Below are 55,720 nucleotides of genomic sequence, written 5' to 3' on the forward strand. Positions count from 1 at the left end.
TCCTGAACGCTGTTATCGAAGAAGGCGAATGGGACCTGACCGCGCGCAAGTCCGGCGGCGTTCTGAAGACGGTAAAAGCCAAGGAATTGTGGGAACAGATCGGTTATGCCGCCTGGGCGTCTGCCGATCCGGGCCTGCAATATCACACAACCATCAACGATTGGCACACCTGCCTGGCCGATGGTGAAATCCGGGCCTCCAACCCGTGCTCGGAATATATGTTCCTGGATGACACCGCCTGTAACCTGGCATCCCTGAACCTGATGCAGTTCCGCAAGGAAGACGGTTCGTTTGCCATCGACAACTACGAACACGCCGTGCGGCTGTGGACCATTGTCCTCGAAGTGTCCGTGTTGATGGCGCAGTTTCCGTCGAAGGAAATCGCGGAACTTTCCTACAAATTCCGTACGCTCGGCCTTGGCTATGCCAACATTGGCGGTCTGCTGATGACCTCCGGCATCCCTTATGACAGCGTCGAAGGCCGCGCGATCTGCGGTGCGCTTACTGCTGTCATGACCGGGGTATCCTATGCGACTTCAGCCGAAATGGCCGGAGAGCTCGGTTCTTTCCCGGGTTACAAGAAAAACGCCAAGCATATGCTCAAGGTGATGCGCAACCATCGCCGCGCGGCCTATGGCGAAGCCGACGGCTATGAAGGTCTTCAGACCAACCCGGTCCCGCTCGACCATGCCTCCTGTCCGGAGCCGATCCTGATCGACCGTGCCAAGAAGGCCTGGGACCGCGCGCTGGAACTTGGCGAGAAAAACGGCTACCGCAACGCCCAGTCGACGGTGATTGCACCGACCGGGACTATCGGTCTCGTCATGGACTGCGACACCACCGGCATCGAACCGGATTTCGCATTGGTGAAATTCAAAAAGCTCGCCGGTGGCGGCTACTTCAAGATTATCAACCGTGCCGTTCCTGAAGCATTGCGTGCACTCGGTTACTCCGAAAGCGAGATCGGCGAGATCGAAGCTTATGCCGTCGGCCACGGCACGATCGATCAGGCGCCGGGGATCAATCCCTCCTCCCTGAAAACCAAGGGTTTCAGTGATGAAAGCCTGGCGAAGCTGAAAGACGGCATGAAGTCGGCCTTCGACATCAAGTTCGTCTTCAATCGCTGGACTCTCGGCGACGAACAATTGAAGGCGCTTGGTGTTTCTGACGAACAGCTTGAAGATCCGGAATTCGAACTGCTGTCTTTCCTTGGCTTTTCCAAGGCCGACATCGAGGCTGCCAACAATCATGTCTGCGGTGCCATGACGCTCGAAGGCGCTCCTTTCCTGAAGGAAGAGCACTATCCGGTGTTTGACTGCGCCAACCCGTGTGGCCGTATCGGCAAGCGCTTCCTGTCGGTGGAAAGCCACATCCGCATGATGGCGGCAGCTCAGCCCTTCATCTCCGGCGCGATCTCCAAGACGATCAACATGCCGAACGATGCAACGGTCGAAGACTGCATGGAAGCCTACATGCTGTCCTGGAAGCTGGCTCTCAAAGCCAACGCGCTTTATCGCGATGGCTCCAAACTGTCTCAGCCTCTCAATTCTCAGCTTCTGGCTGACGATGAAGACGACCAGGAAGATGCAATCGAGGAACTCGCCGCCAAACCGCAGGCCGCCAAGGCCGAAATGGTTGCAGAGCGGATTGTCGAGCGGATCGTTGAGCGTGTTGTCCGTGAGCAGGAAAAGCTGCCGGCCCGCCGCAAGGGCTACACCCAGAAGGCCAAGATCGGCGGCCACACCGTGTTCCTGCGTACCGGTGAATATGACGACGGCCGCCTTGGTGAGATCTTCCTTGACATGAACAAGGAAGGCTCGGCTCTTCGGGCCTTCATCAACAACTTCGCGATCTCTGTTTCGCTCGGTCTGCAATATGGTGTGCCCCTTGAGGAGTATGTCGACGCCTTTACCTTCACCAAGTTTGAGCCAGCCGGTATGGTTCAGGGCAATGATGCGATCAAGAACGCAACGTCGATCCTGGATTACGTGTTCCGCGAACTGGCTGTTTCCTATCTCGGCCGTCACGACCTTGCCCATGTCCCGCCGGAAGCCTTCAGCGGTCCGGTTGATGCAGGCGCGGTCAAGAACATGGATAAGAGCGACCCTGGCGTCGTGTCGCACGGCCTTGTCCGTGGCCAGACGGAACGTTTCCGCCTTGTCTCCGGCTCAGAACCTGCAGGCGAAATCACCGAAACGGTGAAAGTGGAACTCGCGGGAACCGTCGCTGCGCAGGCGTCGGCTGTGGCGACTGCCTTTGCCCGCGGCGAAAGCGTTGCTGCGGCTGTTGAGGTCACAACAGCCCCTGCCCCTCAGGCCAGCACCGCATCACAGCAGATCGCTCAGGCCCGCATGAAAGGCTATGAAGGCGAAAGCTGCGCCGAATGCGGCAACTTCACCATGGTGCGCAACGGCACCTGCCTGAAATGCGACACATGCGGCAGCACAAGCGGCTGCAGCTAAGCGCTTAGCCGGGAGTTCGCCCAGGCCGGTTTTACCACTGGCCAAGCGCGGCTCCCGGCGCCCAGACGAAGGAACCCGCCCATCGGAGACGATTGGGCGGGTTTTACTATATCCGAGGGTGTTGATGACGGTTCTGGAGCCGAGGGCGGACTGGCAGAAAGAACCCAATTTGCCTTTTTTGTCGTGCATCCTGATCAGGGCGCAGCCGAATTTCGTCATGACAACCTTGCAACCGCCCAGTCCCGTACGCAAATGCATCACATGTTACGCACTCTAGCAAAGACATTGCTTGTCACCTTTGGGATCGACAGTGCGCATGCAGATGACTTTGAAAGCTTGTCCAGGCAGGCCGCATCGGAAGCGCCGCGCTATGCTCTGGGTGTGGGCTACGCGAAAACTGGCGAGCCACCAGTCACGATGACCTTTGGTCCCATTCACAAAGACACCAGTAGACCTGTGACTGCTGATGCCCAGTGGCATATCGGATCGATCACGAAATCCTTCACCGCCGCCCTGGTAATGCGGTTCGTGGATCGCCAAATCCTCTCGCTTGACGAACCAATCGAGGCCTATCTGCCGACAGATAAGGGGCAAATGCATTCGCATTGGAGAGAACTCACCCTTCGGCAACTGCTGTCGCACACATCCGGCTTGCAGGCAAATGCGCCGATGGCAGACTTTTCCAAGCGATCAGATGAGAACCTCCACAGCCTGAGACGGGCTGTCCTTGCTCCCTTATGGACCAGTCCGCTTCCCAATCCATCGGATGCGTATCTTTATTCCAATCTTGGATACGTGCTTGCAGGCTTCATCGTGGAAGAAGTGAGCGGACGATCATGGGAAGAGCTTGTGCTGGAGGAATTGGCGTCACCACTCGGTCTCAACTCGCTTGGGTTTGGGGCTCCTTCCGAAGAAGGCGCACCCTGGGGACATCGCGATCTTTTTCTGTTCAAGCGCAAGATCTCGCCACAGGGGGAGATAACGGACAATCCTCCATGGCTTGGTCCTGCAGGAACAATCCACCTGAACCTGAAGGATCTGCTACGTTGGGGGCAAGCCCAAATCGCAGCGTGCAAAGGAGAACCCAACAGCCTCTTGTCCGCCGCAAGTTGCCAGGAAATGCGGAAGGTCGTGGCGGAAAACTACGGTCTCGGTTGGGTCATTGAGACCGACAAAGAAGCACCATACATCTGGCACAACGGCTCAAATTCAATGTGGTATGCCAAACTGGTTATCCTTACAGAACACGATCTTGTGCTGGTGGCAGCAACAAACGTCTTTGATGCCAAGGGAATAGATGAACTTGTGGACAAGTTGAGGTTGACCAACCCGGTAACAGACCAATCAGATTAGTGAATTTGCGATTCGCCTTGATTGGATAGAGCTGTCCGACAGCGACTAACTGAAGCGTTTCCAGCTCAATCCTGATGCGTGTTTTCCATCATGTAATCAAGATACGCATCGTTTGCTTGGTCAATTTCGATCGAGAGTATGCTCGGCGCTTCATATGGATGAAAGCGGCAGATCGCGTCGGCGACTCTTGGAAAGAGGTCTTTTCTCGACTTCAGCAGCAGCGGTATTTCCCGTGCGGTTTTGATTTCTCCTTTCCAAACATATCGGCTGGTGATCGCGGCATAGCGGTTCGCAGCGCCAATCAGGCGCCGCTCAAGAAGCTGTTCCGCAATTTCGTCCGCGACGTCTTCCGAAGGACAGTTAACCCAAATCTTGATTATCATTGTAGCTGCTCCAATGCTTCCAACCCACAATGGCAGCCTAACAGCCGCCTATTTTAGCGATCAAAAGAGAACTGGCACTTTACTGGAGGACCCAATGTTTGATCATGTCGAGTACTCTGTTGGCGATTTCTCAGCGGCCCACCGGTTCTATGTTCCAATTTTCGAAGCAATCGGTGCGCATGTGGCCTTCCTCGACGAGGAGATCGGCGAACTTGGAATAGAAAGTGAAGGTATCGTTCGTTTTTTGATTACTAAGGGCGCGCCGACTCAACCAAAAATTCATATTTGTTTCAGAGCGCCGGATAAAGAAGCCGTTCAGAAAGCCTATGACGGCGCAATTGCCGCGGGCGGCATCTGTAACGGTAAGCCCGGCTATCGGAACCACTATGCACCTGGCTACTACGCCGCGTTTGTGTTTGACCCAGATGGGCACAATGTTGAAGTTCTCTTTCGAGAGGCTTTACCCATAGCATCGTAACGGACAATCGCGACGTCTGGGACATTGTTGAAGATATTTTCTACGAAGGTTTCCTGGAAGCCTTCGTGCGCTATCTCGAACGGGTGAAACACTGCTGATCGAGGATCCGATCACGATGAAGGTCGAGTAAGACGGTATCACCGTTGAAGCGGGCGTTTGCATCATTTGCATCATTTGCAGCATACAGCCACTCTGATCCCAAAGTTCCAAGTGTTGTGCTTTGCACCGATACTTGCATTTCAGATGCTTCAGCCAGCCAGCATTAGTTTTACAGTTGCAAAATGGCCCGGCGCTGCGTTTGACGTCGCGCAGAGCGTAAAGCGTGATCTTGCTGCTAACCGCATACGTCGAAGATCGATGACATAGGGAAACCTCTCTTCTTTGTGCCATCTTATGAGATCGCTCGGGCACCAACCAACTCCAGTTTGTACCAAGTATTCATCATCATGGATCAATGCATTGCAGAATCGAAGTGCGGCGTCTTTGTATAAGCCTGACTTGGCGACCTTGTGCGTGAAAAGGAGGACGCTTGCCCGACGTAACCATCTGTCATTGCCAGTAACCCTAGCGGTTCAACGACGAGAGAATTGAGCGAGAAACCAGGTTCAGGCAGCAACAGATAGCCTTAGTCCTGCGGCAGGCCTTTGGTGGACTGAGCGTTGAAGAATTCTGCTTTAAGGTCGACTTCTTACAGCAGACCAAAGACCGTTGGTGCGGTCGTCTTCCGCATCTCACTTACACTTTAGCGTCGCGCGAGCGTGTGCAGGCCGGCCCGTACCCTGCTTTAGTTCGCCTCGGCTGCACGGTGGCTGTTCGTCCAGTCAAGGCAGGAACGCAGAAGCTGAAGGTATTGCTTCGGCGTGTAGCTTTCGTGAGTCGCGCCGGGATAGCCGACAAGATGGGCCTCGGCACCTGCGCGTTTGAGCGCGCGGTAGAACTCCTCAAGCTGAGTATAGGGCACGTTGTCGTCCAAAAGCCCGCCCTGGATCAGGATCGGGGTTGTCACGTTCTTGACATGAAAGATCGGCGAGCGTTCGATGAACATCTGCAGATTGTCGATAAAACTGCCGCCCAGATACCAGCTGGTCTGGAAAAAGCCGTTGGTTCCTTCGAGGCTGATATAATCCGTCTCCCCCGCGATCGAGCAGGCGGATTTGAAGCGTTCGGTCTTGGTCACGATCCAGTTCGTCAGGGTACCACCATTGCTCTGCCCGACAACAAACAGCTGATCGGGATCGGCTATGCCCAGATCGACGACATGGTCGAGCCCGGTCATAATATCCTCGTAGTCTGGACCGCCGAAATTGCCGATTAAATCCTCGCGGAACGCACGCCCATAGCCGAGGGTACCGCGATAGTTCACCCGAAGCACGACGTAGCCCGCCGCAGTGTAATTCGCAGTAGCGAAGTACTTAATCACAGGCAGATATTCGTTGAAATCGACCGCATTCGGTCCGCCGTGGATCTGCACGACCATCGGGTAACTCTGCCCCTCTTGGTAGTCCGGCGGATAGCTCAGGATGGCCTCAACCTCGGTGCCGTCCAGCGATGTCCACTGAATAAGTTCCGATGTCCCAAGCGGCACCTCCAGATAGGGATCGTTGGCAGTGCTGATTTTTTCCGGCGAGAAATCATCCACGTCGCTGAGATAGATCGCGGGTGGCGTGCTAGAGGTTTGGCCGATATAGGCCAGTTGGGTATTGTCCGGGCTGACATGGATGTAGGGCGACGTAAGATATGTGTTCAGGCCAGGGGCATCGATGTCCTCGGGCGCGCCAAAGATCTTGGTGAAGTCGCTGCCATCAATGGGCATCTCATAGAAGGAATAGCTCACCCGGTCGTTTTCGAGGTAGTAGACACTCTGACTGTCCGCTGCCCATTGCCAGATGAAAGGCAGCCGATTTTTGGTCCGTGCCAGCTCGACCAGATCACCGCCTTCGACGGGCAAGAGTTTGATGTCCCAGAGGAAGGACCACATAAACTCGCCCGGCGCGTTTAGGAAGGCGATGTATTTACCGTCCGGGGACCAGCGCGGGAAGTATTGCCAATGATCGTTGTCCGGCGCCATCGGAGTCACGGTTTGTGTCGCGACCTCGGTGATGGAGAGGCGCGCTTCAGTCATGTAGTCTAGCCCGGGGCGTTCTTGATGGGCAAAGACTATGGCCGAGCCATCCGGCGCCCAATCATAGGTCCAGTTGCCCGTCCAGCCGCTGATGGAGAAGTCGGCATCTGGGGTCAGATTTATCGCAGCGCCGTCCGGAGCACCATCGGAGAGGAGCACCATCCAAAGCTGGTTCTTGACATAGTCGTCAGCATTGTTCAACGGCGGCGGCACATAGCTGGGATCTTCAATGACGAAGGCGATGGCATTGCCGTCAGGTGCCCATTTGAAGCTCTGTACATCAGTCGTCTGGTCGGTGAGAGCCTGCCCGGTGCCGCCCTCTGCTGGGATGACCCATATGTTGCTGACCCCGGAGGCCGAGGACAGATAGGCAACCAGGGCCCCATCGGGCGACCATTGCGGCCAAGAGTTATCCGGCGACGCAGGCAAAAGCGTTCGGACGGAGGCGCCGTTCAGATCGGAGATCACATATTCGGTCAGATACTGGTCATTATCGAGGTCGATGCTCTGGATTCCGAAGAGCAGTCCGGTACCGTCGGGGGTGAAGGAGACATCCGACAGGTGCTTGACCGTGAGACTACGCTCTGGCGTCCAGCCCTCCTGCGCCAGTACTGGCAACGTCAGAAACCAACCGGCAAGCACTCCCAGACCAATATGTTTCAATTTAGCCATAAGATGTTTCCCGTGCGCAATTTCCACGGGTCTGCCGCCATATTTCGGTCAAACCGTCGTCACGCGATAGCTAACACGCCGCAATGCGGCGCGTCAAAGCTGGGACGCTCAAAGCTCTTATAAATGGTCTTTTTGACTGCGGCTGTCCTGGAAAGGAGCCATTGGCGCTACCGCAGCGAATTGGCATCTAGTCCGCATACCGGTCATTTGCCACCGCCGTTTTGATGGTCTGGAATAGAGAGCAAGCCTCAACCCGCAGCGAAAAAGCATTGCTGCCTGCTAGAGCACACCCTCCGGGAGTTGTGCCTTTTGGCTCCAGCGTTTGGGAGACTGGCCATACATGCGTTTGAACTCCCGGCTGAATTGCGAGGAACTGACGTAACCGACTTCCCAGGCCGCTTCGCTCACATTCATCCCGCCTGCGATCTTCATCGCAGCGTGGTTCAATCGCATGGATTTTGCGAATTGGATCGGTGACAGTGTGGTCGCTTGTTTGAACTTGCGATGGAGAGCTGCCCGGCTCATGCCGGCATGTGCTGCCATGTCGTCGATGGTGACCGGTTCATTCAAGTGCGCTGACAGGAACTGGATAGTTCGGGCAATCTCGTTGCCGATGCCAAAGGCACGGCGCGCGGATACGCTGGCTTCTCCCTTCAAGACAGCATAGTAGACCTCTCGCAGCCGGCACTCTCCAAGGACTGCCGTAGCTGTGGGGTCATCACCAAGTTGCACGAGCCTGTGCAAGGCGTCGGTAAAGGAAGCATCCCACCGCGCCAAAGTCAGACCTGCCTGGGGCGTGTCACTTGCAGATCTGCGGAGTGGCGCAGCACTTTCCAGCTCGATAGACAGCTCGGTCATTACGCGCGTATCGAGGGAAATTATGACACCGAGGAGCGGGTTGTCCGGACCGGCAGTTGGCGTGCCCGCCTCGACCGGCATCGACATGGGGCAACAAAGATACCGGTCACGATCGTAGACATAATGCTGACCATCAAGAATGGCCTCCTTGGTCCCGCGCACGATGGCAACAACAGTCGGTTCATAAACCGCAGGCGCACAGGCCACCGGTTCGGTGACGCGAAAGAGCTGCACACCCCGGATCCCGGTCTCAGCCATTCCGGCAACCGGCAATCGGCGGTCGATAATTTGCCTGATCAGATCTTTGCTCATGCCTTCAACCTGCCTCGAGAGGCCTAGACTTACAATACGGTTGATACAATCAGGTAAAAAATTGCGATCAATTCGCCTGTTTCAGCTCATACAAGAGAGTTATCTCTTATTTCAAGTTGGTGGAAACACTTCTCGAAATGCCCTGCCATCGCAGGAAGAAATGCGAGTTGAAAATGAGATTTGGACCAAAAGGATGGACGCCGGAGCGTCTCGGCTCCCTGAAAGGAAAAACCTACGTCATTACAGGGGCAAACGGGGGTGCAGGTTTCGAGGCAGCGCGGATACTACTCTCCAAAGGCGCACGTGTGGTGATGATGAACCGCAGCGCTGAGAAGTCAGCCGTCGCGATCGAAAGATTGAAACAAGAGTTCGGGCCGCAAACCGACGTCAGTTTTGTTCGTATGGACCTTGCTGTACTGGCAAGCGTTCGGGACGCTGCAGCAGAGCTTCTGGAAACCGTCCCCCAAATAGATGCCCTCATTTGCAACGCCGCCATCGCGCAGATCGCCACGCAGCAACTCACCGTGGACGGCTTCGAAAGCCAGCTCGGCGTGAACCACTACGGCCATTTCCTTCTGTGTGGGCTGCTCTTTGAACGTATCGAGGAAACGTCAGGGCGGATCGTTGTCGTCGGAAGCAATGGCTACAAGATGGGCGACCAACGCATTCGTTTCGAGGATCTGAACTTTGACAACAACTATTCGGCATGGAACGCCTACGCTCAAAGCAAGCTGGCGCAAATGGTTTTTGCCTATGAACTTCAACGCAGGGTGCAGAAAGCCGGCAAGACCGTTCAGGTCCACGTTTGTCACCCCGGCGCATCAAGGACCGGTTTGATCCGGGACACGGCCGACCTGAAGACCCGCATTCTTGCCACTCTGCTGCTGGCATTTGCGCAATCTGCCGCGCGAGGCTCCTGGCCCGAAGTCATGTGCGCCACGGAGAAAGGTCTGGAAGCCGAAAAATATTACGGCCCGACTAGGTTTGAAATGGTCGGACCTGTCGGCGAGTGCGCCCTGGAGGCATTTGCTCTGGAACCGGACCAGGCTGCCAAGCTTTGGACGCTCTCCGAGCAGAAGACCGCTTTGAGCTGGACGCCTTAGGCAGCTGGACGCTCTGGTCCCTGCGACAAACTATCTGCCGCTTAAGCCAAAGCTTTCTTGGTCACCACGGTCATTGTGGAATGTAGACGAACCTTCCGCGTTCGCATCAAAAGTGTATTCCAGTTTGTTTTCTGCCAGGAATTTTTTGCAGCAGACCTCAGATTGCGACCATCAGCGCGGCCAGAACGCCGAACCAATAGTGCATCAGGATCACGCCAGCGAGGTTCTTCTGATAGAGATAGACATAGCCGAAAATGATGCTGGCGAAGAATGTTATGACGACGGCATCCACGCCGAAAGTCAGGTGAAGCGAAGCAAATATCGTACTGGTCAGAAGTACTGCCCTGTGGCCCTTGGTATCGGCCAGGAACTTCTGGAAGAGCCCCTGCATCAGGCCCCTTGATCCGATTTCCTGAAACACGGTGTGAAACAGGTATTGCGTCAGAAAAAGCAGATCGATCTTGACGCCGCCTGCCGTTGGCGCTTCTGCCTGCTTGAAGAAGATCAGGTATATTCCGATAGGGATCGAAAGAACCAGACAGATACCGAACGACTGCGCAAGTGATTTTGCCAATCCCTCCCGGCGCAACCCGAGTTGAGCCGGCGGTATCTTCATGGCCTTGATGATGATCAGGCAGGGAATCGCGAACAGCAGGATCGTTTGCCAGGAAAATCCGGGATCATAGACATCCTTCACGTAACGCTCAGCGACGAGATAGAAGAGCGAAGTCGATATCAGAAACAGCGCAATGGTGAAAACCAGGAAATAACCGAACTGGTTCTGCAGGGTCTTGGCTGCGAGTTGTTCCCGCAGCGCGGACAGCATTTCGTCACTCAAGCTACGTGCCCGTTTTACGACGACACCAGCCAGCGCGCCCTTCAACTCACCAGTCACCATGGCACCGTCAGGCAAGGCTCTTAAGGCATCGACTGGTATCTTGATGAGCTGGCAAGGCGTTTCCGCAACAACCGAAGCAGATCTGGGCGCCCCGTCCAGGAAGGCCAGTTCACCGACGCATTCACCGGTCCTGATGATGTTCAGTTTGATGTCTCCACCACCCGGGTCTCGCCTGACGGCGCGCGCCTCCCCCTCAATCAGCAGATAAAGATCAGAGGTCTCCTCGCCCTCCCGCACAATGAACTGATGCTCAGGGACATCGATTGCCTTCGAGACCGAACAGATGCTCTCAAGTATGGAGTCGTTCAGATGCGCAAAAGCATCGTGTTTCCTGAAGTGTTCGATCATTTCCATGAAATGGCGGTCGGCTGCGTTTACGGGTGAAAACAGATCATTTTGAACCGGATCGTTAGCATCAAGATGTTCATAAAATGCTACTTGTCCTTTGAGTGGGAAGACTATTCCACGCCGATGTGCAAGGCTTTCGCTCAAACTTGCCACAAGACCAATACAAGCCAGAAGTGCGACAATCGGAGACAGCATGAAAGCGGGCCGCAAGAGCCGAATTCTGATCGTCAATGCTTACTTCGACCCCTGGAGATCGGCAACGCCGACACGCCTGTTCGTGCCACGGGCGATGGCGCCCTACTACCTTGCGGGTTACTTCAACCCCGCTCTCGCCGAGGTTCGCGTGTGGGACGAAGTGTATCACGGCGCACTTCTCGAACGGCGTCAGTTCGAATGGCCGGATATGGTTGTCTTCACGGGCCTGACGGCAGCCTTCGACAGAGCGCGGCAACTATTGGCTTATTGCAGGCATTTCAATCCGAGCGTGGTCGGCGTGATTGGCGGCCCGATTGCGCGAGCACTTCCTGCAATCTGCGACGAGGTATTTGACTATACCTGCCAGGGAGATGTCGAAGAAGTTGCCTCTGTCATCGAAACCGTGCTTTCCAGAGATCATGTTTCAGACGCGGCCGCTCCCAGATTTGACCTGACATCGCCGAGCATGGGCATCGCCTATCTGGAAACAACAAAGAATTGCAATTTTGCCTGTTCCTTTTGCTCTCTTTCCGGAGAGGGTCGCGCATATACAGCTCATTCCGAGCACTCGATCGACAGTCAGCTTGATGCAATTGGCAAGGCTGTCTGTGTCATGGTCCTCGACAACAATTTCTATGGCAACAACCGTGGCAGCTTTGAGTGGCGGGTAAAGAAGATCGGCGAGAGATGGCGTCGGGGACAATTTCGAGGATGGGGTGCACTGGTTACCGGGGACTTTTTCAAACGCCCCGAAAATCTCAAGCTTTTGGCTGAAAATGGCTGCAAGGGCATATTTTCAGGTGTCGAGACTTTGGATCCGGCGCTTCTACGGACCTTCAACAAGAAGCAAAGCCTTTCCTCCGATCCGCTTACCTTGACCCAAGCCTGTGCGGAAAATGGTATCTTCTTCGACTACGGCATGATCATCGACTTTGCACAGCAGACTGTCGCCGAAGTCGACGACCAGTTGTCCGGCCTCCTGTCGGACCACCGGGTACCACTTCCCGGTCTTTTGTCGATGACCATCCCGATTGCAGGAACCCCATATTTCGACAAGGCTGCGCGCGAAGGCCGCTTGATGCCGAATGTCCTACTCAGTGATATGGACGGTCAAAAACTTGTCGAGTGGCCAAAAGAGCCCATTGAAAAAGTCGTGCCTTTTCTCAGGGACCTTTTGAAATTTCGAAGACGTAAAAAAGCTCTGACACGCCACACTTTCGGGCATGCCTGGCATTGGCGTAAGCACTTTGATCTTGAACAGACGATACTTGCCGCCGTCCGGCCATTACACCGCTTCGGCTGGAACGCAGGCATCGGCAGCCCACGCCAGATGTATCAATCCTTCAAAGAGCCGCCACTGACCTACAGCGCCATGACTGATCAGCTCAGATCCGCTTACCGGCCTCAACATCGTCTTCCAAGTCGCTTCAAAAATGATTTTGAACCACTGAAGGTGACAGACGAAAACGGCGTGCTGACGGATCAATTCCAATCGGCCCGCATCGCGCCCTCTTCGCTCGCAGTTTGATATCAGAAACGCCAGCTCATGGAATATCAGGCAGCTCTCCCGGATCGGGCTGCCGAATGGACTTTTTCTGCGGTCTCTATATTCGCCAACAGCTGCTCGGTGCATTTCGACCAGCTTTGCTCAAGCGCGGCTCGTCGACAGTTCTCCCGCGGGACCTTGAGTGCCTCGAGTGCGGCCTCTTTCAAATCGTCGGATAGAACCCCGACACCACTCTTTCCAATCACGTCAAGAGGCCCCATCACGGGATAGGCGGCAACGGGTGTGCCACATGCCAGGGCTTCCAGAAGAACGAGACCGAATGTGTCCGTCTTGGATGGAAAGACAAAGACATCTGCGCTCGCGTAGTGTCTTGCAAGGTCCTCACCATTCTTCGTACCGGCGAATAAAACCTGCGGGTAGGCCTTCTTGAGGCTTGCCAACTGAGGGCCATCGCCAACCACAACCTTCGAGCCGGGCAGCTCAAGGTCCAGAAATGCCTTGATATTCTTTTCGACTGCCACTCGTCCGACATTCAAGAAAATGGGCCGCGGCAACTCCGCCGGAAAAATCGAGCCGTCATGGGGCTTGAACAGGTCCGTATCCACGCCGCGTGCCCAACGCATCAGGTTCTTGAATTTCCGCTTTCGCAGGCTGTCTTCCAGAAGCGATGTGGCGACCATGCAGCCTGACCCTGAATTGTGGAACCGGCGAAACCAGGCATAAAAGGGTGCAGTCGGCAACGGCAATCTGGCGGCGACATATTCAGGAAAACGTGTGTGATAGCTTGTCGTAAAAGGCAGTTTTTCGCGTTTGCATGCGCTTGCGGCCAGCAACCCAAGAGGCCCTTCCGTCGCGATATGCACATGATCGCAACCAACATCGTTCAGCATTTTTCGAACGCTGCCTCTTGTTGTCAGCGAAAGGCGAATTTCCGGATAGGTCGGGCATGGCACTGTTCGAAACCCCTGCGGGGTCATGAACTCGACGCGCACCCCGCGTCGTTCCAGTTCGCGTGCCGTGTATTCAAGTGTTCTGACAACACCATTGATTTGCGGATACCAGGCATCGGTTACAAAAAGCACGGATTTCATGCAGCAACATTCGTCTCTGTGTCTTTGGCTGCCCGGGCAAAGATCTGTTCAGCACCTTGCCACCGGATGACCTCGAGCGATCCATCCAAGTTTTCACCAATCGCAGTGCAGCTCTCTACCCAATCACCCGTGTTGAGATAGTGAATACCGTTCACCTCCCGGTCCGCTGCATGATGGATATGACCGCAAATGATGCCGTCGAGCTCTCTTTTGTCTATCTCGGCAAAAATAGTGTCTTCGAATTGGCCGATAAAATTGACGAATTGCTTCACATGCTGCTTCGCGAATGACCCAAGCGACCAATAGTTCAAGCCCAGCCGGTGCCTGATGATGTTCAGCCAAGTGTTGAGCGCCAAAGCGGTGGCATAAAAGCGATCTCCAAGAAATGCGAGCCACTTGGCGTTTTGCATGACAACATCGAACTGGTCGCCATGAATGACCAGGTATCGTCGCCCCTCAGCTGTCAGGTGCTCTACGCTGTCGGCAAACCGAATGCAGCCAAATCTGGTTCTGGTGTGTTTTCTCAGAAACTCATCATGATTTCCAGGAATGTAAGTGAGTTCAACACCGCGGCGACCGCGCTCCAGGATCTGGTTCATGACCTCTTGATGAGACGCAGGCCAGAAGCGCTTTTTCCGAAGACGCCAACCGTCGATAATATCACCGACCAGGTAGATCCTCTGGGCATCGTGGTGATCTAGAAAGTCGAGAAGCAACTCTGCCTGGCAACCGCGCGTGCCTAAATGAATATCGGATAGAAAAAGTGACCTGAGGTGTCTGACGTAACCATTACCGGATTTGATCGTTTCGTGAATGACAAATGCTCCCGATTCGAAAGGACGTCAGGATTATTTTCCCGAAACGAAAAGCATGCAACCCAGCAGCGAACATCTCGATCGAAGATCAATGGGTGTTTCCAAATACTGCCTTCATCGCACGGCTAAAAACGGGACTTTCCCGATCAAAGAAAGGCCTTTAGCTGCAGCGCAAGCTGTTCCGTTTCGGTCAAGTCTTTCCCGCCCACAAGGATGTAGCGAAAGGATCCGTCGTGCCAGGCGGTTGTCGCCAGACCATGAAGCATTTCAGACGAGGCAACATCCGGACTGCCGGCCCCGGTGCCCGTCGTAATGCAAAGCGCAAACGGTCGTCCATCGTCGGCCTGATAGACAATCTGGATCAAGGGTTCGTCGTCAAGGCCAAGCACCTGAACGCGTGCCAGACTGAGCGAAGCAGGCGCATCAAGGCCTTGCCGCTCCAACGGGCGGCCGAGCGTATCGACAGCCGCATCGAGTTGTCGTTCGAGCGTTTCAGCGGACGCGGTGGTGAGCCGCACCGTTTCGGCGACATAAAGTGACTGGTATTGCGCAATGCGGCTTCTCCAGTCTTCAGGGGCCGGCCGGCCGAACCACATCACGCCACTTCCCAGAAGCACGCCCAATAAGAGCACAGCTGCCAACCTGGACCATTGCAACGAGCTTGCCTTCTCCTGGAGCGTAAAGGGAGCAGATCGCTTCAAGTCCAGTAGAACATGATCGCCAGGAACAGCCTTCATGGCATTTCGAACCGGCGTGGCGACAGGGTCCAGATCCATCACACGCGCCTCCAGATCCTGATCGATGCGCATGGTTTGCTCGATCTCGGCAGAACGTTTTTCATCTAGCCGGCCATCCAGAAAGGCCAGCAAATCCTGATCTGAATAGGTCATCGCTTCTCCTTCCTTTGATCAAAACTCGGCGTTTGCGTGAACTTTTTCAGGGCTTTGCGCGCGGCGTGCAAACGGCTCATGATCGTGCCGATAGGAACATCCAGGATCGTCGCGGCTTCCGAATAGGTGAATTCCTGTACAAAGACCAATTCCACCGCACTGCGCTGAGCGTCCGGCAGCGCCATCACCCGCTCGATGATTTCCTTGGCGAAAAGATTGTGTTCAACGCCCGGAGCAATATCAGGAATGAGATCCGCGTCGATCGTCGCAAAGACCTTGTCTTGCCGTGTCGCTCGACTGCGCAATTCATTCAGCCAGATCGAACGACAGATTTGCAAACACCAGCCTTCGAAACTTCCGGAAAATCGAAACTGATCTGCCTTTTCCACCGCACGCAAACAGGTCGACTGCGCAAGGTCGTTCGTCATGTCGACGTCACCGGTCAGACTCAATCCAAACCGCCAGATTGATGGCAGTGCATTTGGCAACAAGTCCCTGACTTCTTTTGGCTTCATCCGCTCTCCCAACACGCCGGCGGTTTGGAGACCGCCGGCAGGTCGGTGATCCCTACTCTACGGTAATCTTGATGACATCAGAATAGACCGGAGGATTGTGCGGAATGTGATTGAGGTCGCCAAGCACGAGTTGCAATGTATGTTCGCCCGGCGCGAGCTCCAGCACCGTTTCAGTCTGACCACCGCCATAGTGAATATGGTTCTCATCGGCTGGAATGTTGTAGACGAACTCGTCTTCGCCATCTTCACCCTGACCAATCGGTGCTCTGTTGATCAGCAGATGATGGTGACCGGTGTTGTCTTTTTCGATGCCGGCCGGCGCAATACCCATGCCCGACAATCCGAACACAACTTTGACAGGACCCTTTATCGTGGCGCCGTCTTCAATGTTTACAAAATAAACCTTCGCGTCCGGACTGGACGGGGTCTCTCCTGCAAGGGCTTGGGTGCAAGCCAGGCTCAAGGCAATGGCAGCGGATGCAAAAACAGTCTTCATGGCGCTTCTCCCTTTGAAAATTTACATCACGTAGATACACGACGATCGAAATTATTCATTGTGCTTCAGAAAAAAGTTTGAGGGCTTTGCGATATCATGCATCTGAGCAACCTGAATTGGACAGTCCGGTGCAATCAGTAAGCGCTCAGGCCGCCCGAGTGAAGCGACAGGAGCAAAGCCCTTTCGGGCCAGGTTTCCCGCCCGCCTCTGGCTCTTATCTCTTTCAGTTGCTGACGCGCGCCTTCAATGTCGCCGCGTTTCGCAAGTCCCATTCCATAGTAGGAGCGCGCAAGCAGATTGTTCGGGTCCGCAACAAGTGCAGCAGCATAGTATGACTTGGCGCTGTTCCAGTCTCCGGTCTTGCGGGCGATAAATCCCCGATATGTCAGCACCCTTGCGTCGGACTGATCGGTCATTGCATCCAGTGCTCTTTGAGCGCTCTCAAGTCTGCCCGCGTAAGCCAATTCACGCGCTGCCCTGAACCGATCGAGGTCGCTGAAGAGACTTGCTTTCATCTCGGCGCAGCTTTCAGACCCTTCGTCCCAGGCAGTCCCGTCAGGACATTTTGTTGAAGTCGGCGTCGGTTTCGGAGGCTTCTCTTCGTCTTCAGGCAAGACCGCAAATGCAGGATTTGCAATCGTGGTCAAGGCAATTGCGATGGCAGCAAGCTTCTTCATTTCATACTCCAGGTTTTATCGATGTAACGCCTTGCAAGAACCCGGCAACAACGCCAGCCTTGTTTCCCTAGGCATCTCCTGGCAAAAAGCACAGGCCGACTTGTGTTCCTTGCGTCATTTTGCTGAATGGCTCAGATCATTCGATCTCTGCTCTCGGAATCGCTCTCACCTTGCCTATATGCTTGTTTCAGAGTTTCCGCCGTTTCTTGATCAACAGGCAATCATGACTGCAAAACCACCGCTTTTCCACTTTGACAACTCTTATGCCCGCGAACTTGAAGGGTTTTACGTAGCCTGGAAAGGAGCCCAGGTCCCCTCACCCAAGCTGGTTTTGTTCAATGACCGTCTGGCAACCGAACTCGGCCTCAGCCCCAACGAGCTCAAGGGCCCTACGGGTGCCGCGATATTTGCGGGAGCCGACAGTCCCGAAGGCGCAAGCCCGTTGGCTCAGGTTTATGCAGGCCATCAGTTTGGGGGCTTTTCTCCTCAACTTGGTGACGGCCGCGCACTGCTTCTGGGCGAACTGGTCGACCGAGAAGGCATAAGACGGGACATGCAGTTGAAAGGCTCCGGCCCGACACCCTTCTCGCGCGGGGGGGACGGCAAGGCGGTCATCGGCCCGGTATTGAGAGAATACATCATGGGCGAAGCAATGCACGCACTCGCCATTCCAACGACGCGCGCTCTTGCAGCCGTAACCACAGGCGAAACAATATTCCGCGATGGTCCCAAACCCGGCGCTGTTTTAACACGCGTTGCCGCCAGCCATTTGCGCGTAGGCACGTTTCAGTATTTTGCCGCAAGAGGCGAAACCGAAAAGGTTCGTCAGCTCGCAGACTATGCAATATCCCGACACGATCCGGATCTGAGGGGTGCAGAGGACAAGTACCTGAAGCTTTTCCGGCGTGTCGTAGAACGGCAAGCCAGCCTGATCGCGCACTGGGTTCTGGTCGGATTCGTGCATGGGGTCATGAATACAGACAACACCACCATTTCCGGTGAGACCATCGACTACGGCCCATGCGCTTTTATCGATGCCTATGATCCCGCTGCGGTGTTCAGTTCCATTGACCACGGCGGCCGCTACGCCTTTGGAAGGCAACCAGTCATTGCCCAGTGGAACCTTGCCCGGCTGGCAGAGGCGATTCTGGCGCTGATTGAGCCCGATGACCTCGACAAGGCCGTCACGCTTGCAGCCGACGAACTCGCTCGCTTTCCGGACATCTACGGAAAATTATGGCTTTCAGGCATGCGGTCAAAGCTTGGGTTGGTCAAGGACGCGGAAGACGATCAGGACCTGATTGAAGAACTGCTAAGCCTGATGAAAGACCAATCCGTCGACTACACTGTGTTCTTCCGCCGGCTCGCCGAGACCGCCGAGGGGAAGGCAGATCCAGCGGCGGCACTTTTTGAAAACACCGGCGCGTTTGTCACATGGCACAACAGATGGCTGAGGCGATTGCAGTTGGAGGACGCGCAAACTGCCGGCCTCAAGGACCGGATGAATGCGGTCAATCCTATCTATATTGCTCGCAACCACATGGTCGAAGCGGCTCTCTCGGCAGCCGAAGGCGGCAACTATGACCAGGTTGAGCAGTTGCTTGACCTTCTCTCAAGACCATTTGAGGAGCGTCCGGGATTTGAAGCCAATGCGTTGCCTGCACCTGAGGACTTTGGTCCTTACCAGACATTTTGCGGTACGTAGTCTTATGAGCGCTGAAGCAATTACATCCCAGAAACGCGCTCAACCAGAAACATCATCTCGCGGTCCATCTCTTCTCCACTGAGGCCGACAAATCGAGCTTCCAGACCGATGGTGACGAGCCCGTGAACTGCAGCGAAGCAGGTACGGGTTCTTGCCGCAAGAACATCGCCTTCAAGCTCCGGATTAAGTGCCTTGAGCGGGACAGCTATGAATTCCAACAGTGCGATGTTTTCAAGAATATGCTCTTCCGGAACCGCTTTGCCCTCCGGCAGCCGGTGCGCAAAAAGCGTCGTCCATAGATTTCGGTTCTCACGCGCAAAATCGAGGTAGGTCTGCGCCAGAACCTTCATTTGAAACATCGGATCAACCGAACCCTCGAGCGCTTCCGACATCCTCTCTCGAATGCGTCCGAGCGTAACGGAATTGACCGCGAGCAGGAGTTCGTCCTGATCGGCATAGTGTTTGTAGACCGAGCCAACCGAATAGCCTGCTTCCGCGGCGATCTTCCTTATGTTCACAGCATCCAGACCGCCAGCCTCGACGGCGCTGATGGCAGCTTCCAAAACGCGGCGATGCGTTTCTTCGCTCTTTGCTTTTTGCAATCCGGCCACTATGAGTTTTCTCCGCAAAAGTGAACTTAGTTCATTTTCTTCTTGACTTAACTGAGTCTCTGTGGCTTTGTCAAATAATGAACACTGTTCACTTTTATGGAGGCAGCATGTTTGAGGAACCAATATTGCAAATGAGAGCACTCTTCACGGCATGTGCTCAGGTCGCTCTGACCCTGAACAACCGCGAAGAAGCCGCAAAATTGCGCATCCGGCTGGAACACGCAAAATCCGAAAAACTGCTGATCAACATCAATCAGCCCGAGCAATCCTAACCAAAATTCGTTCAAGTGGGGTGCCGCAAACAGCCGCCCCGCAGGAGAAGATAATGCAAAAGCCATTGATGACTTCCCGGCGGTTTGCGCCGCTCTTTTGGACCCAGTTCGTTGCAGCGTTCAACGACAACTTCCTAAAAAACGCACTCGTGTTTCTGATCCTGTTCAATGTCGCCGGTTCGTCCGCAGGCAACTCGGGTGCCCTGATTGCCTTGGCCGGCGCAGTCTTCATCGCTCCGTTTCTGGCGTTCTCAGCAATTGGCGGTGAACTGGCCGACCGATATGACAAGTCCAGGATCGCCCGCATCACCAAGCTGGTGGAAATTGGCGGCGCAGGACTTGCCGTCACTGGGATGGCCCTGAGCTCTCTTCCGATCCTGTTTTCAGCTCTCTTCGTTTTCGGGGCAATGTCCGCCCTCTTCAGCCCCGTCAAGTACGGGCTTTTGCCGGATCACCTTCCAGCAACCGAGCTGCCACGAGCAAACGCCTGGATAGAAGCTGGAACCTTTCTGGCCATTCTCGGCGGAACCATATCGGCCGGTCTTGTCTTCGCAACGGGTGCGCCCGTCATGTTGTTCGCACCGGTCATGATCGCATTGGCCGTAGCCTGTTATGGTTTGAGCCGCCTGATACCATCAACACCGGCAGCGGCACCCGATCTCAAGATCGACTGGAACGTTGCCACGTCTACCTGGCGTGTCCTTGCAGACCTTGTCGCTGACAAGCGTCTTATCCGCGTCGCACTTATGAATGCCTGGTTCTGGCTGATCGGTGCCTTGATCCTGGCCATCCTGCCGCTGATGGTAAAATCTTTGCTTGGTGGCGGTGAAGTTGCGGTCACCTATTTTCTGGCCGTATTTGCAGTTTCCATCGGAATTGGCTCAGCCATCGCCGCCTGGCTGCTTGCCGGACGCGTCGTCCTGCTGCCGGTTCCGGTCGGCACACTCCTGTTGGCTGTTTTTTGCCTGGATACGGCACTTACCTTGAACGGAGTGTCTCATTCGCTGCCGGCCGCAACACTGGGCGAATTCATTGCCCGCGAAGGCGTCTTGCGCCTGTCCATTGATATGGCAGGCCTTGCCATCTCTGGAGCATTCCTTGCGGTTCCAACTTTCACCGCACTGCAGACCTGGTCTGATCCGGACTGCCGGGCACGCAGAATTGCAGGTACCAATGCGCTGGGCGCGGCGATCATGACGCTTGGCGGCCTGACGCTTGCCGGTGCGCAGTATTTTGGCGCTTCTGTACCGACGATCCTCCTTTCCCTGTCTGCGCTCAACTTGTTCGCCGCGATTGCTATGCTGATGTTCCTGCCGACCAACCCGATGCGGGATGCGGTTTCGATACTCTATCGTTCAGTATTTCGTGTGGAGATTTCCGGCCTCGAGAACCTTGAAAAAGCAGGGCCGGCTCCCGTTCTTGCCCTCAATCACGTCAGCCTTCTCGACGCCGGCCTTGCATTGACCCTGAGCGACAAGACCCCAACATTCGCTATCGACTACGACATCGCCAAGCGCTGGTGGGTGCGACCCTTCTTGCGGCTAGCCAACGCATTGCCGATCAACCCGTCAAAACCGATGGCGACACGAGCGCTGATCAGAACCGTTCAGTCAGGCGAGCCACTTGTGATCTTTCCGGAAGGCCGCCTGACGGTCACCGGCTCCCTGATGAAGGTTTACGACGGAGCCGCAATGGTAGCCGACAAGACGGGGGCGATGATTGTGCCCATCCGCATAGAAGGCCTTGAGAAAACTCCTTTCTCCTATCTGAAACCCGACCAGATCCGCAAACGACTGTTTCCGAAAGTGAAGGTGACGATCATGGAACCGAAACGCCTTGAACTGTCCGAAGACCTGAAGGGCCGCAAACGCCGTGCAGCGGCAGGTGCTGAACTCTATCAGGTGATGTCAGGTCTAATGTTCGAAACCAGTCTGTCGCAAGACAGCACGATCCTTGACCGGGTCATCGAAACCGCCAGAGAGCGCGGATATTCTCAACTTGCCGTCGAGGATCCGCTGAGCGGCAAGCTCAGCTACGGCAAACTCCTGACGGGCGTTTCCGTTCTGGCGCGAAAGATTGCAAAGCTGACACGAGGCGAGACCACAGTCGGGATCATGTTGCCAAACGCCAACGGTTCGGCCGTGACCTTTCTTGCTGCTCAATCGGCCGGCAAGGTCCCGGCAATGATCAATTTCACCGCTGGACCGAGCAACGTTTTGTCGGCGTGCCGGACAGCAAACGTCAAAACCATTCTTTGTTCGCGCACTTTTGTTACTCAGGCGAGATTGGAAAACCTCGTTGAGCAGCTCTCTCCTCATGTCCGCTTCATCTGGCTTGACGAAGTCAGGAAAGAGATCACGCTCCTCGACAAAGTCAGAGGTCTCGTCACGAAGACCCGTCCTGTGGTCACACGGCACGCCAACGATACAGCCGTTATTCTGTTCACATCCGGTTCGGAAGGAGAACCGAAGGGCGTGGTGCTGACGCACAGAAACATTCTGGCCAATGCGACACAGGCTGCCGCCAGGATTGATTTCACCCCGTCCGACAAGGTTTTCAATGTCTTGCCGATGTTTCACTCATTCGGCCTGACCGCCGGCACAATTCTGCCGTTGATCTCGGGAGTACCGGCATATCTTTACCCGTCTCCCCTGCACTACCGCATCATTCCGGAGCTTATCTACGGCTCAAACGCAACGATCCTCTTTGGGACCGATACCTTCCTGAACGGTTATGCCCGGACTGCCCACGCCTATGACTTCCGTTCGCTGCGCTATTGCTTTGCAGGTGCGGAGCCAGTCAAGCCATCGACACGCGAGACCTATCTTGAGCGCTTCGGCTTGCGCGTTCTGGAGGGCTATGGTGTTACGGAAACCGCACCTGTCATTGCGATCAACACGCCCATGTTCAACAAACCGGGCACGGTTGGCAAGCTGATGCCGGGCATGACTGCAAGGCTTGAGCCAGTACCAGGTGTTGAAAGTGGTGGGCGCCTGCTCGTATCGGGCCCAAACGTGATGGTTGGATATCTGAGATCTGACAACCCCGGCGTGATCGAACCGCTCGTCGATGGATGGCACGACACCGGAGACATCGTCGACATCGATCAGGACGGTTTCATTACCATCAAAGGACGCGCAAAACGCTTTGCCAAGATTGGCGGTGAAATGGTCTCTCTCGCCGCCGTTGAAGCGCTGGCTGGAAAGATCTGGCCGGATCATCTGTCGGCTGTTGCAGCAATCAAGGATCCCCGCAAAGGAGAGAAGCTGATATTGGTGACCGAAAACCCCGACGCAACAAGGTCCGCTTTTATCGAAGTTGCCAAGTCAAACGGAGCTCAGGATCTGATGATACCGGCGGAAGTTCGTGTGGTGTCGAGAGTTCCGGTTCTGGGGTCAGGCAAACTGGATTTTGCCGGTGTTTCAAAGCTCGTTGCAGACGGTTCAAACGCATCCAAGGCCGCCTGATCGATACAGCATCCCGTCAAACGGCGGGATGCTTGCCGACCTACCGGAAGTTCGCGCTTACTTCCTGGAAACTCAAATCATTTCGCCCTTGCTCCGATCCGGTTCAAACGACTAGTCTCGCAACTGTCTGCTCCAGGTTCGGAGCGCTGTTGTCGATTTGAGGAATGAGATTGCCATGTCCACACCCGCGTATGACGATCAAAACGTCTTTGCAAAGATCCTTCGAGGTGAATTGCCAAGTCACAAGGTCTATGAGGACGATAAGACGCTGGTGATCATGGACATCATGCCCCGTGGTGACGGCCATATTCTGGTGATCCCGAAGAACCCGTCACGCAACATTTTTGACATCGCAGAAGAAGACCTGAACGCTGTCATGGCAACGGTTCAGAAAATGGCGCGCATTGTGATCAAGGCATTTGCTGCGGATGGAACAACAATCCAGCAATTTTCCGAACCTGCAGGCGGTCAAGTAGTCTTTCACACACATGTCCATGTAATTCCCCGTTTCGAAGGCGTCTCCTTACGACCCCACACCGGCGATATGGCGGACAATGACGTTCTTGCTGCTCAGGCGGAGAAAATCAGGGCAGCGCTCTCCTGATTGCCCATTCAGCCAACGGGGTTCCAACGGGCTTTGCCCGCCTTTTCACCTTTCAGCGCACTGAAGTTCTGCCTCTTCTCAACAGGGATGGTACTTATGTGCCCTCCTGGACCGGAATTCAAACGCCGCCCCAATACAGGCTAGCCTACGAGTATGCAGCCAAGCACATGAAAGAACATGGCTTGTGCGACGGCCGGACACCACCAGTCTGGACCTTTGAATCCCGGGAGGACGATCTTGAGTTGCTGGCGGCAAGCCTCCTCTCAGAGCACGAGTTCAACGAATTTGAATACGTGACGTTGGAGCTGGTTGTCCCGGAGAACCAGCTCCTGCGTTCTTCCTATGGCCATTGGTGCGAACTTCTATTTCAATCCATAGAGACGGGACGGATCGAGGATGACGGCTCCTGGCTTTGTGTGAACGGGCAACTAGACGATCAATCACCAGGTTCCATCCAGACGTTGATACCTCACATCAGGAAAGAGTGGATCAGAAAAGTCGAACCATTGGAAATCAACCCGGAAATGTATTAGCGAATTCGTTTCTGCCAATCAGGCATCGATCAGTCCAAGCCCGCCTGGACCGCTGCATCTTCCTGTTCTTTAGCGAGGTTCTGATCCTCCTGAAGCACCTTGACGGGTGCGGGACGCTCGAAATAGCGTTGCGTGAAGTCTTTGAATTCATCAAATTCAGGAACAATACCGAACATCATTCCCCAGCGCAGTCCCACAGCCCAAAGCACATCGACCGCTGTCATGCGTTCGCCAAGCACATATGGGCCTTTCGCGAGCTGCGCCCTCATGTTCTCCATCACCGTATCGAAACTGCCATAGGGTGACATGACCTGTGGCGGCTCTTCCCGTTTGAGTGCGCGGTCCACCAGGGCGGGCTCAAAACAGGAGGCCATGTGAACGAACCATCTTAAGTAAGGACCACGGCGCCGATCATCCAGCGCCGGAGTTAATCCCTTCTCCGGAAACAGATCGGCCGCATAGATGTAGATCGCAACCTGTTCTGTGATCACTGCGTCACCACTGCGCAAAGCAGGGACTTTGCCGGATGGATTCACTGCCAGATAACTGGGCTGGCGGTTCTCACCAAGTTTGAAGTTCAGAACATTCAGCTTGTAAGGTGCGCCCAGTTCCTCAAGGAGTACACGCACCCCGGTCGCCCGGGTTTGTGGTGCATAGAAGAGTTCCACTTGGTCGGCCATTCCGGTGTTCTCCTTCTTGCTGAAACACGGAGTGTGCCCAACCTATGGTATCAAGCTCCATGAGCAGCTACAGCAAAAAAGTGTGCGAAACCGGTGGCTAGAAAAGATCGAGTGCTGTCCACCCCACGAGCAGAAAGGCCTCTGCCACCAGAACTCCCACGACCACGCGCTGACGGGAAATGAGAAAGGCGGTAAAGCCGAACACTGTTGCCGCGAGGCGCAGCCACATCGGAGTCTCAGCGAGAATACCTTGCGGAAAAAGGATCAGTTTGGAGATGAGCCCGGCAACGAGCGCCGTCGCGACACACCTCACCCAAATCAGAAGCTCACCATCTTCACGCAATCGTCCGCCGGCGAAAACACCGAGCCAGCGCCACACGTCCGTTGCAAGCCAACCGGCGACCAGGATCATGAGAAAAGGCCACCACCAGGTATCCGCATAAGCTCCGCTGCTCATGAGACCGTCCATCACGACAGTCCCCGTCGCCAGATACGTGTGGCCAGATACGCCAACGTGCCACCCATCAATCCGGTCCAAAGAAGATCAAGCCCTGGCAGGGATATGAAAAAAACCGGACCGAGCACCAGACCGGCCACCATGGCCGCCTTGTCTGCGTTCAATCTTGCAGCGCCCCAGAGCGAGCACAGAAAGTAGACTGGCGTCAATAAAAACAGGGCCCCGGCCACAACGTCCGGAAGCCGCTCGACAAGCAAATAGGCAATGCCCGTCAACACAAAGACAAAGGTGGAAATCGAGCTGCCGAAGCCAACGAAGAAAGGCAGTCTCGCCTCTCTTGGGAGTTCCGGCAGGTGTTTCATGGCATAGACCCAGGCCGTGACCGCAACGAAGTGTGATGCGATCAGAAGCTGCCAGTTCTTGGTTTTACCTTGGACTTTGATGATCGGCATCAGCGCCATTGTCATCGGCATCAGCCGAACGGAAGCAAGCGCCACGGCAATGCCTGCCGGGACAATACCCATGCCGGAAGACAGGGCGCCGGTCAAAACCACCACAGATGGCAACGCCCAGATAAAACCAGTCATTGCAAGGGTTTCCAGCAATGTGAGGCCCGTCTCGCGGGCCAGTCCGGCATATCCGACAAATGCTGCCGTCAATATGAACGCAGGTATGGAGATTGCTGCACGCGCACCACGGGCAAACCATTTCCTCGAGGATATGGCTTCACTTTGCTCAGACTGTTTTTCAGAAGCGCCGTTTGGCGAGGACATGAACGTAGACCAAAACGAAATTCGTAAGGAGACCTTATTTTCTGATCCTCTTCCCGCGAAATGTCAACGCGCCGCCACAACCGGCTCTGTTCGATATTGACATGTTCCTGACAAGCAATTTCTCTGGTTCAACAATTGGCAAATTACCTCGACTGGACTGAGCTTGATGTCAGACCTCTCAAAAGACTTCTGGTTAAATCGGTGGCTAAAAGGGTTGCGTCTCGCCGACCACGTTTACAACGACGCATCAATCAGATGGGGAGAGTTGATTGAACCCAGCGTTGATCCAAGGCCGCATCCGTTTAACGACACTCTGCGCATCGCCGTAATCGCAAGCTTGCCAGTCGGTTTTCTGACGCTCAAGACACTGCTGACCTACGCGCGCCATTATCCAGCACAGCTGCACATTTCATGCCTTTTGACGGATGACCCACTAAATCAGGATGCCAGAATCAGTGCACGCAAGCGCATTTGGCACCTATATCCTCAAGACCTGCAACGCGAGCTTGAGAGAGCTACGATCAGAACCGCCCTGACAGCAGGTATACCTGTTTATACCGGCGACATAAAACAAGACTGGTTTCGTGAAACACTGCGAGACCTGAAGCCCGATGCGGTTCTGTGCTGCGGCTTCGGCCAGTTGATCGACAAACCTTTCCTGCGCATACCGAACCTCGGTGTCTACAACTTTCACCCGTCTGACCTCGCCAGCGGACACGGTGCCGGTCCAGCGCCACATGAAGATGTAAAACAACGAAATGCACACACGACGCGTTGGACGGTCCATTTGATGAACGAGGAAATCGATGCCGGGCACATTATTGGCACCTCTCCTCCAATCAACATTCGTCGAAGCGACGGAGAGTTTCCGGACAATCCTATAGATTTTTACAGCAAACTCACGGACGGGCTCGACCACCTGGTTTATCACACAGTCAAATGCCTCATCGAATGGCATGCGCACGGGCAGACAAAGCCTATGAGATCAATCAATTTTGAGCAGCTCTTCACGCCGGAAATCAAGGCGCGCATGATGAAGCCGATCGCTGACTTTCCGGATGTTGTGTTCCCAGATCCGACTTTGTTTGCCGAAGTCTGACCAGCGCAGCATCCAACACGCCGTGCATCTTGAGTTCGATGGCCTATGGCCAAAAAGAGAGCCCCAGCAGTTGCCGGGGCTCTTCAAGCTTGGAAAAGTTGATCAGTCCGCCAACGGCACCTTGGGCACCAGGCTCTTCTTCGAAGAACCACCTTTGCCGGACGACGACGCCTTGCTGTCCTTGCTGGTTCCCGCCGATTTGGCCGGAGCTTTGCGCTTGCGCTTAGGGCGCGGCTTGGGCTCGGTCTTGGCTTTGGTCTTCGGCGGTGTCGCTCGCTCCTCGACGCTTTCAAGGAGCAGACCCTTGCCGTCTTCCGATACCGACACTTTGACCATGCCGCCTTTTTTCAATTTGCCGAACAGCACCTCATCGGCGAGCGGTCGTTTGATATGCTCCTGAATAATTCGACCCAGAGGTCGAGCTCCCATCCGGTCGTCATATCCTTTAGTCGCCAGCCATTTCACGGCCTCGTCTGTCAACTCGAACGTCACGTTGCGATCTGCGAGCTGGACTTCCAGCTGCATGACGAACTTTTCGACGACTTTGTGGACGACCTCGATCGGCAAGTTGCCAAACGGTATGATCGCGTCCAGGCGATTTCGGAACTCAGGCGTGAACAGCTTGTTGATCGCCTCAGTGTCATCTCCTTCTCGCTTCACGCGATTGAAGCCGACAGGCATCTTGGCCATGTCCGCGGCACCCGCATTCGTCGTCATGATCAAGATGACATTGCGGAAATCGACCTGTTTGCCATTGTGGTCGGTCAATTTGCCGTGGTCCATGACCTGCAGCAGAATGTTGAAAAGATCCGGGTGGGCTTTCTCGATCTCATCCAGCAGCAGCACGCAATGCGGATGCTGATCGACGCCATCGGTCAGCAGACCGCCCTGATCGAAACCGACATAGCCTGGCGGTGCACCGATCAAACGGGAAACCGTATGCCGTTCCATATACTCCGACATATCGAAACGGATCAGCTCAACCCCAAGCGATGATGCCAGTTGTCGAGCGACTTCCGTTTTGCCGACACCCGTCGGTCCGGAGAACAAGTAACTTCCGATCGGTTTGTCCGGTTCGCGAAGCCCCGCTCTAGCCAGTTTGATCGCCGAAGCCAGGGTTTCAATCGCATCATCCTGCCCATAGACGACACGTTTCAGGTCCTTGCCGAGATTCTCAAGAACTTCAGCATCATCCTTGGAAACGGACTTTGGCGGGATCCTTGCCATTGTGGCGATGGTGTTTTCGATTTCCTTCACACCAATGGTTTTGCGCCGCCGCGCTTCCGGCACGAGCATTTGAGACGCGCCTGTCTCGTCCAGAACATCGATGGCCTTATCAGGAAGCTTGCGATCGGAGATGTATTTTGCTGAAAGCTCAACAGCCGTCTTGATGGCATCGTTGGTGTAGCGAACCTTATGGAAATCCTCGAAATAAGGCTTCAAACCCCTAAGAATATCGATTGCGTCGGGTATCGACGGTTCGTTGACATCGATCTTCTGGAACCGCCGCACAAGTGCCCTGTCCTTTTCGAAGAACTGGCGATACTCCTTATAGGTCGTTGACCCAATGCAACGGATCGCCCCGGATGCGAGTGCCGGCTTGAGAAGGTTGGACGCATCCATGGCCCCTCCGGATGTGGCACCTGCCCCAATCACCGTATGGATTTCGTCAATGAACATGACGGCGCCCGGATAATCCTCGATTTCCTTGACCACTTGCTTCAGGCGTTCTTCGAAATCGCCGCGATAGCGCGTTCCGGCAAGAAGCGAGCCCATATCCAGTGAAAAGATAGTCGCGTCCTTAAGAACATCGGGCACATCACCATTGACGATACGATGGGCCAATCCTTCCGCGATCGCGGTTTTGCCTACACCGGGATCTCCCACAAACAGCGGATTGTTCTTGGATCGCCGGCACAATATCTGGATCGTGCGTTGAATTTCGCTGTCTCGTCCTATCAGCGGATCGATTTTGCCACCGGTTGCCTTGTCATTGAGATTGACGCAATAAGCTTCAAGCGCATCGGTTTTCTGGCTCGATTTCTTGTCCGTTTCCGCGCCCGGCAACACATCTTCTTCTTCCGCGCCTTCCACAGGTCTGGCTTCGGACATTCCGGGGCGTTTCGCGATACCATGTGAGATATAATTCACCGCATCGTAACGCGTCATATCCTGATCTTGCAGGAAATAAGCCGCGTGGCTTTCCCGTTCCGCAAATATTGCGACCAACACATTTGCGCCCGTGACTTCTTCGCGTCCAGAAGACTGCACGTGTATCACGGCACGCTGAATGACCCTCTGAAAACCAGCGGACGGTTTGGAATCATCGTCACTGTCAGTAACGAGATTGTCCAATTCAGTTTCGATATATTCCAGGAGGTTCCTGCGAATCGTATCCAGGTCGACATTGCAGGCCCGCATGACGGCCGCAGCATCCTGGTCATCGAGCAACGCCAGAAGGAGATGCTCGAGCGTCGCATATTCCTGCTGGCGCTCGTTCGCGAATGCCAGAGCCTGGTGAAGGGCTTTTTCAAGACTGCGTGAGAAGGAAGGCACGTGCGTTGGTCCTCACTTTTTTTCCATGACGCATTGCAAGGGATGTTGGTGCTTACGCGCAAAATCCATCACCTGTGTCACTTTTGTTTCCGCGACTTCGTAAGAAAATATCCCGCATTCTCCGACGCCGTGGTGGTGAACATGAAGCATGATGCGAGTCGCCTCTTCGCGGTTTTTTTGGAAGAAGTTCTCCACAACGTGAATGACGAACTCCATCGGCGTGTAGTCATCATTCAGCAGCAGCACACGATACAGATTTGGCCGCTTGGTAACTGTTTTTGTCCGGGTGACAACGACTGTTCCGGCGTCGTCACCGTCATTGTCATAATCAGAGCCTGCCGACATTGCCCAGTCTATCGCCTTATTCACTCCGGCCATCACTCATTTCATACTAGCGGGCATTGACTAACCCTGGAAAGCCTGCCCGTAACCTGGACCGCCACTTTGAAAAGAGTTCACGGTCACTTTGCTTCTACGGTAATCCTGCCGCGCAAGCCGCCCTTGCGCAATGGTCGATTTCATCAACAAACCGGTGAACTGCACAAATCGGCATAAAGTGCAGCCGGTGATGCTGAATGTAGGTCTCTCAAAAGAGATTAAAAGATGGGGAGGTAGCGCATTTCCAATCCGTGAAGACGATGTGTTCAACACCGGCAAAGGACTGGGCAAAACTGTGCATATACGAAAAAACCCGGCTCAGATAAGCCGGGTTTCGATCAATTCATTGCCTCGAAGAGGCAGAAATTGGTAATTACTTGGCCAATTTGCTCATCACGCCTTCGTAAGGCTTGTAAGCGTCTTTGGACATGTCGGTGAACATTTCACCGAGCTTGGTCATCTCACCGACGAAGCCTTCGTAAGCGCTCTTGGCGTAGTCAGCCTGAGCTTCAAAAGCTTTATCCAGAGACTTGGAAGAAACGAGCTTCTCGACTGCAGCAGTGCCTTCATCAAAGGACTTTTTCTGATAGTCAGCAACTTCGGCTGCGATTGCCTGCATGCCTTTGCTCATCGTGCCGAACGACTCCATGGCCATATCCATGTTGTCTTTGCTCATCTTCTGGATCTCATCTAAGTTATTCATCATCTAACTGCCCTCATCCGGCGAACCGGTCTTTGTGGCCTCGTGGTTGCTCCATTCGGCAGCCGGTGCGCTAATCGCGTTACCTAATGAACATCACATAATGCACTGCACAAAAAGTGTCAAGGTGATTTTGCACCGCAACAACAACCATTACGAGAAATTAACAATGCGATAAAACCAAAAGGCACGTGCCCGATGAGGTGAAAATAGCAATTGAATAAAAACTCGATCTCCAGGAATGCCCCAAAGGCATTTCAAGTTATTTCTCTATAAATTCCAATATGCAACAACATCCCACAAAAAAGAAAGACATTTTTAAGAAAATATTCTTGCTATTCTCACTTGTTAACTTAAACCGCAATAGAAACATCAAGAAAGATCGTAATTAACCATTGATTAACTCTATTCAAAATCAAATTTTTTAAGTGTTTTTTGCGCAAACTATTTACACATTCGTAACCGTGTTTCCATCAAATACACACGTAGTCGACGGGGTAGCCGGATTGAATCGCACGGGGGTTCAAGATCCAGTCCAGGCAACTTCAAACACTGACCGCGTGACCCTGAATGGGATAGTTATTGTGTTTGGTATGCGTTTTTTTCGCAATGCGAGAATGGTTGCCCGTGCAGGCAAGATTTTGGTCCTAGGCGCTCTCTTGCTGAGCGTTCCGTCTATAGCGATAGCCAACCCGAAATATGCTGGCATCGTTGTCGACGCAAAAACCGGCAAGACCCTTTACGCATCTTCGGCAGACGCCTATCGCTTTCCAGCTTCGCTGACAAAGATCATGACCCTTTACGTGGTCTTTGAAGAGCTTGAGGCTGGTCGGCTTTCACTTGATTCCAAATTGACCGTTTCCAAGTATGCCGCCGGCCGGCCACCTTCGAAGATAGGCGTCAAGGCAGGTCGTACGATCAGGGTCAAGGATGCCATCCTGGCGCTCGTAACCAAGTCAGCTAATGATGTTGCAACAGTCGTAGCGGAAAATATCGGCGGTTCTGAGAAAAGGTTTGCGGAACGCATGACCAGGACTGCGCGTCAGCTCGGCATGTCCAAAACGACCTTCCGCAATCCCCACGGTCTGCCAAACTCCAAGCAACGGACAACTGCAAGAGACATGGCGCGGCTTGGACGGGCAATTCAGGAGCGCTTTCCGCAGTATTACGGGTACTTCAAAACCCGCTCTTACAAGTACAAAGGCCGTACCTACGGCAACCACAACAAGCTGCTCGGTCGGGTCAAGGGCGTAGATGGCATCAAGACGGGCTACATTCGCGCGTCCGGCTTCAATCTGGTCACTTCCGTTAATCGCGACGGACGCCACATAGTGGCAGTTGTCATGGGCGGCAGGTCTGGAAAATCCAGAAACGCCCATATGACCAACCTCATCAGCCGTTACCTTCGCAAAGCCAGCCGCGGACCAAAAACCGTGCCGGCAATCGCAAAGAGCAATGTTCAGCCGACATTCGTTGCAGCAAACTTGAAAAACCCGCCATTGCCGAATTCAAAACCCGGCAGCAAACCTGAACCTGCAAGCGGTGCTCCGATGGTACTGGCATTTTCTGCGCCCAAACAGGCTGGCGTCGTCCCTGCCCCGCAGCCGGCCACCGTTCCAGGTTTTGGTGAAGCTGTGCCATTGCCGCCGCGCCTTGTGAAGCAGCGTTTCGACAGTACCTTTGCGGTTGCAACTGCGCTGCCACCCATCCCGCCGGAAAGCCCGGACGGTTCGTTGAGCACGAATTCCATCTCGAAAACTGCACTGCTTCAGGCCGCTCAAGCCCGTTCCGGCGGAACGTCGCAACAGCAACTGGCTCTTTCGAATGCTCCCGCGACCCGGTCCGTTCAAGTTGAAACAATCCAACTGAATACGGTGCCCGTCGCGACGATCAGTGCAAAGCAGGCAGTCGCGCAACAGCCGGCCACCAGGATAGCAGCTTTGGCGCCGATCGAGCCTGAAACAGCCGACGATACGGTCACTGTGGCGACCAGCGACAGCAAGGATATCGAGCCGGGCTGGCAGGTCCAGATTGCAGCAACAGAAACCGAAGGCCAGGCAATCCGTATGCTGAAGAACGCCAAGGCCAAAACCGGTAGCGCCCTGCGTGGCCGCTCACCCTATACCGAACCGGTCGATTCCGGCGGACAGACCCTCTACCGAGCAAGGTTTGTCGGCTTCGACAACAAATCTGCAGCCAAAAGGGCCTGCAGAACACTCAAAAAAGCAAAATATGCTTGCTTCGCCATCTATCAGTAACCGCGTAACGGATGCCGTCAATGTCTTCTGAGAAGCGTGTCTTTAGCCTCGTTGATTTTCGCCGCGAGGAAACCGGAACCTCCCTGGTCGGGATGAACCCGCATCATAAGCCTGCGATGCGCGGCTCGAATTTCCGCGTCCCCGGCTTCGGGCGTAAGCCCCAGGATCTGGTAGGCCTCCTCATCTGTCATGGGGCCCGCGCCCGGCGAGCTTCCCTGCCGCTCTGTTCCATCCGTCTGGAAGTGTTCACGCCATCCGGCAAGCCGGCGGTCGAGATAAGCTTCGACTAGCTTCTGGCTTTGCTCATCCTGGCCAGCTTCGCGCCAGAATGCTTCAAGTTCTTGCTCGTTGAGTTCGTCAAGCCCGCGGCCCTGAAAGCCGCCGGCCAATATGGTCCCGGTCATGGCCCCGCTGTCATGATCCAGTTCCATTTCAACCATTGCCGTCCGCACACGGGATCTCTGCCCGGATGACTTCTGTGGCTTGTAGCCACCAGATAGGCCCGGAAAAACATGTTGTCGAAGCAACATCACGCCAAGACCAAAAGCCGGTAGCGCAAACGCGAAGCGCCCCGTGACTGCGAAAAACCCGGCAAGTGCAATCATGAAGACACCGGCGAAAGTACGCAGTTGCCTGGCGAGCGCGGCCGGGTTGGCGTGCACAAATTGCCTGGCAAGCGTCAAAACGGCGACAAGAAGAACAATTCCGATCAGAAGGTAGAACATTCGGTCCCTTGGGACTGGATTGACAAAAACAACATCGAGCGGCTCCACACCGCCACGAACTTCCTGCCATCAAAATGGGGCTTTCCAAAGCACTTTTGAAGGAACGTCGTTATCAGGCTTCTTGCGGCTTCATGTCACGACTTTGGCGGAAGCTGCTGCAAAAGCAACCGCGCTCCCTGCCCGCCCTTTCTTTCCAGCGCTTGTAGGGCCGATCGGCCGCCACTGGCAAATACAGCGACCGCCTTCAAAAGCTCCGCTAATTGTCGCGCCGCTCCTGCATCAAATGGACAATAGGCCCCCTTTGTCAGGCGCGCCATTTCCCGGAAAGCTCTTTCCGCTACCGAATCGCGGCCTTCCTGAAACAAGAACATCGGCACCCCAAGCAATCCCAGTTGGCCCGCCTTGTCGCAGAGCAGGTCGACATCTTCTTCCATGCAGTCTCCTACATAGACCAATGCTGCAATCTTTTCCCTGTCGGCCGCTTCAAGTGCGGCCGTCAGAACCTTGCGGATTTGTGTGCGTCCGCCCTGACATGATATTCGGCTCATCGCACGAGCCAAATCGTCGCTGGAATCGAACCATCGCGACGCCCGGCATTCGCCGAAGCCCCGAAAATAGACAAGCTTGATGTTCAGCCCGCCAATGCTCCCGGCTTCCTGAAACATTTCGGCTTGAATATGACAGGCCTGGTCCCAGGTCGGTTGCCGGCTCATTGTGGCATCAAGCGCAAAAATCAAACGGCCGTCACTCCCCGGTTGCGGCTTGATGTTTCGCGCCTTTTCCAGAAACGCCGAGACATCGGCATCCGCTGACGGAAGTTCTGATTTTTGCCGGACAAGCGCTTCCTTCATGCGTTCGTCGGTCTTACCCATGCTTGCCTCGTCCTAGTGGCTGTCTCTGACAATCAACTTGGAGCGCTTGGATGACTTTGGCAAGTTCAGGTGCTCAAGGGAGTTGAGTGCCGCAGGCGGTATTCTTGTCGAGCCTGTTTACGTGGTTCAAAGTTTCAAGGAGTGCACCCGGCGAAGATAGAGCTCCACCAAGACCGCGTTCGGCACCCAGCACGCCCAGCTTATGATGGGGTAAGCAATGGCAAAGTCTGCACCCAAGGCCATAGAAGACCCCAGATAAACCCTTAAAGTGACAGCGGCAAAGGTCAGTGCCGCCGACCGAAGCATCCAGCGTCTGTGCCGCTCGATCTGACGGGACACCGCGTAATAGAAGGCCGCACCTGTCGTTCCGAGCCAAATGAATGCCAACAAGGCAAACCCAAGTGTGGCAAAGGCTCCTGTGGTTGTGTGGAATGCAAGCTGAAGACCTGCAAGACCTGACACCAGGATGGCTGCCACGTAGACCCGGCCACTCCAACGGTGCAGAGCTGGCCAGCGTCGCCGCACGCCAGACATGAATTGAAACGGCATCAGGGCGAGCGCAATCGGTGCAACCCCGATGTGTGCATAAAGTGCAAGGGCGTTGCCGCTTAGGTTATGGGCAACGAACTCCATTCCCTGCTGAACACCCAAGGGTATGAAGCGATAAGACACGACAGCAACCAAGACCGAAGTTATCGTGGCCAGCCAAAACCCTGAGCTGCCCGCAAGCCTTGAAATCCGTTCCATCTCGCCTCTCTCCTCATAACTTGACAATGTCAAGATAAGATCGAACTTGACAGTGTCAAGCCAATCACGGATGAAACCTTCATGATGAATGCTCCCAAAAGCCGCCCTAGGGACGGCACGCTTCGAACCAAACTGGTTGATGCCGGCGTCCAACTGTTGAGAGACCGGGGACCTGATGGTTTGTCACTGAGGGAATGCGCTGCGATGGCGGGCGTCTCTCATGCGGCACCAGGCTATCATTTCAAAAACCTGATGGGGCTCTCAACGGCCATCGCCGCCAGAGGGTATCGGCTCTTTTGCAATGCCATGCTTGCAAGACGAGACAAGGCAGGCCCGGCCCCTTTTGAACGCCTCAGCGCGATCTGTCACGGCTATCTGGATTATGCAGCGGGGCATCCTGAATTGTTTCTGTTCATCTTTTCAGGGCAGAAATTCAACGAGAACGACCAAGACTTCTGCGTGGCCTCTTCAGAGGCATACGGTATCTTGCGAGAAACGTGCGCACCTTTGGTTCCTCCAGGCTCAGAAATTGAAGAAACCGAGATCCTTGTCTGGTCACTCGTTCACGGCTACGCCCATTTGGCCATGACCCGAAAGAAGGACAACCCGAAGCTGGGTCGCGGCTGGCCTGATCTTGACGCACTGCTTTCACACTTGCGGAATGCGCTGGCCGCCCAGTCCGCCGACAAAACCCGCGAGTAAGCCCGCCGTTAAAGGAGACAAAGCTCGGTCAGGTCGCGGCGCATCGCATCCGGCATGGCCACTGCCTCGCCCGCAAGCCGGATATCACCGGGGGCTTCATCCACTTTTAGGTACCGCCAGCCCTGGAACGGTCGCCTGGGTCGGTATTGGGTCAATATCAAACGGGGTTCCAGCACAAGATCGCATCGTTTTATACCCGCTTCATCGGTAAACGGGCGAATGTCCAATAGGTGTTGCCGCGCCTGGATCTTCCCCTTGATGACCCAGTAGAGCGACCCGCCGTCCAGCAGCTCATCCTTGCGGGTCGGAACCATGCGGGTTGTGTGTGTCGTCACCTCTTCCACACCAGCAAGGCGCGCCTGTTCAACGCGAAAATCAATCCAGGCCTGAAGAGATTCTGCGCTGTCTGCTCCCACACACAATTTAACAAGATGCAAGGTCATAGACTTGACCTAGCAGGCCTGCCGGTTCCGTCAAGCTGACTTCTGGAAACGGCGGTGGATTTTGCACAGCAAGAGTGACGTAACGCTTGCGGTTAACGCTTAACGGGGGTCTCATAGTCCCATGGAAGTGTTTCTCACAGGCGGAACCGGTAGCATCGGTTCAGCGGTTCTAAAGCGACTTCTCGACGAGAACGCACGGATTGTCGGCCTCGCCAGATCCGACGCGTCGGCTGAAAAACTCCGTGCTCTGGGCGCCAATGCCTACCCCGGAGACCTTCGCTCTCCCGATAGTTGGGTGAGCCGTGCTGCTGCCTGTGACGCCGTTGTCCACACCGGCGCGACATTTTCTGCCGACATGGGCCGTGTCGACAGGCAATCCATGCTGGCACTGAAGAAGGCCGCGCAACATCGTCAACAACCACTCAAGGTGATCTACACCGGCGGGGTCTGGCTGTTTCCGCAAACGACTGCGCGGAACGTGATTACGGAAAAGACTCCGTTTTCACCTCTGCCCGCCTTTCGCTACATGACCGAGACAATCAGAACCCTGTCACACGGCACAGACATGAACCTTGCGGTGGTTCATCCGGCACTGGTGTGCAGCCGGGAATTCGGACCCATCGCAGAAATGACCGATGCCCTGAAGAAGGGCCATGCATTCAAAACAAGAGCGACGCGCGATACGCTCTGGCCACTGGTCGAAGTCAACGATCTTGCAGACTTTTACGCGCGCATATTGCAACAGACCCGTTTCAGAATGTCCCTGATTGCCAGCTGCATTGACGGTATTTCAGTCGGGCACCTTGCATCGCACATTTCCGCAAGGCACGGCGCACCGTTGGAAATCGACACAACACCCGCCCCCGAAGAGACTGATCCGGAAACCGATTGGAGCGCGGGTTACGCGCTGTCGCAGAAAGTGGACGTCAATCACGCCCGTCGCACAACCGGATGGCAGCCCGAGCACTCCACCATCGAAGACCTGGTCGTTGCCCTGTCAAAATGAACACTGGCAATTCCACAAGGCTGCGGTAAGGATTTTCTCAATTCGAACAAAGACTTTCTAAAGTTTCCCACCTTAAATTGAAACCAAGGGCAACTTGGGGCTTCGCTTTGATCAGGTCATTTTTCGCAATTTTTGCGTTTCTTCAATTGACGGCTTCACTTGCTGCCGGCGATTGGCCACTCGGCGCATTTGAAGTCCGCAATACGGCCGGATTTGTTCAGGAGGGCGACGTACGCAGGACGATTGGCGTCGACCGAAATACCGGCATTGCCGAAATTGCAGCGATTGAAGGCGGCCTGAGTGTGACGATCGGCGGCACACAGCTGCATCTATTCCGGATCGAAGAAGGCCTTGCATCGATAGAATGGGATGCAAGCGGGACAAATTTGCTCCATGGCATCGATATTCAAGCGCTTCTGGGCGAGGAAACGCCGCAAAACATACCCGTATGGGGCGCTAGCCTGGCCTGGCCAGGTGCAGGTTCAGTGCAAATGGTGCTGCTGCCACTTCGGCAAAACGCATATACCGGATTTTTGGTCAGCCGGCCGGCGGACCAGATCGTGGTGCGTCAAATGGAATTTAGAAAGAACTCCGGGCCGTCCAATCGCCCGGTATCGTCAGGATCAGCTGATAGGCGTCGTGCGGGTATTGCCGGCTAGAAACACAATAAGGCGCAGCTCCCGGCTGCGCCTTTGTTCTGAACACGTCCAGCTGTTCTTATTGAGCAACAGCGACGGCTTGTTTGGCACTTTCCACATCATTGAACAAAAGAACCATCGTCAACGCGACGCCAACGACAGCGACAGTCCAAAGAGTGACGCTCCAACAAGATTTCTGCACGTTTTCGTCCATCAAATCCCTACACTTTGTTATTCGGCGCCGGGTCCCACCGACCTCAAATGTGGCGCCATTGGGGCGATGAGGTAAACGATCCCTTACCCTTTCGCAAGCGCAAAAAAGGAGCAACTGGTATCGCTTTTTTGCAGAGCTTAAATCCTTTCAATTTTTCAGCACCTTACGGTTTCCCACAGTGTTCCTTAGTGCTGTTGTATAAACTCTGTTATGACAATTCGAAGCCGGAGTTCACCCACCGGCATCGTCAAAAGGTTCGTGATGCAGGCCCTCTCAAATATTGATATCGCCGCTGCCGCCTGGTTTCTCTTTGCCTGGTTCGGTTTTAATTTATTGATTGATGTCAGTCCTTTAAGACAAATAACCCTGTCAAATGCGATGGACGACTTTCGACGTGGCTGGATGATCTCCATGTGCATGCGCGAAGTCCGCATCATGGACACCTCCATCATGGCGGGCCTTCAGCAAGGCACTGCCTTTTTTGCCTCAACCGCTCTTCTTTCAATGGGGGGCTGTTTTGCACTTCTCGACGCTACGGAAAGGATACTCCAAGTCGCCGGAGATCTGGCAATACCAGGCGCAGACAGTCGCGCCTTATGGGAAATAAAGGTTCTCGGCCTGATGCTGATTTTCGCCTATGCCTTCTTCAAATTTGGCTGGGCGTACCGGCTGTTCAACTATGCAAGCATCATTATGGGTGCCGTTCCGGACCTGGGGCAGGCTGAAGACAAAACGGTACGAAAGATGGCTATGCAGGCCGGCGAACTGAATGTACTCGCCGGACGCCATTTCAACCGAGGTCAACGCGCGTTTTTCTTTGCAATCGGATTTCTTGGCTGGTTTGCTGGCCCCTACGTTTTCGCAGGGGCCACGCTTGCAGTGCTGATCGTGCTCACACGACGTCAGTTTGCTTCCAGAGCCCGCTCAGCCGTGTTTTCAGGGCAATATCCAAACCTCGGATCACCCGTCAAATCCGGAGAATAGACCGATACCGGATCATCGAATCCCTTCACCTGATACCGCCCATAAAGACCAGAACGGCATCCCATGATGTCGGAAAGTGCGTCGGAGACCAGGACTTGACGCTCAAGGTCCTTCGCCAGTTCGGCGATACGCGCAGCCAGGTTCACAACCGGTCCCACCACGGTGAAATCGAGCCGCGTTTCACTGCCGACATTGCCATAGAAGACATCGCCGGCATGCAACGCAATCCCGACGCTCATATCCGGGGTCGTAGCGCACGTTCTGGCACTGTTGATCGTTTCGATCCGCTGCAGTGTCTCCCGTGCAGCAAGCAACGCCCGCTTGGCTGCGTCACGTGCCTCACCATCCGTTTCATACGGAAAAATGGCCATCACTTCGTCGCCGATAAACTTCAGCACTTCGCCACCATGGGCCTCCACAGCTGCCGTCATCGCGCCGAAATACTTGTTCAGGAACAAGATGACCTTGTCGGCAGGCAATGTGTTGGACATCCTGGTGAACCCGCGAATATCGGCAAAGCTCACAACGGCCTTGATCCATTCGCCTTCACCGCGGCGTGTCGTACCATCAAGAACCCGCGATCCGGCTCGTGGACCAACGTAAGTCTCCAGAACAGTTTCCGCAGTCCTTTTCAGGGTTTTAAGCTCACAGACCAGTGCCAGTGGCCGCACAAGCGATTCAAAAACACCTATGTGAGAACTGACGAACCCGCCAGGCGCCTTGGTTGCGAAGGTAGCAACCTTTACGGAGCCATCCGAAAAGGGCAGCGGCAGCGCTATGTAGTCGGTGTAGCCTTCATCCCGCAATTCAACCGTGACCGGGAACTCCTCCACAATCGAAGGTTCTTTCTCGATCCGGACACGCACTGCAGCACTCGTTTCGTGGACACGCTTGATCGGACTGGCTTCGTAATCCTCTTCCGAACTGTTGTCAGACGTATAGAGCCTGAGCTCCCGCGTCCCGTCACTTGCCCAAATGGATGCTTCTGCGCGCACGTTCGGGTGCACGACCCAGATGCCCGTTGTCGCCCTGTCGACCGGCACTTTGCCGCGGCGCAGGCGTTCAGCAAGCTCTGAAACGATTTCCAAAGTATCATTCAAATGCGAAGCGTCGCTGTAGAGCCACTGTACAACGTCTGCCGCGACGATCGGCGCTTCGAGGACCATCAGCCCACGTCCTTTCAATTCCCTGAGTTCGCTCAATATATGGTGCGACGCAACCGTCTGTAAAAGAGGTTGAACCCAAAATTGAGATGTAAGTTAAAAGTGATTTGCCGTCTTCAGGGCTTCGGGAAAAATTCCGTGCTTCGCCCGATCACCCAATAGATAGCTAATCCGAGCCATTCCCTAAACGCTATGTCGAATCGACGCAGCCCCTTTGACGCGCCATCGAATCCCAGTCCTCTGTCCACTTCCCCCCTGGTTCGATAGTCCACAGGATAAGCCGTCAGCCCTGTCCACCCTGCCTTCTCAAAGACACCCATGGACCTGGGCATATGATAGGCGGAGGTAACGAGCAGCCACCTTTGTCCCGGCTGCGGATCCACGATCTCCTTGCTCAAGGTGGCATTTTCCCAGGTGTTCCGTGACTCGTCCTCCAGCACAACGCGCTCCGGTGAAATACCAAAATCGGCGAAAAGCCGGCCGGCCCCCTCCGCCTCCGTCGCCTGCGAAGAAATAATGACGCCCTGTCCGCCAGTGTGGACGACAATTGCGTCGGGCAGCATCCTTGCCAGCCGCGCAGTAATCGTTATGCGCTCGGCCGACATGGTCAAAGCTGTGTCTCCGCGAACACCGGTCACGACAGTATCGACAGCGCCGCCAAGAACGATAATGCCGTCAAATCCGCTGATGTCTGCAGGACGAGGAAAACGGTCCTCCAGTGGTTGGATCAACCAGTTTGCTGCTGGAGAAAATCCACAAATGACAAGTCCAGCAAGCCCGGCCCAGGTCATCAGCTTTGCGATACGTTTGCGGCTGGTGAAAGCCATCAGCAGCAGGCCAAACAGAACCAGAGCAATCAGGAAGTTCGAAGGTTGAATGAAAAACTGACCAATTTTTGAAATGTAGAAGAACATCCGCCCCCCAAGGAAATCATTTTCTTAAAGAACAACGACCAGCATCGTCCAACAAGTCAAGGCTTGCCGAGTGCCTCGCTCGGATGGCGACAGATAGCTGAACGCCCGTGCAACGAAACTGCCCAAAAGTGTTCACATTCATCACAAGAGTAAATGGCAGTTATGGCTGGAAATAGACTGCAGAATTCATCGAACTATGGAACTCGGCCATCACGGTTTGCCGCTTTTAACCGCGGCAACTCACAGCTGGGTACAAAGCTTGTGATGGCGTTTGAATTGTAAAAAGACTGACATACAAACCCGACATTCTGCGCCCCGCTATGAGCCCGTTTGCCGATATTCACTTCCGACAATGGACAATACAGCCATGCAGAATTTCATCGGAATTTTTGCAAAGGGAATAATCGTGATCGGAGTCACAGGGTTTTGAAATCAAATGCGGCAATCTCTAGGCATCGTTTCGAAGGCTTAATCGAGGATAGCCAGATGACACTCTATATGAAACTTGGTGGACGCAAGGCAGTCATGCAGGCCATGCCACGTCTGAAGCAGCGTCTGGAACAGGATGAATGCTTCGATCTCTCCGGTTTCCGCGAAGAGTTCGAGCGTTCCGATGACCTGACTGAATTCCTGATTTTCCTGTCAGGCGGCGCGCCGTTCTATGATGGAAAGCCGGTATGTGAGTTACTGTCACCAATTTGCACTTGTTCCGACCTGTATGCGCGTTTTGTCGATCACTTGGTCAGCGCATTCTTTGGCGGTCGAGCCGGCACCGGAGACGAAACAGAGTTTCGGAGACTGCTGGACCGCTTACGTCCGCAAGTTCTCAGCCCGAAACCTGTTGCTCCGGTACTGGTTTACTCAGTCGAACCGGAAACGCTGAGCGCCTAAGGTCCCCCCACAAAACAAAACGCCGGTGGAACCAACCACCGGCGTTCTGTGACAGTCTCTTTTAGGCTTCGATCAGCCCAGTTCGTCAACGCTGGTCACGACTTTTCCGACAAGACCATACTCAATGCCTTCTTCCGGGCTCATCCAGTAGTCGCGATCCGTGTCCTTTTCGATCCGTTCGATCGGTTGACCGGTCGCATCGGCGAAGATCTTGTTCAACCGGTCACGCATCTTGATGATTTCCTTGGCCTGGATCTCGATATCCGTTGCCATGCCGCCGGCACCGCCGGACGGTTGATGCAAGAGAAAGCGTGTGTTCGGGGTACAAAACCGCTTGTCCTTCGGCACGGATACGTAAATCAATGCACCCGCGCTGGCGACCCAGCCCATTCCAAGAATCCGCACTTCAGGCGCAACAAACTTGATGGTGTCATGGATCATGTCGCCGGACTCAACGTGACCGCCAGGCGAAGAAACAATTACCGTGATCGGATCGTTTGAGACCTGCGCAAGGGCAAGCAAACGGGAACAGACGTCGCGGGCCATTTCCTGTGTCACCGCACCGGTGATCAGAACTGTGCGCGCTTCGAACAGATGCTTGTCGACTTGGATCGACTGCTGGCTTTTGGCTTTGTCCTCGTCATCATCGTCGAGGCGTGCAGGCACCGTGGTCGAATAGTTTTTCATGCGCAGGATTAAGCTCCCTTGGCTGTTGGGCCGATTGAACCGGCGTTTTCAACGGACGATGGCTGAAAGTCCATCATCCCGGCATTCAGTCATGTGTATGCGAAGTCTGGGGCACTCGCAAATGATGTGATCCTCAATAACGTGAAAAGAGTTATCAGAAAGGCAACGCCTGACCAGATCAGTGCCTCAGTCTCCAGGAGGAAGTTGGCTGTCAATCGCCTTTTCCCTACGTCCGACAACGAAGTGCCAGACAAGCATGACCGCAAACGGCAAGGAAGGCCAGACGAACCATAGTGTGGACAACCCTGACGTCAGAAGATTGAGGACGAAGAAAAAACCGATCATGAACACGCAACTGCGCACCTTTCGCGGCTGCGCGCGCAACCAGCGCCGCGCCTGCTCAAAGCCGTTGGCAACGGCTTGCGTATCCTTATCCCAATTCGGTCTGTCCGATGTTGAACCGGGCATGTCGGCCCCATCTTCATTTTGGGTCGCAGTGCTTTCCTGCGGTGTGTTCCGGCCTCCCATTCGTACGGAATAGGTTTCAACAGGGTCAGCGACATTCTTGACCTGTTGCGGCCCAAGCGGCTCGAAGCCAAGCGCCATTTTCGTTTTGACCTGATCGTAAACCGACTGCGACAACATGATCCCGCCTGTTGGCGCAATTTCCTGAAGGCGCGCAGCGACATTCACTCCGTCCCCATAGATGTCATCGCCCTCGACCATGATATCACCGAGATTGATGCCGATTCTGAATTCCATTTTGTTCAAGTCGGGAAGTTCGGAATTGCGGTGCAAAAGTTCGTTCTGGATGTCGACCGCGCATTGAACGGCTTCCAGGACCGAGGTGAACTCAATGATGACGGCATCGCCCCAGGTATTAACGATCCGGCCGTTGTGACGCCCTGTCATAGAGGACATTACAGACCTATAGGCCTTCAGCCGATCCAACGTGCCGTCTTCGTCACGCGCCATCAGCTTCGAATATTGTGCAACGTCTGCGCACATGATTGCCGCCAGACGCCGCTTCACCCGTTGCATCATTTTACCCCTGATTGCTCAAGCTTAGGAATGGTAAGCCCAGAACCAAATTGCAAGGGCAAATCCACTCAGGTGCCAATTGGCAGGCCATTGGCCGCAACCAACACTGCCGCTACCTAATCGCCGTCAGCAAGGTTCCTCAAGACTTCCAATGCATCTTGAGCGCGCTCCGCCGGGACAAAAACATGATCATGGAAAAAGGCGGCAACAACATTGGCCGGTATTGCTTTTTCTGCCAATGCAGCAGCAACTGCAGCTGTCAGGCCAACAGCCTCCAGCGAGGAATGGACCGTCAGCGTGATCCTGCGGTACCACTCTGCATCGGCCAAGCCCAGCTCGCGGGCGCGTTCAACGGGAAGAATCGCCGTCATTCCTTCCGTTTCGGAAAAGAGCCCAATTGGCTCATACTGCGCAAGATCTCCGGCTGCCATGGTTTCAAACGTGCAGAACACATAATGTTCGGGATCAAGCATCGGACGCATATGAGAAATAAGCGCGCTCAAATCAGTTTCACCCGGCATACTGCCTCCAGTTCAAGTTAAACGAAGCCGCATCAAAGGCCGGCGAGGGCTACGGCGAGCGACCTCTTCAAAACCACAGCGGCGGAACACGGACGCAATTCCAACAAACCCCTCACCCCATTGCAAAGGCTTGTCAGTCTCTATCGGGCAGGCATCCAGATAGTGGGCTCCCTTGCTTTTGGCATGGATGGACGCTGCCTTGATGAGTTGCCACATCAAACTGCTGTTCCGAAAACCCTTTCGAACAAAAAAACACGTCAATGCATATGTTTTTCGAATTTGGTCCCGCGTGTCCTCTTCCAAAGGACGCGTTGTTCGGCTCATCTGGAATCGAACATAATTTTCGCGAGGTCCCACCGCGACCCAGCAGATCGCCGGTTTGTCGTGATATCCCAGCAACCCGGGTTCAGATCCAATCGACACCCTGTTGTGGAATGCATCCCGGCGTTCTTCTCGGGCCATGGCCTGCCAGTCTTTTGCTCTTAAAAGCGGCCACATGCACCAGCATCCGGAATTTGCGCCCCTTTCCGGTCCGAATAAGTCGACGAGGTCGTCCCAGCGATCAGGGGTGAGCGGGCGAAATTCCATGTCGTTGAGCATCTCGATTGCAACCGGTTGGGTCGCAAGAAGAGCATGGAACACGTGTCCCCCGCAATGTTCATAGTTTTTTTGATTTCAATTGGGTCGATGCTCGAAAACCAGCGGTCTACCAGGGAATTCTCTCGCCCTTGTGGTCAAAGAAACCTCCATTTGCCCGAGGTTCAAGTGTTCTCAAGACTGTCAGGATCTTCACTGCGGCTTCATGCGGAGTTTGAACGTCGAGACCCGACTTCGCAAAACTGTCGGTCAATGGCGTTTTTACTGTACCTGGATGCAAGGCAACGCATATGGCGTCCGGTGCCTTGCGCGACATTTCAATCGCTGCCGTTTTGACGAGTTGATTAAGCGCCGCTTTTGAAGCCCGATAGGCGTACCAACCACCAAGTTGATTGTCACCAATAGAGCCGACGCGGGCCGATAAAGTGGCAAATACGGATCGCCCCTGCCGCGGCAGGAGAGGCAAAAAATGCTTCATGAGAAGAGCAGGGCCAATAGCATTGATCGCATAGGCTTCCGCCAGATGCACAGGATCGATTTCTCGCAGGCTCTTTTCAGGTCGACTTCCGGACACCGTCAAGCCACCGGTTGCGTCGACCACAAGACGAATTTCACCTTTCAGGTCCTTCACCCAACCGGCTGCAGACTTGATGGATGCTTCGTTCAACAGATCCAGTTTTGGCGTGTCCGCTCGGTTTAAGCCGAGGACAGTATCAAATTGCTGCCCGTCGCGAAGTTTCGTTTGGAGCGCTGAACCGATCCCTCCTCTTGATCCGATGACAACAGCAACCTGTTTCATTTCTGGCCTCTCGATTTTCTTCCAAAAGACCTACGAAAAAAAACCGCAGAAGGATTTGTCTCAAGGTTCAGAACCTGTGACCAAGCACCGTATTAGACACCTCGCCGTCCAAACTGCGTTGGTTTGCTGTAGCTCCGTTGAGCAATGTTTTGGGAGTGGCTGTTTATGGCTGTTGAAGTTCGCCCTGCAGCTATTTGCAGTCTAGGCAATGTTGGGCCTCCAGGCCTCAGATTTCTCTGTATGCCGCAAACACCGACATAGACAAATGCAATGCGCCAGACAAAATACCAGATGTATTCGAGTGGACTGGCAACAAATTGCTTCAATTTAAATGTTTCCGGATTTGCCGGATCATACTTGAGATCAACTTCGTTACTGCGTCTCAAAATTGTATAAGTCGTATACGAGACACGCTCTGTTCTTGTAAGTATTTCGCCATCCGGCCCAGGAAATGAGATCGTTGCAAGATAGCTTGGTGTTCTCATTGAAGCAGAATCTTGCGCTTTGACGAGACTGTCGATCTTGCCAGTTACCTCTACTCCCCAGAATACTATCGGAATCTTTTTTTGCATGTTGCCCGTGCCACCAACCAAACCTGCTCCGGCAATACCAATTCCGAAGAGAAACACGCCTATTGAAGCCAATTTTCCGACAAGTGTATTTGCTTTCCCTTCTTCCTCGGTTGGAAAACCTATTGAAATTCTTCTGTAAATTCCCCTGCCGCCAAAGAATAGAAGCCCACCACCTGCAACGACTTGCCCCACGAACATGAGAAGGAACAATGCGAAAACGCCCGGACCTGGTAGCTGGAGATCGGACTTTTCGATGATTTTGCCAACCAACTCAGCCCGCGGATCCGCTCCAATTCCTGAGAGCGTCAAATACATTACAACGCCCTGAATCAGTTTCGACATTCCCTGAAACAACAAAATCAGGCCCAAAACGCACCCAATCAGACCCGCAAATAGGTCGAGGCTGTAGCGTAGTAATCGATCCATAGTGCACCCCTGCAATTGAGATGCTACCCATACGCGAAATTCAATTAAAAGAAACTGAATTAAAAAAATGCAATCATAACGATTATCAACGCATTGGCCGCTACACCGTTGAAGTTAAGCCCGCCTTCGGGTGGACCAACTGCTCGTTAAGTCTGCTGGACAAAACAACCTGTGCCAAAATTAAAAAGCGTGCCCGACTGATAATCCTCGCGCACTCTATGTCCTCAAACCGTGGGCTGCCATGCCCCTTCGACATATTCTGCTTCATCGTCTCCCGGCCAGGGTGGCATCGAGATACAAATGAATTTCAGCGGAGCCGTACCAGTCGCGCGATATTGAAAGGCAGTCCCGGCCGGAATATCAATCGACACGCCCGGTTCCAGGTCAACAATGATTTCGGTTGAACCGGATTTGCGCCAAATCTGCCCCTGCCCTTCCAAAACGTGCCAGAATTCGCTGACGGTCTTGTGCTGGGTTGCCCTGTTGATTTGACCGGCAGGGACCGTCGAGTGGATCATGTTGCCAGTCGGTCCATCCATGATAAAGCGGATATCGGCTCCAGCAGGAGATTTGGCATCCGCCGTCTCCGGCAACCTGGTGTATTTCACTGATCCACTCCTTGGCGAAGACTTAGGTCGTTCGCTGCAGCCGGTTAGAAAACCGTGCATAGACGTTGTCGATCCGCACATGGCTATCCTCGTCGATGCAGCTGACGATCGCGAACAGGATCGCGGCGCCGACGAAGTGCCATTGCAGCTCGCAGAGGGCCGCTTGGGAAGCATTAAAGCCGTAACGCGCTATCACCAGAACCACGAAAACGGCCAGCCCGATCAAGAGCGCTGCAATCCACAGGCAGGCATTGGCCAGGTCTTTTGTGGCCCGGTTCATGTTGTGCAATAGGCTCATCTCAGCCCCTCGGGCGCAGAGGCCCAAGGATCGCGCTGGGACGGCCGATCATGGGCGCTGCATAGGTGCTACGGTTAACGCGTCCCAGGTGTCTTCTTGCGTTCGCGCGGCCTGCAAGCTGTCCCAGACCTCTGCCACAAAGGGGTCAGCCGCGGCCATCTCGGAGATAAGCGTGTCCCAGGCTACCCGGAGGCTGTCCAGGGTCTCGGGGCTGTAAAGGCGGACGTCCACGCCCTGTTCTGCCATTTGCGCGACGGCGGCGGCTTGTGAGTATTCCATCCGCAGGACCGAACGCATCGCGTTGGTTCTGGCCGCCATGTCGATGATCGTGCGCTGGCTGTCTGTCAGGCCGTCCCAAACGTCGCGGTTGATTACCAACTCAATCATCGTCGAGGGTTGGTGCCAGCCAGGGAAATAGTTGAAAGAAGCCACGTCCGGAAAACCCAGCGCAAGATCCACTTGTGGAAAGCTGAACTCGGTCCCGTCGATGACGCCACCTTCAAGCGATGGAAAGATCTCTCCGCCTGCGATCAGCACGGTATCCGCACCTAGGCTTGCCAGCACTTCCGAGGCAAGCCCCGACCAGCGCAACTTGAGCCCGGCAAAATCGTTGGTCCCTTCGATGGGTGAGTTGAACCAACCGCCCGATTCCATGCCTGTGAAGGTTAGTGGCATAGTCACGAGGTCAAAGCCCGCATCGTCATACATGCGCTGATTGAGCTCGAGCCCGCCGCCTTCGTAGAACCAAGCCATATAATCGAGCGCTTGCGGCCCGAACGGCATCGACGTGAAAAACGACGCAACGGGCAAGGATCCATGAAGGTAGGCCGCAGCGGTATAGCCCGCTTCGATCTCGCCGTCAGAGACCGCTTGTTGAATGTCGAACGGTGGGACAATCGCGCCAGGTTCCGCCAGCTCGATCTGGATCGTCCCGCCGGAGGCTGCCTCGACCTCTGCTTCGAACTGCCGGATCGTGTTGATGACCGGAAGGCTGGTCGGAAAAGCCGATTGCAGGGTGATTGTGACATCCTGCGCAAGGCTCGGCCCGCTCATGGCCACAAAGGGTAAGGCAGCCAGGGCCAGTTTGGCCATCTTTGTCATGTTGTCCTCCGGGATTGTTGCGTCAGTTTTTTAGGGTGCGCGATTGTCGATGCGGCGCATTGGACCATGTTATTTCGAAGAGCTGGCTGATGAACTGGATCTCGCCGCAGGCGCCTGGATTTCTGTCCTGGATGAGACCGAGTTTGATTGTTCTTATCGTCTCGATCCCGCTCAGTGTTGTCAATGCGCGTTCAAAACTGACCCGGTTTCAGATCAACAATGATCTCCGTTGCACCGGATTTTCGCCAGATCTGTCCCTGTCCCTCAAGAATGTGCCTGAATTCGCTGACTGTGTTGTGCCTGGTCGCCCTGCTTATTTGACTGGCAGGGACTGTCGAGTGGATCATGTTGCCGGTCGGTCCATCCATGATAAAGCGGATATCGGCTCCAGCAGGAGACTTGGCATCCGCCGTCTCCGGCAGCCTGGTGTATTTCACTGATCCACTCTTTGGCGAAGACTTAGGTCGTTTTGTTGAAGATCTCGCGGCCAATCAACATGCGGCGAATTTCCGATGTTCCGGCTCCAATTTCGTAGAGTTTGGCATCGCGCAGCAAGCGGCCGGTCGGATATTCGTTGATATACCCGTTTCCACCAAGTAACTGGATGGCATCCAGAGCTATTTTCGTTGCATTTTCCGCAGCATAAAGGATTGCACCAGCGGCGTCTTCGCGCGTTGTTTCTCCGCGGTCGCAGGCTCTGGCGACGGCGTAAACGTAAGACTTTGTAGCGTTCATTGTCACATACATGTCCGCGACCTTGCCCTGAACCAGCTGGAATGTCCCGATCGGTTGCCCGAACTGCTCGCGTTCATGAACGTACGGGATAACGACATCCATCGCGGCCTGCATGATGCCGACTGCGCCCGCGGCCAGGACAGCGCGCTCGTAGTCAAGGCCAGACATCAGGACGTTGACACCTTTGCCGACTTCTCCAAGCACGTTTTCTTCCGGCACTTCGCAGTCCTGAAATACCAATTCGCCGGTTTCAGAGCCCCGCATGCCGAGCTTGTCCAGTTTTTGAGCAACCGAAAAACCCGGGAAATCTTTTTCGACAAGAAAAGCCGTAATGCCTTTCGGACCAGCGCTTGCGTCCGTCTTGGCATAGATGATCATTGTTTCGGCCGAGGGCCCGTTTGTGATCCACATCTTGGATCCATTGAGGATGTATCTGTCGCCCTTCTTGTCAGCGCGCAGTTTCATGGACACCACGTCTGAGCCAGCCCCAGGCTCCGACATTGCAAGTGCTCCCAGATGCTCACCAGTGACAAGTTTCTCCAGATACCGCTTTTTTTGGTCGTCGCGCCCCCAACGTCGCAGCTGGTTTACACAAAGGTTGGAATGCGCTCCATAGCTCAAGCCGATAGAGGCGGAAGCACGGCTGACTTCCTCCATGGCGATGCAGTGCTCAAGATAGCCGAGCCCCGAGCCACCCCATTCCTCTTCAACCGTAATGCCATGCAGACCAAGCTCACCCATCTCTGGCCAGATTTCCCGCGGAAACCAGTCTTCGCGATCAATTTTTTCAGCCATCGGCGCAATACGATCCTGGCTATAGGAACGCACTGTATCGCGCAGCATGTCGGCAGTTTCGCCCAGGTCAAAATTGAACCCCGGAAAATCGTTGCGGATCATTGTTTTACCTCCCTGGCTCCCGAGCTATCGAGAGCGGTCATAACGGACAAACTCGCTCAAGTCGCCAATACGGTCGTAGAGGAGACGCGCGCGTTCATTGTGATGATGTGTGTGCCAATAGACATTGCCGCTCGCCAGCGGTTCGGCATCAGCTGCAGCGTAGACGGCTTCAATCAGTTTGCGGCCAGCGCCACTTCCACGAAGTGTCGAGACGACAAAAAGATCTTCCAGGTAGCAGGTCATCTGCGACGACCATGTACTGTCGTGGAAAAGGTAATGAACCAGGCCAACCATCTCTTCGCCGTCAAGAGCCACCAGTGCTCTGTGGCCGTCACTGGAAAGCAGCCGTTCAAATAAGTGGTCGGTTATCTCCGCGGCAAGGTCTTGCTGATAGAATTCAAGATAGGCCTGCCAAAGTGCGCGCCAAAAAGGTTTGTCCGCGGGCTGCAGCGGCCTGATCGTCAGGTTGTGCATCATATCAGTCTTTCACGCCGGAGACGCTCATCAGGGTGAAAAGTCCAGTGGCGACATGCACCTGTGTGCCGTCGTCCAGCCCATAGACATCGGACCGCGCAATCGTCAGGGTTCGGCCCGGTTTGATCACTCGGCCTCTGGCGAGCAACACAGGTTGGTCCGCAGGGTTGAGCAGATTGATCTTGTACTCGCTTGTCAGAACACCGGCTTCCGGCGGAAAAAGCGTCAGAGCTGCATACCCTGCCGCACTGTCGGCGATCGACGACGTCGCGCCCGCATGGAAATAACCGTGCTGTTGCGTCAGATCGGGCCTAAGGTTCAGCTCCAGATCGACACCACCCGGTGCAGGATGAACAAGCCTGGCACCGATTAGGGCCATGAACTTCTGAGCGCTGAAACTGTCACGAACTCGGCTTTCCCAATTGGGATCTCGTGGTGTCAGGTCCATTCAGGCATCCTCCGATGTCGCATTGACATCAAGTTCGCTTATTCTTGTTCGAGCCCCGGCTTCCACCTCATCCAGCTCCAACAAGGTCAACTCGATATCACGCTGCTTTTCCAGGAGCTCTTCGCGCCGCGCTTCAATCTTGTCCAGGAGCAATCGCAGCTGTCCGGTTTCGCCCGGCGCGCTGGCATACATCTCAATCATTTCGCGGATTTCATTCAGCGAAAATCCGAGGCGTTTTCCACGCAGGATCAATTTGATGCGGGTTCGATCGCCAGGTGTGTAGAGACGTTGCCGCCCGCGTCTTGTGGGCGACACCAATCCTTGCGCCTCGTAAAAGCGCAAAGTTCGAGTCGTAATGTCGAATTCCTGGGTTAGTTGCGTGATCGTGAAATAGCGCTGCATGGCTGCTCCTCGTTGGAGCGCACAGTTCAGCCTTTTTACGTTAAAGTCAACACATCTATTTTATTATATATTTTTCAATTAGATAATATCTATGACTTGAGAGCATCAAGTGTCAGTTCGCTGTTCAGTACGTTCAGATCGACATCCCCGGATATCCCGTCCACAGATCCTCTGTTGTGAAACTGCCAGATCGTCCAGTCCTGGGAATAGGCCGGTGAGTGCCAGATGGATCGCGTCCATAGCCGGCGGTTCAGCCCCTGCCCTTTCAGGTACGTGCGATAGAAGTCTTCCGGCGCGTAAAAAAGCACCTGCTTGCCGACAACGGCTTCAACTGTGTTCGCGAAATCGCTGACTTCACGAAGCACTTCTTCAACGGGCGGACGGCGGGCACAATTGCCGGTAAACTCCAGATCAACCATCGGCGCGAGCATATCCGGCGCTTCCGGCAAGACACTCAAGAAGTTTTCAGCCTGTTCTCTACCCGGCTTGCAAAGACTGAAAAAGTGATAGCCACCTCTTTCAAGCCCGGCAGCACCGGCTGCCGCCCAGTTTTTGGTGAATGCACTGTCCTTGAAGTCGCCGCCCTCGCTTGCCTTGATATAGGCAAAGGCGACATTGTCGTCCGCGACCTTTGTCCAGTCGATAGTCCCCTGATGGTGGGACACGTCAATGCCGCGCACGGGGAAGTCATCCAGATCTGGTTCCCAGTTCATGAAGAAAAACGCTGCTCCGACAATCGAAATGACACCGCCGACCACAACGTAGAACAAGGTGCGCAAAATCGCTTGCAAGAATTTCATTTTGTCATCCGATTGGCTCAATCCTGCGTGCGCACCAATACGCTTGAGACCCTAATTTCATGCTAAGAAATTCGGCCAGAGCGGAGCGCTTGCCAATTCAAGAACATTCCCGTCCGGATCGTTGAAATAGAGACTGCGACCACCGGCCGGCCACGTGACCTCACTTATGATTGGTGTCCCCGTTTCCTTCAAATACCTGCGCCAGGCTCTCATTTCGTCTGAAGCGATTTTGAAAGCGAAATGGCTATGCCCATTGGTGTCATGACCAGGTACGGTCCCACCACTGGTTTCAACGTCTTCCCCTGTGTGCCCCCGATGAAAGACAAGCAGGACCTGGGCAGGACCTGCGTCGTAGGCATAGAGGCGTTCACCGGCAACCATACGCTTCAATCCAAGAACTTCGGAATAAAAGACATGCGCCGCATCCATGTCGTCAACGTAGACCGCTGTCTCCAAAATCCCTGCTATTGCGGGTCTCTTCATCAACAAACACCCTTTCGGGACATCAAACACTGCACATTTCGACAGTAGAATTATTAACAGGTCACAAGTATATTCAACCTAGAAACAACTACAAGATGCAATTCACAAGAAATAATAAACAATCAAGCAAGATTATACACCGATTTTCAATTGCAATTCAGACACTGCACGTGACAGAGTTTACTTAAACGGGGCGGAATCAAGAGTAAGTTATGCTTATCTTGAATTCAATAACATCGGATCTGACATCCTTGCCGATCAGAAAAGAAATCTATTTGTTCGCGAAATTTTTTGCCAGCATCGGTGCATTGGCAGCATGGATAGCATCGGCGCATGCGGCAATGACTGTCACCGTACAGGGACCGGAATCGCCAACCGACAAGCGATATGAATACGACCGTGCGGTCATCGAACTCGCCCTGGCCAAGACCCGGACGAAATACGGCGACTTCAAAATACAAGACACGCCCGTCGGTCAAAACTCAAAGCGCGCCCTGATTGACGCATCAAACAACAAATACACAAATTTCATCATCAAGTTCTCGATGAACAACGATTTACCGGACAGCCTGACCGCAATCCCCTTTCCCGTGGATCTTGGCGTCGTCGGCTACCGTGTCGCCCTCGTATCCAACAAGACGAAATCGGCGCTTTCGAAAGTCAGAACGCTTGAGGAGCTCAAGAAGTTCGAAGTACTTCAAGGGCTGGGTTGGCTAGACACACGAATTCTGGAACATCACGGCTTCAAAGTCAGGACCGGTGCTGAATACGAGGCCATGTTCTCAATGGTCGCGTTGGGCCGGTCGGATCTGTTTCTACGCGGTGCAAACGAACTCCTGAACGAATGGCAGTCCCATCTCGAAATAGACGGCCTCGCATATGATGAAGCAATTTGCATCTACTATCCCTTGCCGCGCTTTCTCGTGACATCAAGCGAAAACAAGGAATTGATCGCCCGGGTGCACGAAGGATTGCTGCTTGCTCACGAGGACGGGTCCTTGTTCGAACTCTGGGACCAGAAGTACCGAGCCAGCGTTGATTTCGCAAAACTGGACAACCGCAGGATTTTCCGCTTGAGCAACCCGTTTATTGAGGGGCTTGACCCGTCCTGGCAAAAATTTGTGTACCAGGCCGGGCCAAAACTCACCCAATAGCCTCTTCTTGAACGTGGACTTTAGGTGGGAGTGAACGCTTTGTCGTCAGACGACCGTCAACTTGACCTCAATGTTGTTTCGGGTTGCGTTCGAATAAGGACAAACCTGGTGAGCCTTGGCAACCAAATCTTCGGCAACCTGCCGCTCCAGACCTGGCAATGAAATTTCCAACGCAACTTCAAGGCCAAATCCGCCCTCTGAACGCGGGCCGATGCCTACTGTTGAGGTGATTGCCGTCTCTGCAGGGATCGTAATCCTGTCCTGCCCGCTGACAAACTTCATCGCGCCGATAAAACAGGCGGCATAGCCTGCGGCAAAAAGTTCTTCCGGATTGTTTCCCTTACCACCTGCTCCGCCAAGCTCCTTCGGTGTTGCAAGCTTCACTTCAAAGGATCCGCTCAAGGTCTTTGCGGACCCGTCGCGTCCGCCTGTCGCCCGTGCCCTGGTTTCATAAAGAACTTCCACTGTCATCTGCTCGTTCCTTTGGCTAGCAAGATTTGAAATTTTACATCGGATACGTTTTTATCGTGCACGATATAATTCGTGCACATATAGGCATTGATATACGCAGTCAATGTGTTGCGATCATATCGCGCACGATTTATAAAACGCGCATGAACGAGACGACCGACCAGATGTCGCTTCTGGATGCATTCGGAATGACTGCATCTGAAGAGACCCAAAAACCAAAAAAGAAATCGCCTTCTTCCAAGAAAAAAGCACGGCCGAAAAACGCCAAGGCATCAAAAAAGAAACGTGAAGACATTGCGGAAGAGACCGCCGAGCCTCAACAAGTCGGTAGCGAGCAAGCGCCTGCTCAAAGCCTGCATGATACGGGCAAAAGCAATGGCCCGTTGAACACTTCTGCCGAAGCTGTCCAAGTCGCGGACGATCTTGTCGGAAGCGAGCCAATCACGCTCGACAAATACATTTGCTTCGCGCTCTATTCTGCCAATCACGCAATGCATGGCGTCTACAAGTCACTGCTGAAGGAAATCGGTCTTACCTACCCGCAGTTTCTTGCAATGACAGTGCTTTGGGAAACCAACAATGTGCCGGTCGGCGCCATCACGGCCAAGCTTCAGCTAGACACCAACACGCTGACCCCGC

59 protein-coding genes and 1 pseudogene (2 of these 60 only partly in view) are annotated in these 55,720 nt (G+C 54.3%); 19 read left to right on the forward strand and 41 right to left on the reverse strand.

What is annotated here, in order from left to right; translation table 11 throughout:
* Window positions 1-2,462, forward strand: the 3' portion of a protein-coding gene (locus tag Q0835_RS12990) for a vitamin B12-dependent ribonucleotide reductase (RefSeq protein WP_298961772.1). 1,219 nt of this gene lie to the left of the window's left edge; 2,462 of the gene's 3,681 nt are visible here — the last part of the coding sequence; its start codon lies beyond the left edge, outside the window; its stop codon occupies window positions 2,460-2,462.
* A gap of 261 nt (window positions 2,463-2,723) precedes the next feature.
* Window positions 2,724-3,815 carry a serine hydrolase domain-containing protein gene (locus Q0835_RS12995; protein WP_298961775.1) on the forward strand — a complete coding sequence of 364 codons (1,092 nt, stop codon included), beginning with the start codon at window positions 2,724-2,726 and terminating at the stop codon, window positions 3,813-3,815.
* Window positions 3,816-3,880: 65 nt separating this feature from the next.
* Here Q0835_RS12995 and cutA read toward each other — a convergent pair whose 3' ends face one another.
* Window positions 3,881-4,198: a divalent-cation tolerance protein CutA gene (gene cutA / locus Q0835_RS13000; protein WP_298961778.1), complete on the reverse strand. Its 318-nt coding sequence runs from the start codon at window positions 4,196-4,198 to the stop codon at window positions 3,881-3,883.
* A 94-nt stretch (window positions 4,199-4,292) separates the two neighbouring features.
* Between cutA and Q0835_RS13005 the strand changes: the two genes are divergently transcribed.
* Complete coding sequence (locus Q0835_RS13005; RefSeq protein WP_298961781.1) at window positions 4,293-4,676, forward strand: VOC family protein; 384 nt, start codon at window positions 4,293-4,295, stop codon at window positions 4,674-4,676.
* A 248-nt stretch (window positions 4,677-4,924) separates the two neighbouring features.
* On the opposite strand, the pseudogene Q0835_RS30355 reads toward Q0835_RS13005, so the two are convergent.
* The 3 genes and pseudogenes from Q0835_RS30355 to Q0835_RS13015 form a co-directional block, all read right to left on the reverse strand.
* Window positions 4,925-5,221, reverse strand: a pseudogene (locus Q0835_RS30355) (DNA alkylation repair protein); the annotation flags it as partial.
* A gap of 239 nt (window positions 5,222-5,460) precedes the next feature.
* Window positions 5,461-7,470, reverse strand: coding sequence for a S9 family peptidase (locus Q0835_RS13010; RefSeq protein ID WP_298961784.1), 2,010 nt, complete (start codon window positions 7,468-7,470; stop codon window positions 5,461-5,463).
* A gap of 279 nt (window positions 7,471-7,749) precedes the next feature.
* Window positions 7,750-8,640, reverse strand: coding sequence for an AraC family transcriptional regulator (locus Q0835_RS13015; protein WP_298961786.1), 891 nt, complete (start codon window positions 8,638-8,640; stop codon window positions 7,750-7,752).
* Window positions 8,641-8,813: 173 nt separating this feature from the next.
* Here Q0835_RS13015 and Q0835_RS13020 point away from each other — a divergent pair, with 173 nt between their 5' ends.
* Window positions 8,814-9,743: an SDR family oxidoreductase gene (locus Q0835_RS13020; protein ID WP_298961789.1), complete on the forward strand. Its 930-nt coding sequence runs from the start codon at window positions 8,814-8,816 to the stop codon at window positions 9,741-9,743.
* Window positions 9,744-9,900: 157 nt separating this feature from the next.
* Here Q0835_RS13020 and Q0835_RS13025 read toward each other — a convergent pair whose 3' ends face one another.
* A complete protein-coding gene (locus tag Q0835_RS13025; RefSeq protein WP_298961792.1) occupies window positions 9,901-11,184 on the reverse strand; it encodes a cyclic nucleotide-binding domain-containing protein in 1,284 nt (427 codons plus the stop codon).
* Between Q0835_RS13025 and Q0835_RS13030 the strand changes: the two genes are divergently transcribed.
* Window positions 11,183-12,712, forward strand: coding sequence for a radical SAM protein (locus tag Q0835_RS13030; protein WP_298961795.1), 1,530 nt, complete (start codon window positions 11,183-11,185; stop codon window positions 12,710-12,712). The two genes, Q0835_RS13025 and Q0835_RS13030, sit on opposite strands and share 2 nt — an antisense overlap.
* A gap of 26 nt (window positions 12,713-12,738) precedes the next feature.
* On the opposite strand, the gene Q0835_RS13035 is transcribed toward Q0835_RS13030, so the two are convergent.
* From Q0835_RS13035 to Q0835_RS13060, 6 genes are all read right to left on the reverse strand, one after another.
* The gene (locus Q0835_RS13035; RefSeq protein WP_298961798.1) at window positions 12,739-13,782 is read right to left on the reverse strand and encodes a glycosyltransferase family 1 protein; all 1,044 of its coding nucleotides are present in this window, start codon (window positions 13,780-13,782) and stop codon (window positions 12,739-12,741) included.
* Window positions 13,779-14,498, reverse strand: coding sequence for a UDP-2,3-diacylglucosamine diphosphatase (locus Q0835_RS13040; protein WP_366142340.1), 720 nt, complete (start codon window positions 14,496-14,498; stop codon window positions 13,779-13,781). The genes Q0835_RS13035 and Q0835_RS13040 overlap by 4 nt, the downstream gene beginning before the upstream one ends.
* A 245-nt stretch (window positions 14,499-14,743) precedes the next feature.
* Window positions 14,744-15,487: a hypothetical protein gene (locus Q0835_RS13045; protein WP_298961801.1), complete on the reverse strand. Its 744-nt coding sequence runs from the start codon at window positions 15,485-15,487 to the stop codon at window positions 14,744-14,746.
* Window positions 15,484-16,002: a sigma-70 family RNA polymerase sigma factor gene (locus Q0835_RS13050; protein ID WP_298961804.1), complete on the reverse strand. Its 519-nt coding sequence runs from the start codon at window positions 16,000-16,002 to the stop codon at window positions 15,484-15,486. The genes Q0835_RS13045 and Q0835_RS13050 overlap by 4 nt, the downstream gene beginning before the upstream one ends.
* Before the next feature lie 52 nt (window positions 16,003-16,054).
* A complete protein-coding gene (locus Q0835_RS13055; RefSeq protein ID WP_298961806.1) occupies window positions 16,055-16,498 on the reverse strand; it encodes a DUF4399 domain-containing protein in 444 nt (147 codons plus the stop codon).
* Window positions 16,499-16,632: 134 nt separating this feature from the next.
* Window positions 16,633-17,175: a tetratricopeptide repeat protein gene (locus Q0835_RS13060; RefSeq protein ID WP_298961809.1), complete on the reverse strand. Its 543-nt coding sequence runs from the start codon at window positions 17,173-17,175 to the stop codon at window positions 16,633-16,635.
* A gap of 223 nt (window positions 17,176-17,398) precedes the next feature.
* Here Q0835_RS13060 and Q0835_RS13065 point away from each other — a divergent pair, with 223 nt between their 5' ends.
* The gene (locus tag Q0835_RS13065; RefSeq protein ID WP_298961811.1) at window positions 17,399-18,880 is read left to right on the forward strand and encodes a protein adenylyltransferase SelO; all 1,482 of its coding nucleotides are present in this window, start codon (window positions 17,399-17,401) and stop codon (window positions 18,878-18,880) included.
* A 20-nt stretch (window positions 18,881-18,900) separates the two neighbouring features.
* Here the strand turns inward: Q0835_RS13065 and Q0835_RS13070 are convergent, their stop codons facing one another.
* Window positions 18,901-19,491: a TetR/AcrR family transcriptional regulator gene (locus tag Q0835_RS13070; protein WP_298961813.1), complete on the reverse strand. Its 591-nt coding sequence runs from the start codon at window positions 19,489-19,491 to the stop codon at window positions 18,901-18,903.
* Between the two features lie 107 nt (window positions 19,492-19,598).
* Here Q0835_RS13070 and Q0835_RS13075 point away from each other — a divergent pair, with 107 nt between their 5' ends.
* The 4 genes from Q0835_RS13075 (at window position 19,599) to Q0835_RS13090 (ending at window position 24,367) form a co-directional block, all read left to right on the forward strand.
* Window positions 19,599-19,763 (forward strand): hypothetical protein, encoded by a 165-nt coding sequence (locus tag Q0835_RS13075; protein WP_298961815.1) that lies wholly within the window; start codon window positions 19,599-19,601, stop codon window positions 19,761-19,763.
* A 53-nt stretch (window positions 19,764-19,816) separates the two neighbouring features.
* Entirely contained in the window at window positions 19,817-23,230 is a 3,414-nt protein-coding gene (locus tag Q0835_RS13080; protein ID WP_298961818.1) for an acyl-[ACP]--phospholipid O-acyltransferase, read from the forward strand.
* 175 nt (window positions 23,231-23,405) lie between these two features.
* Window positions 23,406-23,834, forward strand: a complete 429-nt coding sequence (locus tag Q0835_RS13085; protein WP_298961821.1) for an HIT family protein — start codon at window positions 23,406-23,408, stop codon at window positions 23,832-23,834.
* A 98-nt stretch (window positions 23,835-23,932) separates the two neighbouring features.
* Window positions 23,933-24,367 carry a hypothetical protein gene (locus tag Q0835_RS13090; protein WP_298961824.1) on the forward strand — a complete coding sequence of 145 codons (435 nt, stop codon included), beginning with the start codon at window positions 23,933-23,935 and terminating at the stop codon, window positions 24,365-24,367.
* A gap of 29 nt (window positions 24,368-24,396) precedes the next feature.
* Here the strand turns inward: Q0835_RS13090 and Q0835_RS13095 are convergent, their stop codons facing one another.
* The 3 genes from Q0835_RS13095 to Q0835_RS13105 form a co-directional block, all read right to left on the reverse strand.
* Window positions 24,397-25,047: a glutathione S-transferase family protein gene (locus tag Q0835_RS13095; protein ID WP_298961827.1), complete on the reverse strand. Its 651-nt coding sequence runs from the start codon at window positions 25,045-25,047 to the stop codon at window positions 24,397-24,399.
* Window positions 25,048-25,144: 97 nt separating this feature from the next.
* Window positions 25,145-25,504 (reverse strand): AzlD domain-containing protein, encoded by a 360-nt coding sequence (locus tag Q0835_RS13100; protein ID WP_298961830.1) that lies wholly within the window; start codon window positions 25,502-25,504, stop codon window positions 25,145-25,147.
* An 11-nt stretch (window positions 25,505-25,515) separates the two neighbouring features.
* Window positions 25,516-26,277 carry an AzlC family ABC transporter permease gene (locus Q0835_RS13105; protein ID WP_298961833.1) on the reverse strand — a complete coding sequence of 254 codons (762 nt, stop codon included), beginning with the start codon at window positions 26,275-26,277 and terminating at the stop codon, window positions 25,516-25,518.
* A 166-nt stretch (window positions 26,278-26,443) separates the two neighbouring features.
* On the opposite strand from Q0835_RS13105, the gene Q0835_RS13110 reads away from it, so the two are divergent.
* Window positions 26,444-27,376 (forward strand): formyltransferase family protein, encoded by a 933-nt coding sequence (locus Q0835_RS13110; protein ID WP_298961835.1) that lies wholly within the window; start codon window positions 26,444-26,446, stop codon window positions 27,374-27,376.
* Window positions 27,377-27,478: 102 nt separating this feature from the next.
* On the opposite strand, the gene clpA is transcribed toward Q0835_RS13110, so the two are convergent.
* The 3 genes from clpA to Q0835_RS13125 form a co-directional block, all read right to left on the reverse strand.
* Window positions 27,479-29,932: an ATP-dependent Clp protease ATP-binding subunit ClpA gene (clpA, locus tag Q0835_RS13115; RefSeq protein ID WP_298961837.1), complete on the reverse strand. Its 2,454-nt coding sequence runs from the start codon at window positions 29,930-29,932 to the stop codon at window positions 27,479-27,481.
* Between the two features lie 12 nt (window positions 29,933-29,944).
* Window positions 29,945-30,277: an ATP-dependent Clp protease adapter ClpS gene (gene clpS, locus Q0835_RS13120; RefSeq protein ID WP_298820602.1), complete on the reverse strand. Its 333-nt coding sequence runs from the start codon at window positions 30,275-30,277 to the stop codon at window positions 29,945-29,947.
* A 406-nt stretch (window positions 30,278-30,683) separates the two neighbouring features.
* Window positions 30,684-31,016: a phasin family protein gene (locus Q0835_RS13125; protein WP_298820362.1), complete on the reverse strand. Its 333-nt coding sequence runs from the start codon at window positions 31,014-31,016 to the stop codon at window positions 30,684-30,686.
* A 587-nt stretch (window positions 31,017-31,603) separates the two neighbouring features.
* On the opposite strand from Q0835_RS13125, the gene Q0835_RS13130 reads away from it, so the two are divergent.
* Window positions 31,604-33,268: a serine hydrolase gene (locus Q0835_RS13130; RefSeq protein ID WP_298961839.1), complete on the forward strand. Its 1,665-nt coding sequence runs from the start codon at window positions 31,604-31,606 to the stop codon at window positions 33,266-33,268.
* A gap of 17 nt (window positions 33,269-33,285) precedes the next feature.
* Here Q0835_RS13130 and Q0835_RS13135 read toward each other — a convergent pair whose 3' ends face one another.
* The 3 genes from Q0835_RS13135 to Q0835_RS13145 form a co-directional block, all read right to left on the reverse strand.
* On the reverse strand, window positions 33,286-33,993 hold the full coding sequence (locus tag Q0835_RS13135; RefSeq protein WP_298961841.1) for a DnaJ domain-containing protein: 708 nt from the start codon (window positions 33,991-33,993) through the stop codon (window positions 33,286-33,288).
* A gap of 134 nt (window positions 33,994-34,127) precedes the next feature.
* Window positions 34,128-34,865, reverse strand: coding sequence for a VWA domain-containing protein (locus tag Q0835_RS13140; protein ID WP_298820358.1), 738 nt, complete (start codon window positions 34,863-34,865; stop codon window positions 34,128-34,130).
* Window positions 34,866-34,991: 126 nt separating this feature from the next.
* Window positions 34,992-35,612 carry a DUF2306 domain-containing protein gene (locus Q0835_RS13145; RefSeq protein WP_298961843.1) on the reverse strand — a complete coding sequence of 207 codons (621 nt, stop codon included), beginning with the start codon at window positions 35,610-35,612 and terminating at the stop codon, window positions 34,992-34,994.
* A gap of 81 nt (window positions 35,613-35,693) precedes the next feature.
* Between Q0835_RS13145 and Q0835_RS13150 the strand changes: the two genes are divergently transcribed.
* On the forward strand, window positions 35,694-36,314 hold the full coding sequence (locus Q0835_RS13150) for a TetR/AcrR family transcriptional regulator (protein ID WP_298961846.1): 621 nt from the start codon (window positions 35,694-35,696) through the stop codon (window positions 36,312-36,314).
* 8 nt (window positions 36,315-36,322) lie between these two features.
* On the opposite strand, the gene Q0835_RS13155 is transcribed toward Q0835_RS13150, so the two are convergent.
* Window positions 36,323-36,757: a DUF1489 family protein gene (locus Q0835_RS13155; RefSeq protein ID WP_298961849.1), complete on the reverse strand. Its 435-nt coding sequence runs from the start codon at window positions 36,755-36,757 to the stop codon at window positions 36,323-36,325.
* A 121-nt stretch (window positions 36,758-36,878) separates the two neighbouring features.
* On the opposite strand from Q0835_RS13155, the gene Q0835_RS13160 reads away from it, so the two are divergent.
* From Q0835_RS13160 to Q0835_RS13170, 3 genes are all read left to right on the forward strand, one after another.
* On the forward strand, window positions 36,879-37,763 hold the full coding sequence (locus Q0835_RS13160; RefSeq protein WP_298820351.1) for an SDR family oxidoreductase: 885 nt from the start codon (window positions 36,879-36,881) through the stop codon (window positions 37,761-37,763).
* Between the two features lie 107 nt (window positions 37,764-37,870).
* Complete coding sequence (locus tag Q0835_RS13165; RefSeq protein ID WP_298961852.1) at window positions 37,871-38,422, forward strand: hypothetical protein; 552 nt, start codon at window positions 37,871-37,873, stop codon at window positions 38,420-38,422.
* A gap of 403 nt (window positions 38,423-38,825) precedes the next feature.
* Window positions 38,826-39,599, forward strand: coding sequence for a DUF599 domain-containing protein (locus tag Q0835_RS13170; protein WP_298961856.1), 774 nt, complete (start codon window positions 38,826-38,828; stop codon window positions 39,597-39,599).
* Here Q0835_RS13170 and Q0835_RS13175 read toward each other — a convergent pair.
* The gene (locus Q0835_RS13175; RefSeq protein ID WP_298820345.1) at window positions 39,518-40,765 is read right to left on the reverse strand and encodes an adenylate/guanylate cyclase domain-containing protein; all 1,248 of its coding nucleotides are present in this window, start codon (window positions 40,763-40,765) and stop codon (window positions 39,518-39,520) included. The two genes, Q0835_RS13170 and Q0835_RS13175, sit on opposite strands and share 82 nt — an antisense overlap.
* 113 nt (window positions 40,766-40,878) lie before the next feature.
* Window positions 40,879-41,676: a YdcF family protein gene (locus Q0835_RS13180; protein ID WP_298961858.1), complete on the reverse strand. Its 798-nt coding sequence runs from the start codon at window positions 41,674-41,676 to the stop codon at window positions 40,879-40,881.
* A gap of 486 nt (window positions 41,677-42,162) precedes the next feature.
* Here Q0835_RS13180 and Q0835_RS13185 point away from each other — a divergent pair, with 486 nt between their 5' ends.
* Entirely contained in the window at window positions 42,163-42,567 is a 405-nt protein-coding gene (locus Q0835_RS13185; protein ID WP_298820341.1) for a Clp protease ClpP, read from the forward strand.
* 72 nt (window positions 42,568-42,639) lie between these two features.
* Here the strand turns inward: Q0835_RS13185 and Q0835_RS13190 are convergent, their stop codons facing one another.
* The 16 genes from Q0835_RS13190 to Q0835_RS13265 form a co-directional block, all read right to left on the reverse strand.
* Window positions 42,640-43,254: an ATP-dependent Clp protease proteolytic subunit gene (locus Q0835_RS13190; protein ID WP_298820339.1), complete on the reverse strand. Its 615-nt coding sequence runs from the start codon at window positions 43,252-43,254 to the stop codon at window positions 42,640-42,642.
* Between the two features lie 186 nt (window positions 43,255-43,440).
* Window positions 43,441-44,295, reverse strand: a complete 855-nt coding sequence (locus tag Q0835_RS13195) for an adenylate/guanylate cyclase domain-containing protein (RefSeq protein WP_298961860.1) — start codon at window positions 44,293-44,295, stop codon at window positions 43,441-43,443.
* Window positions 44,296-44,411: 116 nt separating this feature from the next.
* Window positions 44,412-44,816, reverse strand: a complete 405-nt coding sequence (locus Q0835_RS13200; RefSeq protein WP_298820335.1) for an ACT domain-containing protein — start codon at window positions 44,814-44,816, stop codon at window positions 44,412-44,414.
* A 12-nt stretch (window positions 44,817-44,828) separates the two neighbouring features.
* Complete coding sequence (locus tag Q0835_RS13205; protein ID WP_298961862.1) at window positions 44,829-45,458, reverse strand: GNAT family N-acetyltransferase; 630 nt, start codon at window positions 45,456-45,458, stop codon at window positions 44,829-44,831.
* 64 nt (window positions 45,459-45,522) lie between these two features.
* Window positions 45,523-46,212, reverse strand: a complete 690-nt coding sequence (locus tag Q0835_RS13210) for an SDR family NAD(P)-dependent oxidoreductase (protein WP_298961864.1) — start codon at window positions 46,210-46,212, stop codon at window positions 45,523-45,525.
* 92 nt (window positions 46,213-46,304) lie between these two features.
* Window positions 46,305-47,210 carry a hypothetical protein gene (locus tag Q0835_RS13215; protein WP_298961866.1) on the reverse strand — a complete coding sequence of 302 codons (906 nt, stop codon included), beginning with the start codon at window positions 47,208-47,210 and terminating at the stop codon, window positions 46,305-46,307.
* A 224-nt stretch (window positions 47,211-47,434) separates the two neighbouring features.
* Complete coding sequence (locus Q0835_RS13220) at window positions 47,435-47,818, reverse strand: cupin domain-containing protein (protein ID WP_298961868.1); 384 nt, start codon at window positions 47,816-47,818, stop codon at window positions 47,435-47,437.
* A 22-nt stretch (window positions 47,819-47,840) separates the two neighbouring features.
* Window positions 47,841-48,116: a TRAP transporter small permease subunit gene (locus tag Q0835_RS13225; protein ID WP_298961871.1), complete on the reverse strand. Its 276-nt coding sequence runs from the start codon at window positions 48,114-48,116 to the stop codon at window positions 47,841-47,843.
* A gap of 48 nt (window positions 48,117-48,164) precedes the next feature.
* Window positions 48,165-49,217 (reverse strand): TRAP transporter substrate-binding protein, encoded by a 1,053-nt coding sequence (locus Q0835_RS13230; protein WP_298961874.1) that lies wholly within the window; start codon window positions 49,215-49,217, stop codon window positions 48,165-48,167.
* 191 nt (window positions 49,218-49,408) lie between these two features.
* Window positions 49,409-49,654, reverse strand: coding sequence for a hypothetical protein (locus tag Q0835_RS13235; RefSeq protein ID WP_298961877.1), 246 nt, complete (start codon window positions 49,652-49,654; stop codon window positions 49,409-49,411).
* Window positions 49,655-49,676: 22 nt separating this feature from the next.
* Window positions 49,677-50,849, reverse strand: coding sequence for an isovaleryl-CoA dehydrogenase (locus Q0835_RS13240; protein ID WP_298820322.1), 1,173 nt, complete (start codon window positions 50,847-50,849; stop codon window positions 49,677-49,679).
* A 24-nt stretch (window positions 50,850-50,873) separates the two neighbouring features.
* On the reverse strand, window positions 50,874-51,326 hold the full coding sequence (locus Q0835_RS13245) for a GNAT family N-acetyltransferase (protein WP_298820321.1): 453 nt from the start codon (window positions 51,324-51,326) through the stop codon (window positions 50,874-50,876).
* A gap of 1 nt (window position 51,327) precedes the next feature.
* On the reverse strand, window positions 51,328-51,771 hold the full coding sequence (locus Q0835_RS13250) for a PaaI family thioesterase (protein ID WP_298961879.1): 444 nt from the start codon (window positions 51,769-51,771) through the stop codon (window positions 51,328-51,330).
* Window positions 51,772-52,173: a MerR family DNA-binding transcriptional regulator gene (locus tag Q0835_RS13255; protein WP_298820319.1), complete on the reverse strand. Its 402-nt coding sequence runs from the start codon at window positions 52,171-52,173 to the stop codon at window positions 51,772-51,774.
* An 89-nt stretch (window positions 52,174-52,262) separates the two neighbouring features.
* Entirely contained in the window at window positions 52,263-52,973 is a 711-nt protein-coding gene (locus tag Q0835_RS13260) for a GH25 family lysozyme (RefSeq protein WP_298961882.1), read from the reverse strand.
* A gap of 57 nt (window positions 52,974-53,030) precedes the next feature.
* Entirely contained in the window at window positions 53,031-53,456 is a 426-nt protein-coding gene (locus tag Q0835_RS13265; protein ID WP_298961884.1) for a VOC family protein, read from the reverse strand.
* A gap of 212 nt (window positions 53,457-53,668) precedes the next feature.
* On the opposite strand from Q0835_RS13265, the gene Q0835_RS13270 reads away from it, so the two are divergent.
* Complete coding sequence (locus Q0835_RS13270) at window positions 53,669-54,610, forward strand: hypothetical protein (protein WP_298961889.1); 942 nt, start codon at window positions 53,669-53,671, stop codon at window positions 54,608-54,610.
* Between the two features lie 45 nt (window positions 54,611-54,655).
* On the opposite strand, the gene Q0835_RS13275 is transcribed toward Q0835_RS13270, so the two are convergent.
* Window positions 54,656-55,081, reverse strand: a complete 426-nt coding sequence (locus tag Q0835_RS13275) for an organic hydroperoxide resistance protein (RefSeq protein WP_298961893.1) — start codon at window positions 55,079-55,081, stop codon at window positions 54,656-54,658.
* 143 nt (window positions 55,082-55,224) lie between these two features.
* On the opposite strand from Q0835_RS13275, the gene Q0835_RS13280 reads away from it, so the two are divergent.
* Window positions 55,225-55,720, forward strand: partial view of a MarR family transcriptional regulator gene (locus Q0835_RS13280; protein WP_298961896.1) — the 5' portion only. 233 nt of this gene lie beyond the right edge of the window; the window shows 496 of its 729 coding nt (coding positions 1-496); it begins with the start codon at window positions 55,225-55,227; its stop codon lies beyond the right edge, outside the window.

This window comes from uncultured Roseibium sp. (genome assembly GCF_947499295.1).
Classification (GTDB): domain Bacteria; phylum Pseudomonadota; class Alphaproteobacteria; order Rhizobiales; family Stappiaceae; genus Roseibium.

What these genes read in the sequence shown, in the direction of transcription:
- Q0835_RS13185 (WP_298820341.1), top strand. Translation starts at nt 42,163, where the DNA reads ATGACACTCTATATGAAACTTGGTGGACGCAAGGCAGTCATGCAGGCC.
- cutA (WP_298961778.1), bottom strand. Translation starts at nt 4,198, where the DNA reads ATGATAATCAAGATTTGGGTTAACTGTCCTTCGGAAGACGTCGCGGAC.
- Q0835_RS13135 (WP_298961841.1), bottom strand. Translation starts at nt 33,993, where the DNA reads ATGTTCTACCTTCTGATCGGAATTGTTCTTCTTGTCGCCGTTTTGACG.
- Q0835_RS13225 (WP_298961871.1), bottom strand. Translation starts at nt 48,116, where the DNA reads ATGAGCCTATTGCACAACATGAACCGGGCCACAAAAGACCTGGCCAAT.
- Q0835_RS13050 (WP_298961804.1), bottom strand. Translation starts at nt 16,002, where the DNA reads ATGAAGCCAAAAGAAGTCAGGGACTTGTTGCCAAATGCACTGCCATCA.
- Q0835_RS13150 (WP_298961846.1), top strand. Translation starts at nt 35,694, where the DNA reads ATGATGAATGCTCCCAAAAGCCGCCCTAGGGACGGCACGCTTCGAACC.
- Q0835_RS13045 (WP_298961801.1), bottom strand. Translation starts at nt 15,487, where the DNA reads ATGACCTATTCAGATCAGGATTTGCTGGCCTTTCTGGATGGCCGGCTA.
- clpS (WP_298820602.1), bottom strand. Translation starts at nt 30,277, where the DNA reads ATGTCGGCAGGCTCTGATTATGACAATGACGGTGACGACGCCGGAACA.
- Q0835_RS13095 (WP_298961827.1), bottom strand. Translation starts at nt 25,047, where the DNA reads ATGGCCGACCAAGTGGAACTCTTCTATGCACCACAAACCCGGGCGACC.
- Q0835_RS13275 (WP_298961893.1), bottom strand. Translation starts at nt 55,081, where the DNA reads ATGACAGTGGAAGTTCTTTATGAAACCAGGGCACGGGCGACAGGCGGA.
- Q0835_RS13060 (WP_298961809.1), bottom strand. Translation starts at nt 17,175, where the DNA reads ATGAAGAAGCTTGCTGCCATCGCAATTGCCTTGACCACGATTGCAAAT.
- Q0835_RS13140 (WP_298820358.1), bottom strand. Translation starts at nt 34,865, where the DNA reads ATGGGTAAGACCGACGAACGCATGAAGGAAGCGCTTGTCCGGCAAAAA.
- Q0835_RS13265 (WP_298961884.1), bottom strand. Translation starts at nt 53,456, where the DNA reads ATGAAGAGACCCGCAATAGCAGGGATTTTGGAGACAGCGGTCTACGTT.
- Q0835_RS13015 (WP_298961786.1), bottom strand. Translation starts at nt 8,640, where the DNA reads ATGAGCAAAGATCTGATCAGGCAAATTATCGACCGCCGATTGCCGGTT.
- Q0835_RS13270 (WP_298961889.1), top strand. Translation starts at nt 53,669, where the DNA reads ATGCTTATCTTGAATTCAATAACATCGGATCTGACATCCTTGCCGATC.
- Q0835_RS13085 (WP_298961821.1), top strand. Translation starts at nt 23,406, where the DNA reads ATGTCCACACCCGCGTATGACGATCAAAACGTCTTTGCAAAGATCCTT.
- Q0835_RS13180 (WP_298961858.1), bottom strand. Translation starts at nt 41,676, where the DNA reads ATGTTCTTCTACATTTCAAAAATTGGTCAGTTTTTCATTCAACCTTCG.
- Q0835_RS13020 (WP_298961789.1), top strand. Translation starts at nt 8,814, where the DNA reads ATGAGATTTGGACCAAAAGGATGGACGCCGGAGCGTCTCGGCTCCCTG.
- Q0835_RS13080 (WP_298961818.1), top strand. Translation starts at nt 19,817, where the DNA reads ATGCAAAAGCCATTGATGACTTCCCGGCGGTTTGCGCCGCTCTTTTGG.
- Q0835_RS13025 (WP_298961792.1), bottom strand. Translation starts at nt 11,184, where the DNA reads ATGCTGTCTCCGATTGTCGCACTTCTGGCTTGTATTGGTCTTGTGGCA.
- Q0835_RS13245 (WP_298820321.1), bottom strand. Translation starts at nt 51,326, where the DNA reads ATGATGCACAACCTGACGATCAGGCCGCTGCAGCCCGCGGACAAACCT.
- Q0835_RS12995 (WP_298961775.1), top strand. Translation starts at nt 2,724, where the DNA reads ATGTTACGCACTCTAGCAAAGACATTGCTTGTCACCTTTGGGATCGAC.
- Q0835_RS13065 (WP_298961811.1), top strand. Translation starts at nt 17,399, where the DNA reads ATGACTGCAAAACCACCGCTTTTCCACTTTGACAACTCTTATGCCCGC.
- Q0835_RS13215 (WP_298961866.1), bottom strand. Translation starts at nt 47,210, where the DNA reads ATGGATCGATTACTACGCTACAGCCTCGACCTATTTGCGGGTCTGATT.
- Q0835_RS13195 (WP_298961860.1), bottom strand. Translation starts at nt 44,295, where the DNA reads ATGCAACGGGTGAAGCGGCGTCTGGCGGCAATCATGTGCGCAGACGTT.
- Q0835_RS13160 (WP_298820351.1), top strand. Translation starts at nt 36,879, where the DNA reads ATGGAAGTGTTTCTCACAGGCGGAACCGGTAGCATCGGTTCAGCGGTT.
- Q0835_RS13105 (WP_298961833.1), bottom strand. Translation starts at nt 26,277, where the DNA reads ATGTCCTCGCCAAACGGCGCTTCTGAAAAACAGTCTGAGCAAAGTGAA.
- Q0835_RS13010 (WP_298961784.1), bottom strand. Translation starts at nt 7,470, where the DNA reads ATGGCTAAATTGAAACATATTGGTCTGGGAGTGCTTGCCGGTTGGTTT.
- Q0835_RS13030 (WP_298961795.1), top strand. Translation starts at nt 11,183, where the DNA reads ATGAAAGCGGGCCGCAAGAGCCGAATTCTGATCGTCAATGCTTACTTC.
- Q0835_RS13260 (WP_298961882.1), bottom strand. Translation starts at nt 52,973, where the DNA reads ATGAAATTCTTGCAAGCGATTTTGCGCACCTTGTTCTACGTTGTGGTC.
- Q0835_RS13125 (WP_298820362.1), bottom strand. Translation starts at nt 31,016, where the DNA reads ATGATGAATAACTTAGATGAGATCCAGAAGATGAGCAAAGACAACATG.
- Q0835_RS13250 (WP_298961879.1), bottom strand. Translation starts at nt 51,771, where the DNA reads ATGGACCTGACACCACGAGATCCCAATTGGGAAAGCCGAGTTCGTGAC.
- Q0835_RS13155 (WP_298961849.1), bottom strand. Translation starts at nt 36,757, where the DNA reads ATGACCTTGCATCTTGTTAAATTGTGTGTGGGAGCAGACAGCGCAGAA.
- Q0835_RS13005 (WP_298961781.1), top strand. Translation starts at nt 4,293, where the DNA reads ATGTTTGATCATGTCGAGTACTCTGTTGGCGATTTCTCAGCGGCCCAC.
- Q0835_RS13145 (WP_298961843.1), bottom strand. Translation starts at nt 35,612, where the DNA reads ATGGAACGGATTTCAAGGCTTGCGGGCAGCTCAGGGTTTTGGCTGGCC.
- Q0835_RS13200 (WP_298820335.1), bottom strand. Translation starts at nt 44,816, where the DNA reads ATGCCGGGTGAAACTGATTTGAGCGCGCTTATTTCTCATATGCGTCCG.
- Q0835_RS13035 (WP_298961798.1), bottom strand. Translation starts at nt 13,782, where the DNA reads ATGAAATCCGTGCTTTTTGTAACCGATGCCTGGTATCCGCAAATCAAT.
- Q0835_RS13055 (WP_298961806.1), bottom strand. Translation starts at nt 16,498, where the DNA reads ATGAAGACTGTTTTTGCATCCGCTGCCATTGCCTTGAGCCTGGCTTGC.
- Q0835_RS13255 (WP_298820319.1), bottom strand. Translation starts at nt 52,173, where the DNA reads ATGCAGCGCTATTTCACGATCACGCAACTAACCCAGGAATTCGACATT.
- Q0835_RS13100 (WP_298961830.1), bottom strand. Translation starts at nt 25,504, where the DNA reads ATGAGCAGCGGAGCTTATGCGGATACCTGGTGGTGGCCTTTTCTCATG.
- Q0835_RS13110 (WP_298961835.1), top strand. Translation starts at nt 26,444, where the DNA reads ATGTCAGACCTCTCAAAAGACTTCTGGTTAAATCGGTGGCTAAAAGGG.
- Q0835_RS13240 (WP_298820322.1), bottom strand. Translation starts at nt 50,849, where the DNA reads ATGATCCGCAACGATTTTCCGGGGTTCAATTTTGACCTGGGCGAAACT.
- Q0835_RS13190 (WP_298820339.1), bottom strand. Translation starts at nt 43,254, where the DNA reads ATGAAAAACTATTCGACCACGGTGCCTGCACGCCTCGACGATGATGAC.
- Q0835_RS13170 (WP_298961856.1), top strand. Translation starts at nt 38,826, where the DNA reads ATGACAATTCGAAGCCGGAGTTCACCCACCGGCATCGTCAAAAGGTTC.
- Q0835_RS13130 (WP_298961839.1), top strand. Translation starts at nt 31,604, where the DNA reads ATGCGTTTTTTTCGCAATGCGAGAATGGTTGCCCGTGCAGGCAAGATT.
- Q0835_RS13075 (WP_298961815.1), top strand. Translation starts at nt 19,599, where the DNA reads ATGTTTGAGGAACCAATATTGCAAATGAGAGCACTCTTCACGGCATGT.
- Q0835_RS13230 (WP_298961874.1), bottom strand. Translation starts at nt 49,217, where the DNA reads ATGACAAAGATGGCCAAACTGGCCCTGGCTGCCTTACCCTTTGTGGCC.
- Q0835_RS13175 (WP_298820345.1), bottom strand. Translation starts at nt 40,765, where the DNA reads ATGGTCCTCGAAGCGCCGATCGTCGCGGCAGACGTTGTACAGTGGCTC.
- Q0835_RS13210 (WP_298961864.1), bottom strand. Translation starts at nt 46,212, where the DNA reads ATGAAACAGGTTGCTGTTGTCATCGGATCAAGAGGAGGGATCGGTTCA.